The sequence below is a fragment of the Bradyrhizobium sp. 160 genome, assembly GCF_023073735.1.
In the GTDB taxonomy this organism is placed as follows: Bacteria; Pseudomonadota; Alphaproteobacteria; order Rhizobiales; family Xanthobacteraceae; genus Bradyrhizobium.
Genome location: NZ_JADPKD010000034.1, coordinates 229118 through 285359, shown reverse-complemented (window position 1 = coordinate 285359; position 56242 = coordinate 229118). Strand labels below are relative to the sequence as shown.

The following is a 56242-nucleotide window of genomic DNA, read 5'->3' as shown; positions in this document are numbered from 1 at the left end:
GCGAGTAGATCTCACCCCAGGCGAAGAACACGAAGCCCGAGAGCAGCACGAACCAGATCGGATCATGGCCCCAGAGGTAGAGCATCCAGATGCCGAACCCTTCCATGCCGAAGGCGATGAACATCGTGTTCTCGCGGCCAATCATGTCGGAGATCCAGCCGAAGAACGGACGCGTCAGGCCGTTGAGCACGCGGTCGATCGTCGCCGCGAACGTCACCGCCGTCATCGTCACCGCCATCAGCGTGACCGGCACGTTGTCGACCTTCCAGTCGGCTGCGATCGGCTTCAGGTTCGCCGTCACCATCAACCCGCCAGCGCCGACGATCACGAACATGAAGTACATCAGCCAGAACAGCGGCTGACGCAGCACCTCGGTCGGTTGATAGTTGCGGCGGGTCTGGAGCAGATTGGCGTTCGCCACCACACTCGGCACCTGGCCCGCTTTCGGCGCCAGCAGGAAGAAGGCGAGGATGCAGATGATGATGCCTTGCCCGAGGCCGAAATAGAGGAAGGTGGTCTGAAATCCGCTGTCCTTGATCATGGCCTGGATCGGCGCGACGGTCAGCGCAGAGCCTGCACCGAAGCCTGCGGCCGTGATACCCGCAGCAAGACCACGCTTGTCCGGAAACCACTTCAGCGCGTTGCCGACGCAGGTGCCGTAAACGCCGCCGGCGCCGATGCCCGCGATGATCATGCCGAGATAGTAGCCGTTCAGCGTGGTGGCCTGCGCGTTGATCGCCCAGCCGATGGCACAGAGCACGCCGCCGACCAGCACGACGATGCGCGGGCCGTATTTGTCGACGAACCATCCCTCGACTGGCACGAGCCAGGTCTCGAACAAAACGAAGAGGGTGAACGCCCATTGAATCGAGGCGCGATCCCAGCCGAACGTCTTCTGGATGTCGGGGACGAAGAACGTCCAGCCGTATTGATAGTTGGCGATCATCACCATCGCGCCTACGCCGATGGCCAATTGCGCCCAGCGAAAAGCATCGCTTACACGTGTGACACTAGGGGCCGCTGCTGACTGCACCATGTCCGTCATTAAAACCCTCCCGAACGCGCCGATCATTTTTTATGCATGCGCTGGCTCGCATCCTGGTATTCATTATGCCAAGATTCAAGCGAGGGACTGAGGGTGCGGCGAAATATCGCGGGCTTGTTCACATGCGCCTTGGCTGCGGGATTGTAAAGCCTGAATTGCTGCCGGAGTGCCGGCGGCCATAGCGACTGTGCCATTCAAGCGATTGATCCAACAAGAGATTTCTGTAACGCGGCGCAGCCGCAAGCACGCTGTGAAAAGCCCGTGCCCTCGGCACACGACCACTTGCGCGCTGTTCGCACACAGCGCCGTCCGGTGGGTCGGCGACTGCAAATCGTGGAATTCCTTATCCCAGAAGTCTTGGGGAGCTTCGCACGGCCGGCGCGCGGCGACGCCGGGTCGCGCGCGTCACACCATCGACGTCCGCAGCCGGCTGTAGCCTTCCTGGATCGCGGACCAGAACAGGGCGACCAGGCCGAGCGCCATGATGGTGCTGACGAGGCCATTGGAGAAGAACACGCCGAGCGATCCTTGCGATCCCAACAGCGATTGGCGGAAGGCTTCCTCCGCCTTGTCGCCGAGCACGATGGCGAGCACCAGCGGTGCCAGCGGGTAGTTGCACTTCTTCAGGAGGTAGCCCAGCACGCCGAACACAAGCATCAGCATCACGTCGAAGGTGCTGTTGTGCACCGAATAGGCGCCGATCGCGCAGAGCACCAGGATGAGCGGCGCGATGATGCCGAAGGGCACGCGGAGGATCGCGGCGAAGATCGGCACGCAGGTGAGCACGACGATGAGGCCGGCGAGATTGCCGAGATACATCGAGGCGATCAGGCCCCAGACGAATTCCTTCTGCTCGACGAACAGCATGGGGCCGGGCTGCAGGCCCCAGATCAACAATCCGCCGAGCAGGACGGCGGCGGTCGGGGAGCCCGGCACGCCGAGCGAGAGCATCGGCAGCAGCGCCGAGGTGCCCGCGGCATGGGCGGCCGTCTCGGGCGCGATCACGCCCTCGATCTCGCCCTTGCCGAAATTGTTGCCGCGTCGCGCCAGGCGCTTGGCGATGCCGTAGCTCATGAAGGAGGCCGGCGTTGCGCCGGCGGGCGTGACGCCCATCCAGCACCCGATCAGGCAGGAGCGCAGCGAGGTCAGCCAGTACGCGGGTAATTCCCGCCAGGTCTGAAGCACGACCCGAAGATTGATGGTGGCGTTGCCGCCTCGGAAAGCCAGTCCTTCCTCCATGGTCAGCAGGATCTCGCCGATACCGAACAGGCCGATCACGGCGATCAGGAAGTCGAATCCGTTGAGCAGTTCAGTGACGCCGAAGGTCAGCCGCAACTGGCCGGTGATCGAATCGAGGCCGACCGCCGCGAGCGCAAAGCCCATCATCATCGCCGCGATGGTCTTGAACGGCGGCTCCTTGCTGAGGCCAACGAAGCTGCAGAAGGCGAGGAAGTACACCGCGAACTTCTCCGCCGGACCGAATCGCCGCGCGAAACCCGCGACGAGGGGCGCGACCAGCGTGATCATGATGACGGCAAACAGCGCGCCCACGAAGGAGGAGGTGAAGGCGGCCGTGAGCGCCTCACCGGGTTTGCCCTGTTGCGCCATCGGATAACCGTCGAAGGTGGTCGCCACCGACCAGGGCTCGCCGGGTATGTTGAACAGGATCGAGGTGATGGCGCCGCCGAACAATGCGCCCCAATAGATACAGGACAGCATGATGATCGCCGACGTCGGCGGCATGCTGAAGGTCAGGGGAAGGAGGATCGCAACGCCATTGGCGCCGCCGAGCCCCGGCAGCACGCCGATGATGACTCCGAGCGTGATGCCGATGATCATCAGCATCATATTGTAGGGCTGCAGGGCGACCGCGAAGCCGTGAAACAGGTTGGCCAACTCTTCCATATCGATACGTCCTGCAGCAATAACGGGATGGCGGCGCAGCTCTTACAAACCAAGCCATTCCTCGAACGGGCCCTTGGGAAGCGGAACCAAGAACCAGCGCTCGAAAACGAGATAGGTCACGACCGGCATGCCGATCGCCACCGCGATGGTCGTCAGCCAGCGATAACCGCCGAGCCAGCGCATGAACCAGGCGATAAAGATCATCGAGGCGACGTAGAGGCCGATGAACGGCATCGAGCCGACATAGATCGCGGTGGGCACGACGACGCTCATGACCTGGCGAAGCTGTCCCCATTCTGCGAACAGCCGGCCGTCGTCGTGGCGCTGCGCGCTCCAGAGGTTGATGGCGCTTGCGCCGACGATGGCGGCGCCGACATAGAAGGGGAAGAAGCCGGCACGCGGGCCCTCCGCGCCCCAATTGATGCCGGCCTTCAGGCTGCCGAAGATCACGACCAGGCCGAAGACGCCGATCAACAGCGCCATGCCGATTTCCAGCGTCTTGTGTGCGGGGCCGGATTCGGATCCGGATCGTTCAGTCATGGGACCTCCAGGCGGACGCAATCTTGCGCGGTCGCGGCAGATGGGAGGACGATCCAGCGTCCTCAGCCGTCGATGTCGCGGGTCAGTTCCCCGATGCGAGGAAGCCGGCTTCCTTCATCAAGCCTTCGTGGCGCTTCTCCTCGGCCTCGACCCACTTCGCGTATTCGGCTCCGGTCAGGAATGTCGTGTTGAAGGCGCCGCTCTTCATGAAATCCTGCCATTCCGGCGTGGCGCGGACCTTCTTGAACAGCTCGACGTAGTATTCGATCTGATCCTTCGTGGCCTTGGGCGACATGAAGATGCCGCGCAGCATGAGATATTCCATCGCCAGGCCCTGCGACTTGCAGGTCGGAATATCCTTCCAGGCCTTGCCGTCGGCGATCGGCTCGTCATAGGCCATCGGCTGAGCGTCGAGACGCAGAGCGGACGGAGCTTGCCGCCGCGCCATTGCGCGACCGCCTCGATCGGATTGTTGACCGTCGAATCGACGTGATTGCCGACGAGCTGAACGGCGACTTCGCCGCCGCCCTTGTAGGGGATGTAGGTGAATTTTGCGTCGATTGCCTTCTCGATGCCGACGGTGATGATCTGGTCTTCCTGCTTGGAGCCGGTGCCGCCCATCTTGAATGAGCCGCTCGGGGCTTTCTTCACGGCGTCGAGGTAGTCCTTGACGGTGTTGTACGGTTTCTCGGCATTCACCCAGAGCACGAATTCGTCGAGCGCCAACATCGCCACCGGGGTCAAATCCTTCCAGTTGAACGGAATCCCCGTTGCCAGCGGCGTCGTGAACAGGTTCGACAGCGTGATGATGATCTTGTGCGGATTGCCCGACGACGTCTTCACATCGAGGAAGCCCTCGCCACCCGCGCCGCCGGCCTTGTTGATGACGACGAGCGGCTGCTTCATCAGATTGTGCTTGGTGACGATGCCCTGGATGGTGCGTGCCATCTGATCGGCGCCGCCGCCGGTGCCCGCCGGCACGATGAACTCGACCGGACGGACGGGCTCCCAGGCAGCACGGCTTGCGGTGCTGTTGGCGCACGACATCGCGATTGCCGCCAAAGCGACATTCAGAACGAATGGCCTCATCTTGTTTCTCTCCCTGTCGAATCCTCAACGCAGCCGATCTTTGTCGGCTTGCGTCAGCCCATCTCGATTCGGATGCCTGGGGTCACTCTTGCGGTCGATTTCCCATGGCAGTCCGGCAGAAACTCTATGAGTAGGGACAATGCGCGGCATCCGCTCCTTTCGGCTAAGGCTCCGCCAACGCTCGCGGCAGGTGTGCCCCTCGGCCGCCCCGCCCTGCGTTGCTGTTTCCCCTCTCAGGCCTTTGATCGCGCAATCGTTCGGGCGAATGGTATGCGAGATGCCAGCCGTCAAACAATCTGATCGGCGGGCCCCACCAGCGGACCAATCGTCGCAGTTGTGGTCGCGGGCCAGGGCAAGCCGCAAAACGAAAATGGCCCCGACATGCGAGGCCATTTGATCGAACGTAGGGTCTGCTAGGTCTGCCATCTCGCCGTTGGGCGGGCGGGCAAGGCCTTCTTACAGGCCGAAACGGGGCAGGTCGCCGTTGTGATTCGAGATCCTGGCGCTCGCCATCAGGAGGCTGTCGATCGCGGCCATCAGGCGGGCGAACAGCGAGGAGGAGGGGGCCAGGGCAACGGAAGCGGTCTTGGACATCGGAAATCCCTTTCTTGAGAACAGTCAGCCTTGCTGTCTCATTTCGAGGGCAATCTATGTATACCAGATACCAGTGTCTATGCTCTTGTTTGCATAGCAGTACGCAAGCTTTCGCATTGCAGCATAATGCTGGATTAACGAAGCCGTTTCGGAAATAAAATTGCTTATGCCCGGGCGGGGATGTCGTTCCAGTGGGCGAAGGTGCGAAAAGCTGGCTAAATCATCCCGGATCGCGCGGGATCTTGCAGCGATGGGACGCCAAGTTCCGGCCGCACTGCAACGGTGGGTCTTGGCACGGTCGTGCAAAGCCGTTAGTGGTCCGCCCCCTTATCCAATCATCCGTCAGAGTGGTTCATGTCGAGCGCCTCGCCCGCCGTCTCGATCGGCATCGATTTTGGAACCAGCAATACGGTCGTCGCGCTCGCGGCGGACGACCGCCGGGTCGAGGCCATCCGCTTCGACCATGGCGGACAGCGCCACAGCGTCTACGTGTCGGCGCTGTGCTTCTGGGAGGAAAGGCCGGGAGCCGGCGCCCAGGCCGAGGGCGGTCCATGGGCGATCGAGCAGTTTCTCGAAGGGCGCCACGTCTACCGCTTCCTCCAGTCGTTCAAGACGTTTGCGGCGAGCTCCAGCTTCAACACCACCCAGGTGTTCCGCCAGCGTTACAAGTTCGAGGATGTTTTGGCGGCGTTCCTGCGGACGCTGGCGCGCCACGGCGGCGACCGGTTCGGCTTCGAGGCCGCAAACATCACGGTCGGCCGCCCCGTCCGCTTTGCCGGCGGCAATCCCGACGAGGCGCTGGCGATGCAGCGCTATCGCGCCGCGTTCGAGCGCTTAGGTGCCGGCCACGCCCGCTACGTCTATGAGCCCGTGGGCGCGGCGTTTTCCTTCGCCCGCCGGCTGGAGCGGGATGCCACCGTGCTGGTTGCGGATTTTGGCGGCGGCACCAGCGACTTTTCCGTGATGCGTTTCTCGCGCAAAGGCGGCAGCCTTCGCGCCGAACCGCTGGGACACGCCGGCATCGGCATTGCCGGCGACACGCTCGACTATCGGATTGTCGACCACGTGGTCTCGCCGCGGCTCGGCAAAGGCTCCAGCTTCCGCTCGTTCGACAAGGTGCTGCCGGTCCCGAGCGGCCACTACACCAACCTCGCCCGCTGGCATCAGCTCGCGATGATGAAGAGCAACGGCGATTTGCGCGAGCTGCGCGAGCTTGCGCGCACCGCGCTGAAGCCGGCTCTGCTCGAGGATTTCATTACCATCGTCGATCTCGACCTCGGCTTTTCGCTGTACCGCGCGGTGTCCGACGCCAAGGTGGCGCTGTCGGCGCAGGACGAGGTGGACTTCCGCTTTGGAGGTGGCGGGGTCGACATCGGCGCGGCCATCACACGGAAAAATTTCGAATCTTGGATTGCCGACGATATCGCCCGGTTAGGGGCCACCGTCGACAAGGTGCTGGGCGAGGCGGGCATCACCGGGCGCGAGGTGGAGAAGGTGTTTTTGACCGGCGGCACGTCCTTCGTGCCGGCCGTCCGAAAGCTGTTCGCCGACCGTTTCGGTAACGAACGGCTGATGTCGGGCGACCAGTTCGAGTCGATCGCGTATGGTCTCGCGCTGATCGGACACAGCCCCGACCCGGACAGATGGACCGCCGGCGGCGGGCTTGAATCGAGGGCGGGCGCGTAACGATCGTTCGCAATGGATCGGATCTGCCTCGCACGCAGCCGCAGCTCAATTGGGCTCCGTAGATATCTGCAGACTCGATGTGAGTTGTTCTCTCGGAGAGTTCATTCGACGAGGCGGGGAAATCTGCGAATTTGGTCGAACAGATCACCCCGCTGCGTCAAACGCGGACCGGCTATTGGTTGATCTCCGGCTCGACGAGCCGTGCCAGGTTGCGCAGCGATTCCTGCCAGCCGAGATAACAGGCCTCCGGCGGGATGACGTCGGGGATGCCGGCCTGCGTGATGTCGACTTCGGTGCCGACCGAGACCTTCTTCAGGATCACGGTGACCTGGATCTCACCCGGCAGGTTAGGATCGTCGAACCTGTCGGTGTAGCGGAGGCGTTCGCCCGGGACGAGCTCGACATATTCGCCGCCAAACGAATGGCTGTTGCCCGTCGTGAAATTCCGGAACGACATCTTGAACGTGCCCCCGACCTTGGGCTCGAAATGATGCACGGTACAGGTGAAGCCGTTCGGTGGAAGCCATTTCGCCATCGCGTCGGCCTCCAGGAAGGCGCGATAGACTTTCTCCGGGCTGGTGGCCAAGACGCGGTGCAGACGGACAGTGCTGGGCATGATTGTTATCCTCAGTGAATTGATGGGCCCGAGTTTGGCGTCTATGGCCCATTCATGTCACGAGGACGACGGGGAGGCTGCCGATCCGACACGGCTTTGCAGATTTTTGTTGGGCGTCGGTGCCTGCGATGGTTCGCGCGCCGGCCCGGCCAATCAGGCTTGGCGTGTCTTGTCCGCTTTGGTCTTCGATGCCAGAACCGGAAGGACGTCCCCCATGCGCAAAGGCTGACCGTTGGGGAAGCCGGACATCCTCAGGCTCGAAAAATGCGTGGTCCCGTCGACCGGAGACACATAGGCGAACTTGACCTCGATCTTGTGCTTGATTTCGTAGCCCTGCCATTTCGGGTGTTCGCGCGTCAGGATTTCGGCCTGGTCACAGCGAAGCAGATCAGAGGTCGACGTCGTCTTGGAGAAAATGCCGCGCTCGACCTTCTCCAGGTAGCACTGATCGGTCACAGCGCTGACGCGCGCATCGACGCGTTGAAAATTCGCCTTCTTGTCGTACTGGTCGTAGGCAGCAAAACCGGCGATGCCAACGGCGATCAAACCGAATACCAACAGACGCATGCTCGTGCTCCCGTTTGTGGCAGGTTGAAGCGCCAGACATTAAGGGCAGTTGAATCCGGTCAAGACGGTCTTCAGGAACAGAGAACGCTTCTTTGCGACCAACGCAGCCAGTTGAATCAAATTGATGCGATGCGAGTTAGATGAACTCTCAAATGGCCCCACCCGCGATGAGGTTCGGTTCGGGCCTAGAACCGCCGCGCCGGAGGAACGCGGAGCGCGCCGGCCTGTTGTTCGCGATCAGGACGGGAGATAGATCAATGATAACGAAGCTCTTAGTGAGTACGATGATCGCCTCGATGATGGGAACCGCGGCACTGGCGCAACCGAGTCAGAGCCAGCAGGGCGCGCAGGCCGGAGTGGCCGGAACAAGCGATACCACCAAGAGCACCGCTAAATCGAAGGGTGGGATGACGACGGGCACGTCTTCCAGCACGACCGACAGCTCAGGCACCAGCACTCCAGGTGGCCAGTCCACAAAGAAGAGCGGCGCACGGAAGTGATTGAGTTGAAAGCCCTCGAAACCAGCGAGGGCTTCTTGGTTTCAGCGGTCTTCCTATAGTCTACGAGGGAGCGCGAACCGCAATTCGAAGGACTCGTTGGGGGAGTCCGATGGGCTGCGTGCGGCGTCCACGAGGCCAACGGGCCGACCGCCACTCACTTCGCGTGGCGTAGAAATCAAGCTGCGCGTGCCGCTGCAAAGGACCGGCGGCCCGCCCAAAACATGAATGCAGCCATCGCGCCGATGCCGACTAGGCTTGGAAGGCTGCCGGCAAGGCCCGAAGCAAGCGCGGCAAAGCCCCAGATCGCCGCGAAGAAGTAGCAGATCAGTCCGACAACGGCCTTGCCGGCGCGTCGTGCCCCGCTGTAGCTGGTCTTCGCGAGCGCAGAGGCCGTGCGGATGGTTCGGACGGCTCCGTCTTCGTGCCGCTGAGTCCATGCCGCGGCGGGTTTTCGGATCATCAGGCGGCCTGTTCGGCTTTCAGTGCCGCCAGCCGTTCGGCGACGGTTGCGCTCTTCCGCATGCCGTCGATTTCGGCCACGCGATTTATCGTGCTCGCATCAGTGCGCGTGAATTCAACACCGCCCGCTCCGGCCATGGCGCGATCGAAGGCCTTTTCGGCCGCGTCGACTTTCTTCTCCGCAGCACGGTTCGGCCGAGCCGGGCCATCGCCGCCGAGCGCGGCCTCCTGCCGTGACATCAGGAAGGCCTGAAGCGTATCCTCCATCTGACGCTTGCGCGCCTGAAGCGCGGTGAGGCTGTCTTCAAGTCGCTGCTCCAGCTCGCGGGCCTGTTGCTGCACGGCATCGAGTTGCTTGGCTTGTGCTTCGAAGTCGATCTGGCGGGACAACGCAGCTTCGGCGAGATCATCCCGTTGCTGGTTCAAGGCGAACTTGGCCTTGGCGGTCAGCTCGTCGGCCCGCTCGGCGAGCATCTTCTGCTGACGTGCCGCTTGCAACCGACGCGCCATCGCAGCTTCAAGCTCTGCTTTCACCTGATCGATTGCGCGATCGGCCTCGCGGATGGCCTCGCGCATGACGGCATCGCTGCCGGCCTGCTCCATACGGTCAACGGTGTCCTCGACAGTTGCCGAGAGCAGACGGGACACGCGCGCGAAAATCGATTCAGCCATGACGAACCCCTTTTATGAAATTGGCGCCGAGTAGGCACAGGATTGTTTTAAGGCACTGTTACGCCATTCGACAACTTTAGCTATTGTTTGCAACGAATCCGCAACCGCATTGCGGTACCGTTCCGGAAGGTACCCAAGGGAGAGCGGGTCATGCTGTTGACATTGCTTGTTGTCTGTCTCGCGACGCTGCTTTTGTTGATTGCCTTACCTTCCTACATCGCATACGCGACGCATAACCGCCTGGTCGCGCTCGATCAGCGCTGTGACACGGCGTTCGGCGATATCGACGTTCACCTGAAGCACCGTCACAACCTGATTCCTCCCCTGGTGGAGACGGTGCGCGCATTCGTTAAGCACGAAAGTGACATTCTGCTGGGCGTCACGCAGGCGCGCGCCGACGCGCTGCAAGCCGCGACCCCGGAGCTGCGGCTCAGCGCCGAGCGGGATCTGACACAAAACATCAACGCCCTGATCGGCATGGCGGAGCGCTATCCCGAGCTCAAGGCATCCACGCACTTCGCCGAGTTGCGCAGCGAACTCGTCGATGCGGAAAATCGCATCACCGCCTCGCGTCGCTTCTACAATCTGGCGGTCGAGGAATACGCGACGACGCTGCGTCAGTTTCCCGGCAGCTACATCGGCCGCCTGTTCAGGATGGGCGCACGAAAGCCGTACGACCTCGGCATCGAACGCGTCCTGATCGACGAGCCCCTAGCGGTCAAATTCTGATTGAAGAGAGTTTGCCATGCGGGTGAACGGGCTCTACGGCCACGTCCGTCGCAATGACACGCGCTCGCTCGCATTGTTCGCGGGTTTCGTCGTCGCGTTCCATCTGCTCGCGATACTGGCGCTCGTGGTGCCGCTGGCCATGCTCGACCCCGAGCACGCGCCGCTCTACGGCTGGACGGGCTACCTCGTGCGCTGGGTGCCGATCGTCACCGTTGCCGGCGGCCTGCTGTTCGCAGTGCAGATGGCCTGGCACGTTCGCACCGTGCGCGGCAGGACCAACTTCCGCTTCGTCGACGACAATGATGAGCCGCGGCTCTGCCGCATTGTCGAGCCACTGGTGATCGCGGCCGGCCTGCCGACGGCCTATGTCGGCGTCATCGACAGCCCTGCGCTCAATGCATTTGCCTGCGGGATCAGGCGAAAGGACGCCGTGCTGGTCTTCACGCGCGGGCTGATCGACGTCCTGGACGACGACGAACTGGCCGCCGTCGCCGCCCATGAGATCGTTCACGTGGTCAACGAAGACATCCGGTTGATCGCGGCGACCAACATCTGCCTCGATACGCTGAGCTTTCTCCAGCCGCGGCGCAACAAGAGGCAGGTCAACCGGATCTGGGAAGCCTGCTCGCTGCCGATCCTGGCGATCGCGTTGCCGATTATGGTGGTGCTCATCCTCGTCGTCTCGCTGCTTCGCCGCCTTGCGCTCGACGGCAGCCACCTGACGCGTCTGCTGATCGCATCGGCACGCGAGTTCATCGCCGATGCGGAATCCGTCCGCTTGACGCAGAATCCGTCCGCGCTCGTCTCGGCGTTGCAGCGTATTGACGGGCGCAGCGCCATTCCCGGACTCGCGGCCGGGCAGGACGCCATGATGATCGATGGCGCGCACCAGGGGGCTTTCGCGACCCATCCCACGATCGCCGAGCGCGTGGCGGCGATCGTTTCGGTCACGGGATCGATGGCGCTGATCGCGCCTGCACGGCGGGACACGCGGCCGCCCGAGCTCCGGTCCGGAGCCGGGTTTGGTCGCCGTCCGTCGGCTACCCGCGCGGCGAGGTCTTGGCTTGCGCCAGCCTCTTTCGATTCCGACTTCAACAGGCTCGGCCTGACGTGGGAAATGACGGCGGGCGCAATCGCCGCGATCGCCGTGTTTCTGTGGATCCACCGCTCGGACCTCACCGGGCCTGCGGCGCTCGCCCGGGCTCTCGACCCTGCGCCGATGCGGACGTTCTTCGCGATGGGCGGCGAGGGAATGCGCTGCCAGATGCAGGGGATCGGCAAGCTCGTCGGACTGGCGAACGCGCCGGTCGGCTGCGACGAAGCGTCGATCGACAAGATGCTCGGGGCGCATCGCGGCGAGTCCAATCTCGTCGGGATCATGGCGGCGGGGCCGGCGATGACCCGCCAGGAGACGGCCGGGCCCGCCAGCCAGTGGAACGGAACGTTCGGCAATATCGCCACGGCGGAAGCTCAGCTGGCCGAAGTCCGGCGCGCTGGCTGTTTCCAGACCGAGCGCTATTCGGTCGGCGACCGCGGGCTTCACAAGGTCACCGAAGTGCCGCGGGACGCCAATTCGATCTCATTGCCCAGATATCTGGCCTTGAACGCCAGTGCTGCGCGGTACGTCGGCGAAGCGCCGCCCGCCGGCCGCGACGAGGCGATCCTCAAATATTTCAGATCCCGCAAGACGCTCAGCGGGGTCATTCATCGCTTCTTCGGCGATCCCGGTCTCGATGTTGCAACAAGGTCGTATGCGACCGCAGAGCATCAGGCCGCCATCGCTGCGTTACGCGAGCGCGTTGCGGCGGCCGATTTCGCGCCGGCGCTGACGCCGCTGGAGCGGGCCGAGATCGAGGCCCTTGCCAGGGCGCCGTTGGATTTTGTTTCGTGCACGGCGCGCCGAGGCCGCGTGGGCAAGGACGCTTAGGGCGAAAGTCCGATTGGTTAGCTTCGGATCATCACCGACGATTCATCGGTTCGCCCCGCGGCAGGGCCGTCGAGAACCAAAGGGACCGGCGCGCGGGCCCCGGCGCCGGAAGCGAGTCCGGCACTGACGAAGCGAAGCCACCATTCCGCTGTCGTTCTCCCGTCATCTCATGACGGACTAGGGCGCGGACTCATAACGCGCGGCCAGCCATAGGCGGATAGGTGCGAGTTGGACGAAGGCAAGGTAGTTTCCTGCAACCCTGTCGTAGCGCGTCGCCACCCGACGGCACTGCTTGATCCTGTTGAAGAACCGTTCGACGAGGTTGCGAGCGCGATAGAGGTACGGGCTAAAGCAGATCAGATCGCTGCGATTGCTTTTCGGCAGGATGTTGGCCCACGCGCCCTTCTTCACGGCAAGCTCCCTAATCCAGTCGGCGTCATAGCCACGGTCGGCAAGCAGCATTGATCCGGATTTGAGACGAGACAGCAGTTTTCCGGCAAGTCAACGTCGTGCGCCTAGCCGGGACTCAACGCAGGCCGTATCGGTAGACGATTGCTATCGACCACCGCGTGGATTTTGCTTGTAAGACCGCCGCGTGACCTTCCCATCGATTGGCGATGGTTCCTTGTCATACAGGCCCCATGTTGATGGACGCGAACAATGGATGTATCGATCATCTGCACGGCAGCATCATGGGCACCAGCCGGTACGCTCATGAGCTTGGCCCACACGCCCGCCCGTCGCCAGCCAACGAACCGATTGTAGCAGGTCGTGTACGGACCGAAGCTTTCCGGCAGGTCGCGCCACGGTGCCCCGGATCGCAAGATCCAGAAGATGCCATTGAGGACACGACGGTCATTCACTCGTGGCACGCCGCGCGACTTATTCGGCAGCATCGGCTTAATCGCAAACCACTCATAGTCCGTGAGTTCGTAGCGCATGATTCGACCCCTTCCGATGGATGGCTTGAATCATGGCTCGGCTGGCAGGCTCAACTGGTCGCTATGCACCCGAAAGCGGACCTATTATGCTCACCTTGAGTTTTGTCGTTCATGACCCAAAGCGGACTTCGCCTCCGACAATCGATACAATTTGAGCACCATCTCTTATCAGAGCGAAAGAATGCCTACCTACACCCGTGGGTAATCGCGGCAATGCGAGGGCACGATGCCAGACGATAACAAAAAGCCTCAACCATGCACTTGCGCCTTCGAAGAGCAACTGCACTGCCTCAGGTTTCAGTCTGGCGAGTGCAACCAGAAGGCTATCCCCGGAACCTTTAGCCATCCTAAGTCCAGATTTGGGCGTATCTCGCGACCAGCACCGATCCCAAAGAAGACCGACGCTCGCAGCGGGCGCGCTGAAGAGTAGGTAGTGTCATACACTTCGCTGGCGTCGGCACCCAGCCGGGTCTGATATTGGCCCGTTGCCGACCTGCTCCATTGCTGCCAACGGTCAGCCTTTGACCCGAAGCAGACTTGCGCTAGCTTTTCAGAGGGGCCCTCTCACCTTCATCAAAACGAACATGTGAGAACCGGCGGCGATCAACGAGAAAATTACTATTCCCAATTCAGCACCGTGCACATGCTGCGGCGCATATGTTGAAGCCGCCCAAATGAAGAGACGGACGGCGGCCATGAAGGCAATCATCCCCCACATTGCGAGCCATTTTGGGGCGTACCAAGTCGGCTCGCCGTTGCGACCCCATTGCATGGCAACACGCTCGCTTGCGATGCGCGGGCCACGATACAGGTTCAACCCGACGACCAACGCGATAGCGAAGCCAAAGACGTAGTCTGCTGACATCATGCTTTCCGCCTTCTCAAAATCGGCCGAGACTACCCAGAGATGGAGAAGCAATCCATTCTTGTTTAGATGGAGCCGCTCGCGTCTGTTACCTATGGTTGCTGGTAGATTGATTGGACGCTACGACCGCTTCTGGCCCTTCTCGGAAGTCCGACAACGTCCGCTTTCGCGCCGCTGTTGGAGGACAGCGGACATCACCCGCGCCTACTCTTAGCAGCAGATTTTATGAGTACGCACCCTAGGGCTTCCTTTGCGCACGCTTTGGGCTGTCACCGTCGTTCTCGTTTGTCTCGGTTCGCCAGCGCAGGCCGCGGGAGAGGCAGACGTGGTGAAGTTCTTCGGTGAACAGCTTGCCGGCCGCGCGGTGGGCGCTCGATAGCGGTCCATCCATTGACACTCTCGGCCAATAGAGCCTGCTAGCGTCAGATCGACGCTTGCGAATGGCGTAGCTCACTTCGCCGCGGACATTCGTGCGGGCGTCAATCTTCAAAGCCGGAAACGTCCGCCGATCTCATGGGCGCATTAAATTCCGCCAAGCCTTGCAATTGACGATGATGAGGTATATGTTGAGGCTGTTCGTTCAGCCGCTGTGCCTTGTTGAATGCGCCTGCGGGCTCCTTTTCCAGAGACATCGACGAAATGAATTTTTTCTGCGTGACGTTCACGCGGAATGTGCGCGTGTGCGCTTTGGAGAAGAACATGACGACAGGTACTGTGAAGTGGTTCAACGGCCAAAAGGGCTTTGGATTCATTCAGCCTAACGACGGCGGGAATGATGTGTTCGTTCACATCAGCGCGGTCGAGCGGGCTGGTCTTGCGGGTCTCGCTGAGGGCCAGAAGGTCAACTTCGAGCTCAAGACCGACAAGATGCGGGGCAAGGTCAGCGCAGAGAATCTCTCGCTGGCATAAAGGCCCTGGCGCCGTTTCACGGATGTACTGAAACGGCCACGCTACCCGCTCGATCCCCCGATTGAGCGGGTTTTGTCCGTTGTCGAGCAGGTGAACAATGAGCGCCAAGAGATCGGCTGAACCGTCGCCTGAAGCCGTCGCACGCTCCAATCGCCAGCGTTTGGCCGCTGAAGAAGGCGCGCGCGCCATGGCGGACGCCGAAAAGCAGGCCGTGGACGTTCGCAAGAACATGGCGCGGCTTCGAGAGCTGCGCGAAGCCAAGGAAGTCGCCGACGCAACCCTTCAAGCATCGTTGCCGGCGCCTGTAACGGCCAAGCGCAACAAGAAGCTGCGGCGATAGTCGTCTCCATACTGCCGACGACATCCGGAGGGCCGGTCACATGCAAAGGATGCGGGTCGTGCCTAGAATTAAATCGGACGGCGGTGGCACCATCACTTTCTTTCTCGCGCTCGGCGCGGGCCGGCAGATGTGCCGACTGGCCACCACGTTTCAGACGCAGAAGCAGGCCTTCAGCTATCTTCAGAAATACCGGACGGAATTCGAGCGCATCGCGCGAACGCGGCTCGCTTCGGGGGAGCTCGAGGACGGGGTCGTCGTGCTCTCGATGCTCTAAAGTGCGATGAGATCGGGATGAAACGCCATCGCGCCTAGGTCATTGTTTGACCGTGATCTTTTCGGAAAACCGGTTCACACTTGCGCTAACGCGGCGCTTCGGGTCCGGATCTTGCTCTAGGCCGGCGTCGGGCGCCCATTTCGATGCAGCTCGTCCAGTGCGATCCGGAACTGGTCCACAACGCTGCTATTCGGAGTGGCTCTTGGGCTTGGCCTCGCGGGCCAATCGCTCCGCTTTCAATCGCTCGCGATTCTCGTTGAAGGATTGCTGGTCCTTCGCATAGTCATTCATCGGCTTTTGGGTTTTGACAGGCTTGAACGCCTTGTTGGCTTCGCGCTTGGCGCGATCAGAGGATTGATCTTTCAACATTTCGACCTCGATTTGATCAACGAGCGTGGTCCGGACGATAGCTGAATGCCACGCCTCCGGCGCCCACGCTGACAAGGATAGACACCCTCCGGACGAGAAAGGCGGCCAAGTCTTCAGCGTTGAACAGATCTCTTGCGAGGCGCTCAGTCACTCGCCGTGAAGGAGGTGCGCCCGCACTTCTGAGAGCGCACCGGTCAGGATCATAACCGTGGGTCACCGTATGGGTTCCTCGATGACCAATCTGAATTCAACGTTGGTTTGGCCGAACATTCCGCGGATTCAAAGCCAAGACGCTGCAACTGCTCGGCGAAGTCGTTCGGACACTCGCAGTGTCGTTCAGACGAGGGCGAAGGGCGGGTGAAGGGTGCAAGCCCCGAGCCTGATTCCGTAGCTTTGGACCATGGCATAATACTCCTGTTTTGCCCGACGGGTCAAAGAATGTTTCGAAAAATCAGCAATCCCTTTTCGACCAAGGAGTTAGCTACTGTGCATGGGGTTGTTTTTCGACTTTTTGCGTTGATGCCCCGTGATGGCAGGCATTCTCATGCAAAAAGGGCCGCCTCGACGGGCGGCCCTTTGTCTCGCGGCGAACTGCTTTCCGCTTACTCCGCGGCCTGCTTCTGCGGCGGATCGAGTGCGCCGGACTTGTGGATATCGGCGACCTGGTGGTCGCTGAAGCCGAGCACCGAGCGCAGGATCTCGTCGGTGTGCTCGCCGAGCAAGGGCGAGCGGGTCACGTCCGCCGGGCTATCCGACAGCTTGATCGGGTTGCCGACCGAGATGTATTTGCCGCGGGTGGGGTGATCGACCTCGACCACGGTGCCGGTCGCGCGCAGCGACTGGTCCTCGGCGATCTCCTTCATCGACAGGATCGGGCCGCAGGGGATGTCGTCCTTGTTGAGGATTTCCATCGCCTCGAACTTGGTCTTGGTCATCGTCCACTGCTCGATGCGGGCGAAGATCTCGTTGAGGCGCGGCAGGCGGGCCGCCGGCTTGGCGTAGTTCGGATCGGTCTTCCAGGTCGGCTCGCCGATCACGTCGCAGATCTTCTCCCAGACCGGGGCTTGCGTGATGAAGTAGATGTAGGCGTTGGGATCGGTCTCCCAGCCCTTGCACTTCAGGATGCGGCCGGGCTGGCCGCCGCCGGAATCGTTGCCGGCGCGCGGCACGGCATCGCCGAACGGAATGCCTTCGCCGAACTGGCTGTATTCCTTGAGCGGGCCGTGGGCGAGGCGCTGCTGATCGCGCAGCTTGACGCGGCAGAGGTTGAGCACGCCGTCCTGCATCGCTGCCGTGACGCGCTGGCCCTTGCCGGTGTGGGTGCGCTGATAGAGCGCGGTGACGATGCCGAGCGCCAGATGCAGGCCGGTGCCGGAATCGCCGATCTGTGCGCCGGTGACGAGCGGCAGGCCGTCGCGGAAGCCGGTGGTGGAGGCGGCGCCGCCGGTGCACTGCGCGACGTTCTCATAGACCTTGCAGTCTTCGTATGGGCCAGGGCCAAAGCCCTTGATCGAGGCGACGATCATCTTGGGATTGATCTGCTGGATCTTCTCCCAGGGGAAGCCCATGCGATCGAGCACGCCGGGGCCGAAGTTTTCCACCAGCACGTCGCACTTCTTGATCAGCTCGGTCAGGACCTCTTTGCCCTTGGGGTTCTTGGTGTCGAGCGTGATCGAGCGCTTGTTGTGGTTGAGCATGGTGAAATACAGGCTGTCCACGTTCGGGATGTCCTGCAGCTGGCCGCGGGTGATATCACCCACGCCCGGACGCTCCACCTTGATCACGTCGGCGCCGAACCAGGCGAGCAGCTGCGTGCAGGTCGGTCCGGACTGGACGTGGGTGAAGTCGAGAATGCGAACGCCCTCGAGCGCTTTGGTCATCGTGTTGCTCCTGTTACCACTCTGTTTCCGTCATGCCCGCGAAGGCGGGCATCCAGTATTCGCTATCGTTTCGGTTGGGCTCAGTGCTCGCCACAATGGATGGTCCGGCGAATACTGGATTCCCCGCCTGCGCGGGGAATGACCCGCAGTTACTTCTTCTTCTGCAGAACGCTCTGCGGATTGAGGTTGCCGATGCGGCCGCTCTCCGAGCCCGCGGCCGGATCGATCACCGCGTTGATGAGCGTCGGCTTGCCGGACTCCATCGCCTCATTGACCGCGCGCTTGAGCTCGTCGGGCGAGGTGGCATTCACGCCGACGCCGCCGAAAGCTTCCATCATCTTGTCGTAGCGCGCGCCCTTGACGAACACCGTCGTCGCGGGATCGGAGTTGGCGCCGTTGACGTCGGTGCCGCGATAGATGCCGTCATTGTTGAAGATGACGACGCAGATCGGAAGGTTGTAGCGGCAGATGGTCTCGACCTCCATGCCGGAGAAGCCGAACGCGCTGTCGCCTTCCACTGCGAGTACGGGATGACCGGTCTCGAGTGCGGCCGCGATCGCCTGGCCCATGCCGATGCCCATCACGCCCCAGGTGCCGACGTCGAGACGCTTGCGCGGGCGATACATGTCGATGACGCCGCGCGCGAGGTCGAGCGTGTTGGCGCCTTCGTTGACGAGGATCGCCTCGGGGTGCTCCTTGATCACGTTCTTCAACACGCCGAGTGCGCCGTGATAATCCATCGGCGACTTGTTGTTCATGAGCTTCGGCGCCATCTTGGCGACGTTCTCCTCGCGCTTGGACGTGATCGCCTTGGTCCATTCGGCGGGCGGAGCGGTCCAGCTTGAGCCCATCGCCTGGTTGAAGGCGGAGACGACCGAGCCGATGTCGCCGACCACGGGCGCGACGATCTCGACGTTGGAGTCCATCTCCTTCGGCTCGATGTCGACCTGGATGAACTTCTTCGGCGCTTCGCCCCAGCTCTTGCCCTTGCCGTGCGACAGCAGCCAGTTCAGCCGCGCGCCGATCAGCATGACGACGTCGGACTCTTTCAGCACCGTCGAACGGGCGGCGCCGGCGCATTGCGGATGCGTGTCGGGGAGGAGGCCCTTGGCCATGCTCATCGGCAGGAACGGCACGCCGCTCTTCTCGACGAAGCTCTTGATCTCCTCATCGGCCTGCGCGTAGGCCGCGCCCTTGCCGAGGATGATGAGCGGGCGCTTGGCGCTCTTGAGCACATCGAGCGCGCGCTTCACCGAAGCGGGCGAGGGGATCTGTGCGGGTGCAGCGTCAATCACCTTGACCAGCGACTTCTGGCCGGCATCGGCGTTCATCACCTGGCCGAACAGCTTTGCCGGCAGATCGAGATAGACACCGCCGGGACGGCCGGAGACTGCGGCGCGGATGGCGCGGGCAAAGCCGATGCCGATGTCCTGGGCGTGCAGCACGCGATAGGCTGCCTTGCACAGCGGCTTTGCGATCGCGAGCTGGTCCATTTCCTCGTAGTCGCCCTGCTGGAGGTCGACGATCTCGCGCTCGGAGGAGCCCGAGATCAGGATCATCGGATAGCAATTGGTGGTGGCATGCGCGAGCGCGGTGAGACCGTTGAGGAAGCCGGGCGCGGAGACCGTGAGGCACACGCCGGGCTTCTTGGTGAGGTAGCCGGCGATGCCTGCGGCGTAGCCGGCGTTCTGCTCGTGACGGAAGGAGATCACGCGAATACCGGCGGCCTGCGCCATGCGGCCCAAATCCGTGATCGGGATACCCGGCACATTATAGATGGTGTTGATGCCGTTCAGCTTGAGCGCGTCGATAACGAGATGGAAGCCATCCGTCAGTTCCTGCTCGGTGCCCGGTGCTTCGGACTTGGTCGCGGTATTCAGCATGGGCCTTGTCTCCCTGGTCTCTCGTAGTGGGGCGAGTGCTTCGCCCTTCTGGTGAACGTTTGCTAGGTAAAGAGCTACGTGAATAGTTCCTGGCCGTGCGCTTCGACGTACGCGGCAAGGCCAAGGGTGTGATCGCGGGCGCGCTTCTCGGCGAGCTCGGTGTCGCGCGCTTCCAGCGCTTCGATGATGCCGAGGTGCTCGGGCAGTGACGTCGCGGTGCGGTCCTTGCGTCCGATGGTCAGCTGGCGATAGCCGCGCACGTGCAGCAACAGGTCGTTGGTGAGATCGACCAGCACGGGGGATTCCGACAGCGAGATCAGCGCCTGGTGGAAGGCGATGTTGGCGCGCGAATATTCCTCGACATGATCCTCGGGCAGGCGGTCCTTGCCAAAGTCCTTGAAGAAGTCGCGCAGCGCGGTGATGTCCTTCTTGCGCGCGGTGGTGGTGATGAGGCGGGCGGCCATGCTTTCCAGCGCTGCCCAGGCGCGGATCATGTCGACGATCTCGGTCTTGGTCCTGCGCACCACCATGATGCCGCGGCGCGGCACCGTCTTCACGAATCCGTCCTGCTCGAGCATGGCGATGGCTTCGCGGATCGGCGTGCGGCTGACGCCCAGCCGTTCGGACAGCGCGCGCTCGTCGAGCATCACCGGCTCGGGCGTCGAGTAGATGTCCATCTTGAGGATGGCTTCCTTCAAGGCGTCATACGCCTTGTTCTTGAAGCTGCTCTCCGGGGCAATGCGAACGATTGCGATGTCTGCCTCGGCCATATTCGGCAACGCCTTGGTTGGTTTCCGTAGTGACACGACGAATCTCCTCCAGTGGGAGTCGTCTTTTACAGGAATATTAACGGGAAAGTTTTTGGCATACCACATGCCAGAATGTCAAGCTGGCGATTTTTTGCGGCGTTCTAAGGGGTGCACTGGCTTGACAAGTTGGCTTCTGGCATACCAAATGCCATCGCCAGCCATTTTTGATCCAAGCCGGCGGAGTAGTCTTGGGCTTATGCCACTCCGTTCCGCCCTGGAACAGAGCGCGGCGAATGGCACGCATCACCGGCAGCCGCTAACCACGCGCGCGCTTTGCAAAGAACGAACTAAGGTCAAGGGAGAAGCCACATGTCCAATTCCAAAGATGCCGTCCGCAAGGTGCTTGACCAGGTCAAGGCGGACAACCGCACCAGCCTGACGGCGCCGGAAGGCAAGCTGGTCTGTGACGCCTACGGCATTCCGGTGCCGAAGGAGGGCGTGGCCAAGTCGGCGGGCGAAGCCGGCAAGATGGCGTCCGCGATGGGCTTCCCCGTCGTGATGAAGATCGTCTCGCCGGACATTCTCCACAAGACCGAAGCCGGCGGCGTCATCGTTGGCCTCAAGACGGCCGAGGAGGCCGAAAAGGCCTACGAGACCATTCTTTCCAACGCCAAGAAATACAAGTCCGATGCCAAGATCGAGGGCATTCAGGTGCAGCAGATGCTGGCCGGCGGCACCGAAGTCATCGTCGGCTCGATCACCGACGGCTCGTTCGGCAAGCTGGTCGCCTTCGGCCTCGGTGGCGTGCTGGTCGAAGTCTTGAAGGACATCACCTTCCGCCTCGCACCTGCGACCAAGGAAGACGCGCTCTCGATGCTCGATGGCATCCAGGCGCATGAGATCCTAAAGGGCGTGCGCGGCGGCGAGGCGGTGAACCGCACGGCGCTCGCCGACGTCATCGTCAAGGTCTCGCAGCTCGTCACCGACTTCCCTGAGATCGTCGAACTCGACCTCAACCCGGTGTTCGCGACGGCGAAGGGCGCAACCGCCGCCGACGTTCGTATCGTCGTCGACTTCGCCTACGTTCCCAAGCCGAAGCCGCGCCCGACCGAAGAGATCGTCGCGGCGATGAACCGCATCATGCAGCCGAAAGCGGTCGCGGTGGTCGGCGCCTCCGCCGAAGACGGCAAGATCGGCAACTCCGTGATGAAGAATCTGATCAACGGCGGCTACAAGGGTGAGATCTATCCGATCCATCCCAAGGCCGCCGAGATCCTTGGCTACAAAGCCTATAAGAGCGTCAAGGACGTGCCCGGCGTGATCGACGTCGCGGTGTTCGCGATCCCCGCGAAGTTCGTGGCGGCGGCGCTGATCGAATGCGGAGAGAAGAAAATCCCGGGCGCGGTGCTGATTCCGTCGGGCTTTGCGGAGGCCGGCGCGCCCGAGCTCCAGGCCGAGATCGTCGAGGTCGGCAAGAAGTACGACATTCGCCTGATGGGGCCGAACATCTACGGCTTCTACTATACCCCGGCCAACCTCTGCGCGACCTTCTGCACGGCTTATGACGTCAAGGGTCACGCGGCGCTGTCGTCGCAGTCGGGCGGGATCGGCATGGCCATCATCGGCTTCTCTCGCTCGGCCAAGATGGGCGTGTCGGCGATCGTCGGCCTCGGCAACAAGTCGGACATCGACGAGGACGATCTGCTCGCCTTCTTCGAGCAGGATCCGAACACCAATTTGATCGCGCAGCACTGCGAAGACCTCAAGGACGGCCGCGCATTCGCGGAAGCCGCAAAACGCGTCTCCAAGAAGAAGCCGGTCGTCGTGCTCAAGGCCGGCCGTACCTCGGCAGGCGCGAAGGCGGCGTCCTCGCACACCGGCGCGCTCGCCGGTAACGACCGGATCTACGAAGACGTGTTCAAGCAGTCCGGCGTGATCCGCGCGCGGTCCCTGCGCCAGTTGCTCGAATTCGCCCGCGGCGTTCCGGTGCTGCCGACGCCCAAGGGTGAGAACGTACTGATCATCACCGGTGCCGGCGGCTCGGGCGTGCTGCTGTCGGACTCCTGCGTCGACAACGGCCTGTCGCTGATGTCGATGCCGCCGGACCTCGATGCGGCGTTCCGCAAGTTCATCCCGCCGTTCGGCGCGGCCGGAAACCCTGTGGATATCACCGGCGGCGAGCCGCCGATCACCTACGTCAACACCGTCAAGCTCGGCCTGTCGGATGAGCGCATCCATGCGCTGATCCTCGGCTACTGGCACACCATCGTCACCCCGCCGATGGTGTTCGCCCGCAACATGGTCGAGGTGAAGAAGGAGATGGAGGCCAAGGGTTTCGTGAAGCCGATGGTCGCCTCGCTCGCCGGCGACGTCGAGGTCGAGGAAGCCGCCGAATATCTCTACCAGAACGGCATCCCGGCCTATGCCTATTCGACCGAGCTGCCGGTCGAGGTGCTGGGCGCCAAGTACAAATGGGCGCGCGGGGCAGGGCTGCTCTGAGCGTTATCTGTCATCCCGGGGCGACGCGACGGGACCGCGCAAGCGCGGCCCGGAGGGTCCCCGGGATCTCGAGATTCCGGGTCTGGTACGCCAGGCTCGCGCTGCGCGCAGTCCCGGCGCACCATCCCGGAATGACGGACGCATAAGCGGCAGGTCGCGATGAGCAAGAACGTGATCCGGCGCAAATCGCTCGAGCCAAGGTCGACCGCAGAGGCCGACCACGAGGTGCGCGACGGCGGCGTGCAGTCCGTCGACCGCGCGCTATCGATCCTTGAAACGCTCGCCGAGGACGATGAAGGCTATCGCCTCAGCGATCTCGCCGTCCGCACCGGCCTGTCGGCCTCCACCGTGCACCGCCTGCTGGCGACGCTGGAAAGCCGACGCTTCGTGCAGTTCGACCGCGCCGAATCCAAATGGCATGTCGGCGTGCGCAGCTTCACAGTCGGCGCGAGCTTCGCGCGGCGGCGCAATTTCTCCACGCAGGCGATCCCTTACTTGCGCAAGCTGCGCGATCTTACCCGCGAGACCGCCAATCTCGCCGTCGTCGACGACGAGTTCATCATCGTCCTAACCCGCATGGAGAGCCGCGAGATCATGCGATCGCTGACCCAGGTCGGCGGCCGTGTCCCCATGGTGACTTCCGGTGTCGGCAAGGCGGTGCTCGCGACCTATTCCGACGAGGACGTCGGCGCCGTCATTCGCCACCACGGCATGCCCCGCCTGACCGAGAAGTCGATCGTGCGGCCGAGCGACCTGTTCAAAGAGCTCGAAAAGATCCGCAAGCAGGGCTACGCGCTCGACGATGAAGAGGCCTGCATGGGTCTGCGCTGTGTCGCCGCGGTCGTCTACAATGACTGCGCCGAGCCGCTCGCGGCGATTTCGGTCTCCGGCATGACGAGCCGGCTGACCGACCAGAGGTTGCCGGAAATCGGACAAATCGTGCGAGATGTCGCCGCCGAACTGACGGCAGCGCTCGGCGGGGTCATCCCGACGCCCCTCTAACCAGAACCACCGGGGTGATGTCACTGGACAGCATCGGCCGTTTTGGCTGATATGCGACCAAACGACACAATGCGGCAAACGTCCGCATGAGCCTGGAGATGCCCCCATGTTTCAATTTCCCGCGCGCGTTATCGGCGCAGCCGTCGCGTTGACCCTCGCGGCAGCCAATCCGGCTTTTGCCCAGCAGCTCGAGCTCAAGCTGATGGCGCCGGCGGCGCCGGGCGGCGGCTGGGACCAGACTGCGCGCTCGATGCAGCAGGCGCTGGTGGCCTCCGGCGTCGCGCGCAGCGTGCAGGTCACCAACGTTCCCGGCGCCGGCGGTAGCGTCGGCATCGCCCAGTTCGTCAACGGGGCCAAGGGCGACGGCAACCAGATGATGGTCAACGGCTTCGTCATGGTGGGCGCCCTCGCCATGAACAAGTCGCCCGTCACGCTCGAGCAGGTGACGCCGATCGCGCGCCTCACCGAGGAAATCCAGGTGATCGTGGTGCCCGCCAATTCGCCGATCAAGAATGCGCAGGATCTCGCCGCCGCGGTGAAGGCCGATATCGCCAAGGTGACCTTCGCCGGCGGCTCGGCCGGCGGCGTCGACCACGTGATGGCGGCGCTGTTCGCCGGCGCCGTCGGGGCCGACGCGAAGAAGATCAACTACATCCCGTTCTCCGGCGGCGGCGAGTCGCTGGCGGCGATTCTCGGCGGCAAGGTCAATGCGGGCATTTCGGGGCTGAGTGAATATGAAGGGCAGATCAAGTCCGGCAAGCTGCGTGCGATCGGCGTAACCTCGGAGAAGCGCATCGCCGGCAGCGACATCCCGACTTTCAAGGAGCAGGGCATCGATCTCGTGATCGCCAACTGGCGCTCGGTGGTCGCACCTCCCGGCATCACGCCGGAGCAGCGCAAGATTTTGAGCGATGCGGTCGAGAAGATGGTGAAATCGGACGCCTGGAAGGAGATCCTCAAGCAGAAGGGCTGGGAGGATGCCTATCTCGGTGGCGACGCATTCGCCGACTTCCTGAAAAAGGAGACGACACGCGTCACCGACGTGCTGAAATCGGTCGGCCTGGTCAAGTCATGACCTCAGTCGATCCGGCCCACTCGCGGCGGCACGTCGATCGTGCCGGTCTGGTCATCGCCGCACTGCTCGCAGCTCTCGCCGCGGTGCTGGTCTGGGACGCACGCGGCCTGCCGTCCACCGGGATGTACGGGATGGGGCCCGAAGCGATGCCCGTCGTGGTCGCCTCCGGGCTTACGCTGCTGGCGATCGGCAATTTCATCGACGCGCTACGTGGCAATCTGCCGGCGCGCGAGAGTGCCGATCCCGTCCCCGTGGTTCTGATCCTCGTCGGCCTTGCGCTGCTGATCGCCATCATCGGCTTCGGTGGCGGGTTCATCCTGTCGACCTCGGCACTGTTCGTCACGACCTCAGCCGCGTTCGGACGCCGTGCCATCCTTGCCGATTCCATCATCGCCCTCGTGATGTCGACGCTCATCTATCTCGCATTTGATCGGCTGCTGACGCTGAGCCTTCCGGCTGGCCCTCTGGAGCGACTGCTGTGATCGACACTTTTGCCGCGCTCGCTCATGGCATGGCAGTCGCCATCCAGCCGATGAATCTGCTCTATGCGCTGATTGGCGTGTTCCTCGGCACCGCCGTTGGCGTGCTGCCCGGCATCGGGCCGGCGCTCACGGTCGCACTGCTCTTGCCGGTCACCTACAAGCTCGATCCAGGCGGCTCGCTGATCATGTTCGCCGGCATTTATTACGGCGGCATGTATGGCGGCTCGACCACCGCGATCCTCATCAACACGCCCGGCGAGAGCGCCTCGATGGCGACCGCGCTCGAAGGCAACAAGATGGCCAAGGCCGGCCGCGGCGGGCCGGCGCTTGCGACCTCCGCAATCGGCTCCTTCGTCGCCGGCACCATCGCCACTATCGGTCTGGCGTTCCTCGCGCCGTGGCTGGTCGATTTCGCCGTGCGCTTTGGCCCGGAGGATTATTTCGCGCTGATGTGCGTCGCCTTTGTCACGGTGTCGGCTACTTTCGGCGATTCCCCGATCCGCGGCCTGACCAGCCTGTTCATCGGCCTGACGCTCGGTCTTATCGGCATCGACAAGCTGACCGGCCAGGCGCGGCTTGCGTTCGGCATCCCCGAGCTGCTCGATGGCGTCGAGGTGACGACGCTTGCGGTTGGTCTGTTCGCGGTGGGCGAGGCGCTCTACGTCGCATCGCGCCGCCACCACACCGAGGAGAAGCTCGAGCCGGTGCGTGGCTCGCTGTGGATGACGAAGGAGGACTGGAAGCGCTCGTGGAAGCCGTGGCTCCGCGGCACCATGTTCGGCTTCCCGATCGGCGCGTTGCCTGCGGGCGGTGCGGAGATTCCGACCTTCCTGTCCTACTCGACCGAGAAGCGGCTGACAAAACATCCGGAAGAGTTCGGCAAGGGCGCGATCGAAGGCGTTGCGGGACCGGAGGCCGCCAACAATGCCTCCGCCGCGGGCACGCTGGTGCCGCTGCTCACGCTCGGGCTGCCGACCTCGGCGACGGCCGCGATGATGCTCGCAGGTTTCCAGCAATACGGTCTCAACCCGGGACCGTTGCTGTTCGCCGAACGGCCCGACCTGGTGTGGGGCCTCATCGCCAGCCTCTTCATCGCCAATGCGATGCTGCTGGTGCTCAATCTGCCGCTGGTCGGCCTGTGGGTGCGGCTGCTCGCGATCCCGCAGCCCTGGCTCTATGCCGGCATCCTCGTGTTCGCAACCATGGGCACCATCGCCGCAAAGCCGTCGGTGGTCGAGTTGTCGATGCTGGCCGGCTTTGGCGTGCTCGGTTTCCTGATGCGCCGCTTCGATTTTCCGATCGCGCCCGTGGTCGTCGGCCTGATCCTCGGTCCGATCGCCGAGAGCCAATTGCGCAGGGCACTCGCGATCAGCCTCGGCGATCCCATGACGCTGGTTCAGAGCCCGATCTCGGCGACCCTGCTCGGCGTCGCGCTGATCGCGCTGCTGGCACCCTTCGTCCTGAAGGGACTCGGGCGATTTAGGGCGAACGAGGATTAGCGGAGCCTAGAAGGTGGAGCGCGTCTGCCCGATGCGTAAGCACGGATGCCGCATTATTTGAGTTGCCCCTGCCGCCGTCGGGGGCAACCATCACTGGGCTGTCCATTCCCACGCGAGAGCCCCATGACCAAACTCACTCGTTTTGCCGTCGCGCCGCTGCACAGCATGACGCGATGCCTCGCCGACGTCGCATCCGCACGCGCCACGCCGGATCTGGTCGTCACCGGCGCGCGGGTGCTCTCGACCTATTCGGAGCGCATCCAAGCGAGCCGCGAGGTCTGGATCACCGGCGGCCGCATCGCGGCGGTGAAGCCGGCCGGGGCGGCGAAAACTGTTTGGAGCGATGTTCCTCTTTACGATGCGGCCGGCGGCATCATCGCGCCGGGCCTGGTCGATCCGCACATCCATATCGAATCCTCGATGGTGACGGCCTGCGCCTACGCGGAAGCCGCGCTGCTCAACGGCACCACCACGATCTTCTGCGACAGCCATGAGATCGGCAACGTCATGGACGTGGCCGGCATCGAGGCGATGCTCGAGGATGCACGCGAGGCGCCGCTCTCGATCTTCCTGACGGTGCCGAGCACCGTGCCGGCAACGTCTGCGGAGTTGGAGACCGCCGGCGGCGATCTCACGCCGGAGAAGATCGCGGGCCTGTTCGACCGCTGGCCCGAAGCGGTGGCGCTCGGCGAGAAGATGGACTTTGTTCCGGTGACGATGGGCGACGAGCGCAGCCATGCCATTCTGGCGGCAGCGTTGAAGCGGGGACGGCCGGTGTCCGGTCACGTCTATGGTCGCGAATTCGTCGCCGCCTATGCGGCGAGTGGCGTCACCGACACGCACGAGGCGATCGACCGCGACATCGCCGACGACCTGCTCGACGCCGGCGTCTGGGTGTTCCTGCGCGGCGGTCCGCCAACGACGCCCTGGCACTCGCTGCCGCAGGCGATCCGCACCATCACCGAGCTCGGGGCCTCGCACAAGCGCACGGCCGTGTGCACCGACGACCGGGATGCTGACGATCTGCTGCTGTTCGGTCTCGACTGGGTGGTACGCGAAGCCGTGAAGGCGGGGATGTCGCCGGAGCAGGCCTGGTCGATGGGCTCGCTACATGGCGCGACGCGCTTCGGCATGGAGGGCGATATCGGCGGGCTCGGCGGCGGCCGCCGCGCCGATCTCGTGCTGATGGATGACAATCTCAAGCCGCAATGCACCTGGTATGGCGGCGAGCTCGTGGTCGAGCACCGCAAGATCACCTCACGGCTCGATCAGGCGCTGTCACAGCGCTACCAATATCCGAAAGCCGCTTACGCCACCGTGAACTTGCCCGAGAAGGTCAAGTTGACGCCGGAACTGCCGGCAAAGGCTTGCACCGTCAATGCGATCAAGACTGCGCTGCCGGGCATTACGCTGATCCACGAGAAGGTCAGGGTCGAGCCCGCCAATGACTGGCCGGAGCTGTTTGCGCGCTATGGCCTGTGCTTCGTCACGGTGGTCGAGCGCCACGGCAAGTCCGCCGGCAACGTCGCGTACGGCCTGTTGAAGGATTTTGGCCTGAAGCGCGGTGCGGTGGCCTCCAGCGTCGGCCACGATAGCCACAACATCATCGTCGCTGGGACCAACGAGGGCGACATGCAGGTGGCGGTATCGGCGATCAGGGAGCGCCAGGGCGGCGTCTGTGTGGTGGCCGACGGCGAGGTGAGGGCGTTGGTTCCGCTGCCGATCGCAGGCTTGCTCTCTGACAAGCGCGTCACCGAGGTGGCCGAAGAGGTCAAGGAGCTCAAGAAGGAATGGGCGGAGGCCGGCTGCACCATCCCCTACATGGGCTTCAATTTGATTCCGCTATCGGTCATTCCGGAAATTCGTATCACCGACAAGGGCATCGTTCTCGTGCCGCAGATGGAGCTGGCGCCGCTGTTCGAGTGATCTCCTTTCACTTGCATCTCGATCTAACCGATTGAGACCGCCGCTATTTTTCCGCGGCTGCCGCATCGTGGAAAATAAAATCGATCTCGTTGAGATCGCATCTTGCACGCTGGATGATCTCGCTCGCTGACGCAACCAAGCGAGGTCCGATATGGCGAAGATGCGAGCCGTCGATGCAGCCGTACGAATTCTGGAGAAGGAAGGCATCTCCACCGCCTTCGGGGTTCCCGGGGCAGCGATCAATCCGCTTTACTCGGCGCTGAAGAAGCGCGGCTCGATCCGCCATATCCTTGCGCGCCATGTCGAGGGCGCTTCGCACATGGCTGAAGGGTACACGCGGGCCAAGGCGGGCAATATCGGCGTCTGCATCGGCACTTCGGGACCGGCTGGCACCGACATGATCACCGGGCTGTATTCAGCCATTGCCGATTCCATTCCGATCCTCTGCATCACCGGACAGGCCCCCCGGGCGCGGCTCTACAAGGAGGACTTTCAGGCCGTCGATATCGAGTCGATCGCAAAGCCCGTGACCAAATGGGCGGTGACGGTGCGCGAGCCGGCGCTGGTGCCGCGCGTGTTCAGCCAGGCGTTTCACGTGATGCGCTCTGGAAGGCCGGGTCCGGTGCTGATCGACATGCCCCTCGACGTGCAGCTCGCCGAAATCGAGTTCGACGACGAGACCTACGAGCCGCTACCGGTCTACAAGCCGGCTGCTTCGCGCAAGCAGGTCGAGAAGGCGCTGGAGATGCTCAATGCCGCCGAGCGGCCGTTGATCGTCGCGGGCGGCGGCATCATCAACGCCGATGCCTCCGATCTGCTGGTCGAATTCGCCGAGATCGCGAACGTGCCTGTCGTGCCGACGCTCATGGGGTGGGGCGCGATCCCCGACGATCACGTGCTGATGGCCGGGATGGTCGGGCTTCAAACCAGCCACCGCTATGGCAACGCGACGCTGCTGGAGTCGGATTTCGTGCTCGGCATCGGCAACCGCTGGGCCAATCGTCACACCGGCTCGGTCGAGACCTACACCAAGGGCCGTAAATTCGTTCACGTGGACATCGAGCCGACGCAGATCGGGCGCGTGTTCAATCCCGATCTCGGCATCGTCTCGGACGCGAAGGCTGCGCTCGAATTGTTCGTCACTGTCGCGAGGGAGTGGCGCCGGTCAGGCAGGCTCCGCGAGCGCCAGGCGTGGCCAGCGTCATGCCGCGATCGCAAGGGGACGATGCTGCGCAAGAGCCATTTCGACAACGTGCCGATCAAGCCGCAGCGCGTCTATGAAGAGATGAATAAGGCGTTCGGCCGCGACACCATTTATGTCACCGTGATCGGCCTGTCGCAGATCGCCGGCGCGCAATTCCTCGGCGTCTACAAGCCGCGCAACTGGATCAATGCAGGCCAGGCCGGGCCGCTCGGGTGGACGCTGCCCGCCGCACTCGGCGTGCGCGCTGCGTGTCCCGAGCGAGAGATCGTCGCGCTGTCAGGCGACTACGACTTCCAGTTCTTGATCGAGGAGCTCGCGGTCGGCGCGCAGTTCAATCTGCCCTACATCCACGTCGTCGTGAACAATTCCTATCTCGGGCTGATCCGCCAGGCTCAGCGCGGCTTCGACATGGACTATCACGTTCAGCTCTCCTTCGAGAACATCAACGCGCCCGAGATCGGCGTCTACGGCGTCGATCATGTCGCCGTCGCCGAAGGTCTCGGCTGCAAGGCGATCCGCGTCACCGACCCGAAGGACACGCAAGCGGCGTTCGCGACGGCGCGTGAATTGATGGCCAAGCACCGCGTGCCCGTCGTGGTCGAGTTCATCCTCGAACGCGTCACCAACATCGCCATGGGCACGGAGATCGACAACATCGTCGAGTTCGAGGAGGTGCTGGACCTGCCACTTGACGAGGTCGAGGCGGCGCGACCCGGCGTGCTTCAGCCGGCCGAATAGGGAGGACAGCATCATGCCGAAATTCGCCGCCAACCTCACCATGCTCTTCAACGAGATGCCGTTCCTCGACCGCTTCGCCGCTGCGAAGGCGGCGGGATTTTCCGGGGTCGAATATCTCTTTCCCTACGATTTCGATAAGGCGCAGGTGCGCGAGCAGCTCGAGGCCCACGGCTTGACGCAGGTGCTGCACAACCTGCCGGCCGGCAATTGGGCAGCGGGTGAGCGCGGCATCGCGATCCTGCCCGATCGCACCGCCGAATTTCGCGACGGCGTATTCCGCGCCATCGACTACGCCAAGGCGCTCGATTGCGAGCAGCTCAACTGCCTCGTCGGCATCGCGCCTGCCGATGCCGACCGGCGCGAGCTCAACGAGACGCTGGTGGGCAATCTGCGCTTTGCCGCCTCGACGCTGGCGCGGGAGAACATCAAGCTGCTGATCGAGCCGATCAACACGCTCGACATTCCCGGCTTCCATCTCAACGGGACCGAGCAGGCGGTGCAGCTGATCTCAGAGGTGCGATCGAACAACCTGTTCATCCAGTACGACATCTATCACATGCAGATCATGGAGGGCGATCTCGCCCGCACCATGCAGGAATACCTTCCCCAGATCGCGCACATCCAGCTTGCCGACAATCCCGGGCGCCATGAGCCCGGCACCGGCGAGATCAACTATCCCTTCCTGTTCCGCCACCTCGACGCGATCGGCTATCGCGGCTGGATCGGCTGCGAATACAAGCCGCGCACCACGACGTTGGAAGGACTCTCATGGCACGCGGCGCAGACGTTTGAGACGTGAGCGTCGGGGACCAGATGCGGCAGCGATGACAGTGCCCTCCCTCTCCCGCTTGCGGGAGAGGGTTGGGGAGAGGGTGTTTCCGCGTTGGGACTGTTGAGGTGCACCGAGAATATCCCCAAGGGGATAAAGCCCTCACCCGGCGCTCCGCGCCGACCTCTCCCGCAAGCGGGAGAGGTTGCACCGAGCACACGGATGAATTCCGCTTATGCAACTGAGAGAAAGTTAGAGACATGACCAATATCGGCTTCATCGGACTTGGCACCATGGGACGGCCGATGGCCGGGCATCTCCTGGCGGCCGGCTATCGGGTTCTCCTGCATGACGTCGCACCGGTCGCGCCCGATCTGATCGCCGCCGGCGGCGTCGTCTGCAAGTCCAGCAAGCAGGTCGCGGAGGAGGCGGGCGCGGTGATCATCATGGTGCCGGATACGCCGCATGTGGAAGCCGTGTTGTTCAGCAAGGACGGTGTGGCGAGCGGCATCTCCAAGGGCAAGATCGTGGTCGACATGAGCTCGATCTCGCCGCTCGCGACGAAGGAGTTTGCCAAGAAGATCGAGGCACTCGGCGCCGATTATCTCGACGCGCCGGTGTCGGGAGGCGAGGTCGGCGCCAAGGCGGCGAGCCTCACCATCATGGTCGGCGGGCCCGAGCGCGCCTTCAACACCATGAAGCCGGTGTTCGACAAGATGGGCAAGAACGTCACCAGGGTCGGGGCCAATGGCGACGGGCAAACGACGAAAGTCGCCAACCAGATCATCGTGGCGCTGACGATCGAGGCAGTAAGCGAGGCGCTGTTGTTTGCGTCGAAGGCCGGCGCCGACCCGGCGCTGGTGCGGCAGGCGCTGATGGGTGGCTTTGCATCCTCGCGGATCCTCGAAGTCCATGGCGAGCGCATGGTGAAGCGCAATTTCGATCCGGGCTTCCGCATCGAGCTGCACCAGAAGGATCTCAACCTCGCGCTCGAAGGCGCGCGTACGCTCGGCCTCTCGCTGCCGAGCACGGCTGTGGCGCAGCAATTGTTCTCATCCTGCACCGCTCATGGCGGCAAGGGTTGGGATCATTCCGCGATGGTACGTGCACTGGAACTGATGGCAGGGCACGAAATCGCCGCAGCGTAAGTGTTACGAGGTAACAGTTTCCAGCCTTGAAGCGTCTTTCGCCGCCGCGGAACCGGAACAATGCTCCGGCCCCGCGGTTGAAGGCGCATGACAATCACTGGAGACATAAGGACATGAAAACCCGTCTTGCGATTTCGTTGGCTGCCGCCTCGCTGCTGGCGTCGAGTGCAGCCTTTGCTCAGTCGACGACCGCCCAGGGCGCTGCGGACGGCGCGCGCGCGGGCGGCGACATCGGCGGCCCGGTCGGCGCGATGGTCGGCGGCACTGTCGGTGCGGCCGTTGGCGCCGGTTTGGAGATTCCGAATGCGATTCTAGGCGGACTTCCGCGGGATGAGTCAGTGGTGGTCCGCGAGCGCGTCGTGGTTGGCGAGCCGTTGCCGCCGACCGTGGTGCTGCGTCCGGTGCCGAACTACACGGAGTATCGCTACGCGGTCGTGAACGACCGCCGCGTGATCGTCGAGCCGCGCACGCGCCGGGTCGTCAAGATCATCGACTGATCTGTGCAACCTAGCCGCTGACAAACCGGGCCCTGCGGAGCGTCACTCCGCGGGGCCTTCGCTCGTCAGGACCGAATTGGTGCGAAGCCGGGCCATGGCCCAATCGGCGGCGGCCGCGAGCGCAAAGCCGAGGCAGGCCGTGAGCGCGTCCACCAGAAAATCCTCCAGCCGCGCATGGCGGCCGGGTGCCCAAAATTGCATCAGTTCGAGCACGCCGATCAGCACGATCGCGGCCGTTGCGGTCAGCAGCCGCCGCTGCCGATAGGCGATGCCAAAGGCCAATCCCACCAAGACAAAGGCGAGCGCATGTTCGCCGTCCTGGCCGAAGTCGGAATGGGGCCGCAGGCCCGGTGGACCGAGAGTTGCGAATGTGACGGCGGCTGCCAGCAGCCAGGCAAAGGAACGAACCAAAATGGACATGCGCCTCGCTTAGCACAGATTTGCAACGGGCCGTATAGTCCCGCCATCAGATCGACGTGTAGTTAATGACGAAACCTTAAAGTGGTTCGCGCACGCCGAGGCCATGCATGAATCGTTCCCGGATCTGCACGGGGTCGCGGCGAGTGGTGCCGACGCCCGGCTTGTCGTCGATCCGGACGGCGATCAGGCTCGGCTCGGCAGCGGCCATCGCGCCCTCGACCAGCCGCTGGAAATCCTCCTCGTCCGCAGCCCAGGCGCTGTTGGCGAGGCCGGAGCCGATGGCGATGGCGACGATGTCGGCGACGTGCGCGGCCGGTGTCGGTTGCGCGCCGGTAATCTGGTAGATGCCATTGTCCATCACGATCATCGTAAGGTTCTTCGGCTTCAGGGCCGCAATCGTTGAGAGCGCGCCGAGTTGCATCAGCAGCGAGCCGTCGCCTTCAAGCGCGAAGACGCGGCGGTCGGGCTGCGCCAGCGCCACGCCGAGCGCGATGGGGAAGGCGAGGCCCATGCTGCCCAGCATGTAGAAGTTCTGCGGGCGGTGGCCGGCAGCCCAGAGATCGAAATTGGTGTTGCCGATGCCGGCGATCACGGCCTCTTCGTGCTTGAGCTTCGCGATCAGGCGCGAGGTCACGTCGAAACGGTTCATCACCTTGGTGTTGCGCGCATTCAGATTTGAGCTCATTTGGCCGGCCTCACTTGTCAAACACCTTGCCGCCGGTGAGCAGCGGGTTGAGGATTAGCGCCACCGGCGCCTGCGTGGTGACGGCCTGCTTGATCGAGCGGTCCGTGATGAATTCGAGCTCATCGAGCCGAGTGATGGTGTGATGCTCTAGCGCCAGCGAATCCAGCACGGGACGCATGGTGCGGCAGACCAGCGACTGGCCGTAATTGAACTCGCCGAGCGTGCCACGCTCGGACACGAACATGATCAGCGGGATTTGGTAAGGCACTGCGAGCGAGGCCAGCACGTTGGCGAGCGTCGCAAAACCCGAGGTCTGCATTAGCACCGCGCCGCGGCGGCCGGCCATCCAGGCGCCCGAGACAATGCCGACCGCTTCCTCCTCGCGGGCGGTGGCAAAGGTGGTGAAGAAAGGATCGGCGTGCAGGTTCCTGATCAGCGGCGTCAGCACGCGATCCGGCACGTAAGGGACGAGGCTGATCTCGTTCCGCTTCAGGGTTTGCAGGATGATGCCGTGCCAGCTCCTTTCACCGGCCGCCTGCGTCGCCTGCGGCGAGGTCTGCTGCTCCGCAATCGCCATTGCGTTCTCCCTTGAGCCGCGTCGCATGCTTATTGGTCTTCGGCCGTCGCGGCACCCTGCTGAACTTGACGCAGCGGGCCGGATTGTCAACATGTTCAGGCCGGCACCGTGATCTGCGCCAGATGGCCTGCCGTGGCTGGCACGGCCATGTCATATGTGGACAACGAAATATGGGAGGAAGCACGGAGAGGCGCGCGCTGCGCTGGCCTTGCTGATCCCTGGAGAGCCGGAAGGGTCCTGATGTCGGTCAACAGCAAGCGTGTCGTCTATTCCAATTACTTGGCCAATCCGATCTATATCGACATCCTCAAGGCGCGGCCTGACGTCCGGCTCGATCGCATCGAGAACGGGAGCCCCGAAGACGTCTATGCGCCGCTCCTCGGCGCTGCCCATGTCTACCAGGTCGGCGCTGCCCGCGACGAGCTCGCCCCGCATTTCCATGTCGATGCGGCTTTCCTGAAGCGCGCGCCGAATTTGCTGCTCGTCTCCAGCAACGGCGCCGGCTTCGATCCGGTCGACGTCGAGGCCTGTACGGCCGCCGGCGTCGTGGTCGTCAACCAGTCCGGCGGCAATGCCCATTCGGTCGCCGAGCATGCGCTGGCGATGATGTTGACGCTGTCCAAGCGCATCATCCAGTCGGACCGCCGGCTGCGCCGCGAGCGCGACGTCAACCGCAACGAGCTCGTCGGCAACGAGGTCGAGGGCAAGAGCGTCGGCATCATCGGGCTCGGCAATGTCGGCCGCCGCATCGCCGCGCTGTGCAAGGGCCTGCTTGGCATGAAGGTGCTGGCCTATGACCCGTATCTGTCGGCCGAGGTGATGGCTGAGCGGGGCGGGGAGAAGGTCGAGCTCGACGAGCTCCTGCGCCGCGCCGATTTCGTCTCGATCTCATGTCCGCTCAACAAGGGCAGCCGCAACATGATCAGCGTACGCGAATTCGCCCTGATGCAGCCGCATGCCTATTTCATCACCACGGCGCGCGGCTTCATCCACGACGAGGACGCGCTGCTCCAGGCGTTGCGCGACAAGCGCATCGCCGGCGCGGGCCTCGATGTCTGGTCCAAGGAACCGCCGCCGCCGGAGCATCCGCTGCTCCAGCTCGACAACGTGCTGGCAAGCCCCCATACCGCGGGCGTTACGATCGAGGCGCGCCAGAACATGGGCCGCATCGCTGCCGAGCAGGTGCTGGAGACGCTCGACGGGAAACGTCCACCGCGCATCATCAATCCGGAGGTCTGGCCGCATTATGCCGAGCGCTTCAAGCAGGCGTTCGGCGTGACGCCGGGATAGGACAGCTGCCCTTTTTCTCGTCATTTCCGGGTTCGGCCTTTCGAGCCGCCCCGGAAATGACGGAGCGAAGAAACCGCGGCCCAACCTTCATCCGCGTCAAAATCTCTCTCCCGCATCCCGCCCAAATGGGATTAGAGTGCCGCCGGGGCAGGCAGGAGGTCCCATGTCAACTTATGTCGTCAGGTTCATGAAGGACGTGCTTGGCCAGTATGGCCGGCAGATCGAGGTGTGCCAGGGCACGCTCGAGATCGACGCCTCCGATGAGGACGAAGCCAGAGAGCGGGCCAAGGCGAAGTTTTGCAAGGATCAAGCCTTGCACCACTGGTCGCTGCACGCCGATCGCATCCAGATCCGACCGGCCGATCTTCCGTCGTGAAGCCCACCGGGAGGCAGCCGTGACGGGCGGCGGCGCCGTCGCTCGTGCGCCGAGCGACAACGTGTTGAAGCAGGTCTCGTTCGCCTCGAACACAGGTGCGGCGAGGCGCTCAGTCCAGTAGCTTGTCCAGCGTGATCGGGAAGCGCCGAATGCGCTTGCCGGTGGCATGATAGACGGCGTTCGCAATCGCCGCAGGCACGCCGACGATGCCGATTTCGCCGAGACCCTTGACACCAAGCTTGTTGATCCGGTCGTCGGGCTCGTCGACGAAAATGACGTCGATATCGTGAATGTCGGCATTCACGGGAATGTGGTACTCGGCGATGTTCGCGTTCATGATGCGACCGAAGCGGTGATCCATCACCGTCTCCTCATGCAGCGCCATCCCGATTCCCCAGACCACGCCGCCCATGATCTGGCTGCGGCCGGTCTTGGTGTTCAGGATGCGCCCGGCCGCGACCGCGCTCACGACCCGCGTGACGCGGATGACGCCGAGCTCCTCGTCGACCTTCACCTCGGCGAAGACGGCGGAATGCGTATTGGGGGCATGCGACTTGTCCTCCGCGAACTGGTTGAGCTTCTCCTTTTCGATCCGCTCGAGCTTGCTGTGGCGCATGACATCCGCAATCGAAAGGGCGGGGCCGTTCCTGCCGTTGCTGGCGATCATGCCGTCGACCAAGGTGACGGTGGCGGCATCGACGTCGGCGAGCGGCGAGCCGGGCATCGCCTTGGCGAGCCGGGCGAGCTCCTGGCGAATGTCTTCGGCCGCTCCCAACACGGCGTGCGCACTGGACGCCGCCATCCAGGAGCCGCCCTCGACGGGGGCTTGCGGCAAGGTCGAATCGGCGAGCCTGACGCTGATGTTCTCGATCGGCAGCCCGAGAGCATCGGCCGCCACCTGCGCCATAATGGTGTAGGTGCCGGTGCCGATGTCGGACGCGGCGCAGGAGACCTCCGCGTGGCCGTTCGATGTCAGGACGATGCGAACGGCGACCGGCATCTGCAGCGCCTCCCAGACGCCTGTCGCCATGCCCCAGCCGACCAGGTCCTTGCCGTCGCGCATGGAGCGCGGCGCGGGATTGCGCCGGGCCCAGCCGAAGGCTTCCGCGCCCCTGGCGTAGCATTCGCGCAGCTGCTTGCTGGTGTAGGGGAGGTCCCCGCTCTGGTCGCGATCCGAGTAGCACTTCAGCCGCAGCTCGATCGGGTCGAACTTGAGCGCGACGGCCAATTCGTCCATGGCGCATTCGAGCGCGCAGACGCCCGTTGCTGCGCCCGGCGCGCGCATGTCGCAGGGCGTGGCGAGGTCGAGGTGGACCAGCTTGTGGGAGAGGCGGCTGTTGGGACTCTTGTAGAGCTGCTCCCCCCAGCCGGTATCGTTGCGCGAGAAATCCTCAAACCGCGAGGTGACGGCGATGGCTTCGTGGGTAACGGCATCGAGTGTGCCGTCGGGCTTTGCGCCGAGCGCAACGTGCTCGATGGTCATGGGACGATAGCCCAGGCTGTACATCTGCTGTCGTGTCAGGACGACACGGACCGATCGTTTCAGCGCGAGCGCACCAAGTGTTGCCAGGACCACCTGGTGCTGCGGCCGCAGGCCCGAGCCGAACGCTCCGCCGACATAGGGCGAGATCACGCGGATGTCTTCCGGCTTCTTTCTGAAGACACCGCAGAGAAACTTCTGGACGTTCTGGACGCCTTGGGTCTTGTCATAGACTGTAAGCCCGCCGTTGCCCTCCCAGACGGCCGTTGTGGCGTAGAGCTCCATCGGGTTGTGATGCTCGCTCGGAATGACATAGTCCGCTTCGTGACGGACGGCCGCCCGCGTCAGCGCTGCTGCGGCGTCGCCGCGCGGCTTGTGTGGCTGATCCACTTTGGCAGCCGTGCCGCGTTCGGATTCGAGATCGGTCGCAAACGCCTCCTGCTCGTATTCAACGCGAATGCGAGTTGCGGCGAATTTGGCGGTTTCCCAGTCCTCCGCCACGACCAGCGCGATCGGCTGGCCGTTGAATCTGATCCTGTCGTCATAGAGTGGGCGGAACGGCGAGCCTTTCTCCGGCGCCACCTCGTCCTTCCAGGCCTCGTCCTTGTCGGCGAGTGGCGGGCGATGCGTGTGGGTGAGCACGTCGACCACGCCCTTCACCTTCAGTGCGTCGCTGCTGTCGAGGCGAACGATGCGTCCCCGCGGAATGGTGGCCTCGACGACGAAGCCATGGAGGAGACGGTCTGCTGCGAACTCGCCGGCATATTTGGCGGCGCCAGTGACCTTGGCCCGGCCGTCGACACGCGACGTTGGTGTTCCGACATAAGCGTTCATCGGGCCCTCATGCGATCTTCTTGTGAGCTTGTGATTGCGGCGTGGCGCTTGTCGCCTGCATAAGCGTGCGAACGACGGCTCGGCGGGCGAGCTCGATCTTGAATCCGTTATGCGAACGAGCGGTTGCTCCCTGCAGCAGCAGATCGGCGGCGCGTCCAAAATGATCCGGCGTTGCCGCCTGGCCGCGCAACGCCGCCTCGGCTTCGAGGCTTCGCCAGGGCTTGTGGGCTACGCCGCCGAGCGCCAGGCGCGATTCGATGATTGCGTTGCCCTCCAGTTCAAGCGCGGCCGCGACCGAGACCAGGGCAAAGGCGTAGGACAGCCGGTCGCGGATCTTCAGATAGCTGTAGTTCCTGGCAAAGCCGCGCGGCGGCAGCTCGATTGCGGTGATGATCTCGCCGCTGCCGAGATTTGTGTCGACGTGAGCCTTGTCGTTCGGAAGCCGATGGAAATCGGTCAGGGCGATTGTGCGCTCACCGGTCGAGCCTGCGATATGCACGAGCGCGCCGAGCGCGGCCAGCGCCACACTCATGTCGGATGGATTGGTCGCGATGCAGGACGGGCTGGTGCCGAGGATTGCGTGGTTGCGGTTGAGGCCATCGAGTGCCGAGCAGCCGGTGCCCGGGCTTCGCTTGTTGCAAGGCGTGGTCGTGTCATAGAAGTAGGCGCAGCGCGTTCGCTGCATCAGATTGCCGCCGACCGAGGCCATGTTGCGCAGTTGCGCGGAGGCACCGGCCAGGATGGCGCTGGCGAGCAGGGGATAGCGCTGCTCGATCAGCGGATGGTAGGCGAGATCCGAATTGGGCACCAAGGCGCCGATGCGCAGGCCGCCGTCGGCAGTCTCCTCGATGTCGCGGAGCGGCAGGCGGGAAATGTCGATCAACCGGGATGGCCGTTCGACATTCTCCTTCATCAGGTCGATAAGATTGGTGCCGCCGGCAATCACCTTCGCGTTCGGATCGGCGGCCAGCAGGCGAATGGCGTCGGCGACATCGCTTGCGCGGGAATACTGGAAGTTGTTCATGATCGGCTCATTGCCTGCTCGATCGCAGCCACGATGTTGGGGTAGGCGCCGCAGCGGCAGAGATTTCCGCTCATCAATTCCCGGATCTCGTCGGCGTCCCTGGCGTGGCCTTCGGCCAGGAGGCCGGCCGCCGAGCAAATCTGTCCCGGCGTGCAATAGCCACATTGGAATGCGTCGTGATCGATGAAGGCTTGTTGCAGAGGATGCAGGGCGCCGTCCTTGGCAAGGCCTTCGATCGTCGTGATTTCGGCGCCATCCTTCATGACGGCGAGCGTCAGGCACGAATTGACCCGTCTTCCCTCAATTAAGACGGTGCAGGCGCCGCATTGGCCGTGATCGCAGCCTTTTTTGGTGCCGGTCAATTCCAGACGGTCACGCAGGGCATCCAGAAGCGTGGTCCACGGCACGACCTCGAGTGTGCGCCTGACGCCATTGACGACAAGGCTGATCGGAATGCGTTCGGGGATCTGATCCGTGATATCGGCCATGTTCTGTTCCCTGCGGAGAGGCCGAGCTGAGCAAGTTTGGATGCCGAGTCGAGGATGCATTGCCGCCGCTGGCCAATAGCGCCCAACGGATGACGGGGTGCTTGGTTCCCGGCCGGCTACCCCGTCGCCCGGACGAGATCAGCGCTTCGCCTCGCCGAACACCACAGTCGGTACGGCGCGATTGACGATCTCGCGCAGCGCGAAGCTCGATTGCACCCGGGCGACGCGCGGCAGGCGCGACAGCTCGGTACGGTGGATGCGTTCGAAATCCTGGATGTCGCGGGCGAGAACGATCAGGATGTAGTCGTCGGTGCCCGACATCAGGAAGCAGCGCACGACGGACGGGCACTTCACCACCTCCGCCTCGAATGCCTTGAGCGCATCGTCGCTCTGGCTCTCCAGCGCGATCCGGACCAGCACCGTTGTCGTGAGGCCGAACTGCGCAAGATCGAGCGCGGCTTGGTAGGCCTGGATGTAGCCCTCGTCTTCCAGGGCCTTCTGCCGCCGTGCCAGCGCAGTGCTCGATAGTCCGACCTTGTTGGCAAGTTCGGTGTGGCTGGCCCGCGCATTGGTCGTGAGTTCGGCGAGGATGGCGAGGTCTTTCCGGTCGAGGGCCAAGGTTTCGTTTCCAGCGTGAAAGGGCATTTCCGCGCCGGAAACCGGCGCGCTAGGCGTGAACCTAGCGGATATTTGCACGAAACCAAACCGCCGCCATCGCTACGATGATGAGCAGAATCAAGGCGTTGGGGAAGGAGCTGAAGATGCGCGTCGGTGTGCCCAAGGAGATCAAGGTGCAGGAATATCGCGTCGGGCTCACTCCGGGCGCGGTTCGTGAATATGTCGCGGCCGGCCACCGGGTGACGGTCGAGACCGGCGCCGGCAGCGGCATCGGCGCCTCAGACGACGTGTATCGGCGGGCAGGCGCCACGATCGCCGAAAGCGCCCGTGACGTCTTCGCCAAGTCCGACATGATCGTGAAGGTGAAGGAGCCGCAGAAAAGCGAATGGGCCCAGCTCCGCGAAGGCCAGGTCCTGTTTACCTATCTCCATCTTGCACCCGACCCGGAGCAGGCCAAGGGCCTGCTTGCCTCGGGCTGCACCGCGATCGCCTATGAGACCGTCACGGACGCGAGCGGTCACCTCCCGCTGCTCGCGCCGATGAGCGAAGTCGCCGGCCGCCTCGCCATCGAGGCCGCCGGCGCCGCGCTCAGGCGGTCGGCCGGCGGCCGCGGGCTGCTGCTCGGCGGTGTTCCCGGCGTGCAGCCGGCGCGGGTGGTCGTGCTCGGCGGCGGCGTGGTGGGAACGCAGGCGGCACGGATGGCCGCAGGGCTCGGTGCGGAAGTCACGGTGATCGATCGCTCGATTCCTCGTCTGCGCCAACTGGACGATCTCTTTACCGGACGCGTGCGCACCCGCTTCTCGACGATCGAGTCGGTCGAGGAGGAGTTGTTCGCTGCCGACGTCGTGATCGGCGCGGTGCTCGTGCCGGGTGCCAGCGCGCCGAAGCTCGTCACGCGCGCGATGCTGACATCGATGCGGCCGGGCGCGGTGCTGGTCGACGTCGCGATCGACCAGGGCGGCTGTTTCGAGACCTCGCATCCGACCACCCACGCGGAGCCGACCTATGAGGTCGACGGCGTGGTGCATTATTGCGTCGCCAACATGCCGGGCGCAGTGCCGGTGACATCGAGCCAGGCGCTGAACAACGCGACGCTGCCGTTCGGCCTGATGCTCGCGAACAAGGGCTTTGCCGCGGTGTTGGAAAATCCGCACTTGCGCAACGGGCTCAACGTGCATCGCGGCCGGATTACGAACAAAGCGGTGGCGGAGAGTCTGGGGCTGGAATTCGCTCCGGTGGAGTCTGGGCTGGCGGCCTGAGTGGTTTTCTGATTGCGAGCGCAGCGAAGCAAGCCAGAGTGTCTCCGAGGAACGATTCTGGATTTGCTTCGCTACGCGCGCAATGACGACGTGGGAAGTGGTTGCGCTGACGCCTAATCTGCCTCCGCAGAAGAGTCACGCTTTCGTCAGCTTGTATTGCCTCAGATCCGGATCGTGGGTCATGCGCCAGTAGTCTACGAACCGCCACGGCATCGCGGAGAATACGCGGCCGCTTGCATTGCGGTAATAGGTGCTCATGCCGGGATGGGTCCAGATCATGGCCTCGTGCTCGGCATCGACCTTGCGGAGATAGTCATCGAGCACGTCCTGGCGAACCTCGATGGCCGCGATATCTCGCTCGATCATGTCGGCGAGGCAGGCGGAGATGTAGCGGCTCTGGCACTCCGACTGGAAGATGACGCTGCCGCCGTGGGCAGGACCGGAATTGGGACCGAGCATGCAGAAGAAATTCGGGAAGCCCGGCACGGTGAGGCCGAGAAATGCCGTCGGATTGTCGTTGGCCCAGGCGTCGCGCAAATCTTTGCCGTCGCGGCCGCTGATGTTGAGGCGCGCCGCCATCTCCGTGACCTTGAAGCCGGTCGCGACCACGATGATGTCGGCGTGGCGGTGTGTGCCGTCGGCGGTGACGATGCCGTCCCGGTCGAAATGGTCGATTGCGTCGGTGACGAGTTCGACATTGTCCCGCGTCAAAGTCTTGAACCAGTTGTTATCGAGCAGAATGCGCTTGCCGTAAGGCGGATAGGTCGGCACGCATTTTTCGATCAGGTCGGGTCGATCTTTCAGCTCGGACAGGATGAAGTCGGTCAGCTCCTGGCGGTGCCGGTCGTTGCCCTTGTTGACGGCGCGTTCGGGATGCGGCCAGGCCGGGTCCTTGCGCAGGAAGGGCAAGAGGCCATCGCCATAGCGCCAAAACATGTTGAAGCGATACCACTGCACATAGAACGGCAGGTGCGCCAGCAGCCAGCGCGCGCCGTCACTGATCTGATCGGCATAGCCCTTCACCGGCCGCGCCCATTGCGCGCTGCGCTGGTAGACGGTGACTGAGGCCACACGGCTGGCGATCGACGGAACCAGCTGCATCGAGGTCGCGCCGGTGCCGATCACGGCGACATGCTTGCCGTCGATGTTGATGTCGCCGGACCATAGTGCCGAGTGCAGGATCGTGCCCTTGAATTCTACTTCGCCTTTGAAGCGGGCGCGCGAGGGATCGTTGAGCTGGCCGATGGCCGAGACCAGCGCGGTGGATTCGAAAGTCTCCACTCCGTTCTCGGTCTTGAGCGTCGAAATCCAGCGTTGCCTTTCTTCATCCCAGCGTGATGATGTCAGCTCGGTGTTGACGCGCAAATGCTTGCGAATGCCGTATTCGTCCGCGACCTTCTGCAGATAGCCGAGTAGCTCCTCACGCTGGCAGAAATAGCGCGTCCATGCGTTGCGAGAGCCGAAAGAGTAGGAATAGGAGTGGTTCGGCGTGTCGACGCCGCAGCCGGGATAGCGGTTGATCCACCAGGTGCCGCCGAGCTCGGCATTCTTCTCGACGATGGTGTAGGGGATGCCGAAATGGCTGAGTGCCACGCCGAGCGCGATGGCGCAGACGCCGGCGCCGACGATCAGCACGTGCTGCTCGGCAAGCTTTTCGTCGGAGGGGCGCCTCGTCCAGCACGCCTCGCGCGGCACAAAACCCATCTCCTCGCGCATCAAAGGTGCATATTCCGGCGCGACATTCTCGCCGAGGCAAGCGCGCATCATCCTCAGCAGCAGCTCCTCGCCCGGATCGGTGATCACGGGTTTTGGCGTGCCATTGGCGAAGAGCCTGACCACGGCGGTGCGGATCTCGTCCTGGATCTCCCGGGGCACGCCGGCCTCGGGATCGGGAATGAGGCGGATGTCGCGTTTGGGCAGATAGGGCGGTTCGAGCCACTTCTCGTCGCCGGTCATGTGCACCAGCACCATCAGAAGGCAGCGGATATCGCCCTCGGCGATTGCGGAGGCGAGGTCGAGCGGCTTGTGCGGAGATTCGATGTTCATGGCGTGTCCTGATCTCCGCAGGCCCTGAAGAGGCCGCGGGTCATCAGCTTGCGATAGGCGGAGAAGACGTGATCGGGTACAGCGGTGACGCCGCCTCCCGAATAGGAGTAGCGGCGGCTGAGATAGCCGCGCGCGCCCATCAGCATGTGAACGATGGCCTCGAACTCCTCGTCGCTGTAATCTTCGATCGCGCCGGCAAGCCGTGCGCGGCGCAAAATGCGCACATAAGCGGTCGAGATGTTGTCGAGGTGCTTCTGGTAACCGATGGGCGCGAAGAACTCGGCCTCGTTGAGGATGCGCAAGAATTCAGGCACCTCGCGGATGAAGTCGAAGAAGGCGGCAAAGCGCTCGATCTCCTGCCGCGCCGCGTGCGCATTGCCGGTACGCACGCGGATGAACTCGACCATGTCGAGGCCGATTTTTGGTAGGAGCTGGTCGAGCAGTTCCTGGCGATTCTCGAAATGATTGTAGAAGGTACCCTGCGCGACACCGGCTTCTTCGGTGATGCGCGCGACCGAGGCCTCGGCATAGCCATGCTTGCCGACGACTTTCGTGGCAGCCTCAAAGATCTTCTGCTTGGTCCAGGCGTTGCGCTCGATGCGGTTCAGCTTGGTAACCTTTGCAGTCGCTTGCGTCATTCGGGGGTCTCCAGCTCGGCGCGCAGCACGCGCTTGAGGATCTTGCCTGACGGATTGCGCGGCAGGCTGCCGCGGATAACCAGCTGCTTCGGCACCTTGAAACTCGCCAGCCGCGCGCGGCAATGCTCGGTGAGGGCGGCGAGGTCGAGGCTCGCGCCCTCAGTCAGCACGACAACCGCGACCGGCCGCTCGCCCCAGCGCGCATCGCGTAGGCCGATCACGGCGACTTCGCGCACTTCGGGCAAATCGTAGATGATGCGCTCGACCTCGGAGGAGGCGATGTTCTCGCCACCGGAGATGATCATGTCCTTCTTGCGGTCGGTCAGGTAGAGGAAGCCTTCGTCGTCGAGATAGCCGACGTCGCCGCTGCGGAACCAGCCGCCGAAGAAGGCCGACGCCGTCTTCTCCGGATCCCTCCAATAGCCGCGCGTGATCTTCGGACCGCGCAGGCAGATCTCGCCATTGACGTTCGGCGGCAGCTTGTTGCCGTTCTCGTCGCAGATTTCGATCTCGACATGGGCAATGGCGCGACCGGTCGAACCGATCTTCTCGATCTCGCGACCTTTCTCCATAAAGGTGTCGCCGCCGACGGTCTCGGTGAGTCCATAGGCGTCGATGTAGCGCGCATTGCGGAAATATTCGGAGAAGGCGCGGATGCGTGCCTCCGGCGTCTTCTCGCCGCCGCCGATTGCCCATTGCAGGCTGGAGACGTCGTAGCGGTCGCGGGTGGGGCAGGTGAGCATCGCGGTGGTCATGACGGGCGCGAACCAGGCAGCGTTGAGCTTGTCTTCTGCGATAGAAGCAAGCGCCGCCTCCGGTTCGAAATTGCGCTCGATGCGAATGAAGCCGCCATGCCAGAGCACTGCGATGCCTGGCAGGTCGAGCGCGCCGACGTGATAGAGCGGACCGATGACGAGAAGACGCGTATCGGCGCTTAAGCCCAGCGCAATCGTCTGGTCGGCCGACTTCCAGTAGAAATTGTCGTAAGTGAGCATCACGCCCTTGGGGCGGTCTGTCGTGCCAGATGTGTACATCAGCCGCATCAGGTCGGAAGGCTGGCGCACATGCATCGGCGCAGCTGTAGCATTGCCTGTGAGATGGGTGACGCTCTGCTGCGCGGCCTCGTTCAGCACGACGATGTTCGCGCCCGCTGCATTCGCAGCCAATTCCTCATCGACGATCAGAAGGCGCGCGCCGGCATTGCTGGCGATGTAGTCGACCTCGTTGCGGGACAGGCGAAAATTGATCGGCAGGAACACCGCGCCGAGATGGCTGGTGGTGAAGACGAGCTCCAGGAATGCCGCGCTGTTCTTCATCAGCACGGCGACGACATCGCCGGCGCCGATGCCCTGCGCGGCGAGCCAGCCGGCGATCTGCCGGATGCGCACGTCGAACATCGCGTAAGCGATCTCCTCGCCGCGGTATTTCAGCGCGGGCCGGTCCGGCGTGCGCCGGGCATGGAAGGCGATGAAGCTCGAAAGGTTGATCATTTGCCGGGTTTGGGCCGGTTACCGACCTCACTTCCTCCCTTGATGAATTCTGACTCGTAATTCATCTTTGGCTTGACGTCACCCCCGCCCCTCTGAAATCCTTGGGATCACGGAGACGAGACGATCTCCGGCAGGGATCAGGACACGCCGACCCGAAAGAGGGAGGGAAAATGATGAGAACCCGCACGCCGGGCATCAGCCGCCGTTCCACGCTGGCGCTGATGGGCGCCGGCGCGATAACGTTTGCCGCGCCCTGGGTGGCGCGTGCGCAAGCCAAGACCATCAAGATCGGCATGCCGACGATCCTGTCGGGCCGTGTCGCGCAGCTCGGCACGTCCTCGCGCAATGCGGTGATGCTGGAGGTCGAGAAGGTCAACGCCGCCGGCGGCCTCGCCGGCCGGCAGATCGAGATGGTGATCCGCGACTCCAAGGGCCAGCCGCAGGAAGCCGCGCGCGTCGCGCGCGAACTCGTCAACACCGACGGCTGCGAGTTGCTGCTCGACGGCGAGGCGTCCTCCGGATCGTTCGCGGTGCATGAAGTCGCGCGCGATCTCGGCGTGCTCTGCGTCCACACCTGCTCGGAAGCATCTTCGCTGACGGCCGATCCCAAGCAGCACATCCCGAATGCGTTCCGCTGCGTGCGCCAGGGCATCCACGATTCCATCGTCGGCGGCAGCTATGCCGCCTCGATCGCGAAAGCCAAGGGCCTGAAGAAGTGGGCGACGTGTTCGCCCGACTACGCCTACGGCCGCGATACCACCGGAGAGTTCACACTGTATCTGAAGCGCTTTGCGCCCGAGGTCGAAATCGTCAGCGAGTCCTGGCCAAAGCTGTTCCAGCCCGACTACACCGAAGTGGTGACGAAGATCCTCCAGGCCAAGCCGCAGGCGCTGTATTCCTGCCTCTGGGGCGGCGATCTCACCTCCTACATCGACCAAGCCAACATCTACGCGATGTTCAGCCAGATGGAGGTGTTCGCAGTCAACATGGCCGACTACACAGCGCTCACGGTGGTGAAGAACCTGCCGAAGGGCATCCATTCCGGTAATCGCTACATCAAGACGTTCCCGGCCACGCCGGAGAACGCAGCCTGGGGGGATGCCTACAAGGCCAAGTACAACGAGTATCCGACCAACTGGTCGTGGCAGAACGCCACCGCGGTGATGTTCCTCAGTGAAGCCGCGAAAAAGGCGAACTCCGCCGACGGCAAGAAGATCGCGGAGGTGCTGAAGGGCCTCACCATCAAGTGTCCGTTCGGCGCCGACGGCACCGTGACGATGCGCGGCGACGACCACACCCTGGTCGGCTACGCCATCGGCTGGGGCACCACCATCCCGCAGGAGCCGTATGTACCGGAGGTCAAGGCCGGCGACTGGAAGACCATCTTCGAGTTAGAGGCCGAATGGAAGAAGAGCAAGGGCTACACCTAACGCCGCGGCGGAGAGGGGGGACCCTCTCCGCCGTTTTCGTTTTCCGCGCCGTATCAGGCGCGCCGCAATGAAAGTGCTCTCGTGGATCTCGACGCGCTCGCCGGCTGCCTCGCCAGCTCCGCCTGCTTGGTGACGCAAACCACCAGCGGCCTCATCATCGGCATGCTTCTGTTTCTCGTCGCGGTCGGGCTGACCCTGATCTTCGGTGTGCTCAAGGTCGTCAATTTCAGCCATGGCGCCTTCTACATGTTCGGCGCCTACTTCGCGATGACGGCCTACCAGCTCACCGGCAGTTTTGCGCTCGCCATGCTGGCGGGCGCGGCCGGCACCGCGATCCTCGGCCTGATCTTCGAGCGCGTCTTCATGAGCCGCGTCTATGGCGCCGACGTGCTGATGCAGCTGCTTGTCTGCTATGCCTTCGTGCTGATCTTCGACGATGTCGCGCGCATCATCTGGGGACCGGAGTTCAAGTCGATGGGCATGCCGTCCGCGTTCCAGGTGATGCCGCTATTCATCGCCGGTGGCGTGGTGCCGCCTTATTATCTATTGCTGATCGGTGTCGCGCTTCTTGCGGCCGTCGTGCTCGGTATAGGATTGTCGCGCAGCCGCATCGGCAAGGTGATCCGCGCGGCCGCGCACAATCCCGGCATGGTCTCGGCGCTCGGCATCAACACCGGCCTGATCTATGGCGGCGTGTTCGCGCTCGGCGGCATGCTGGCGGGTCTTGCCGGTGCGCTCGCGGCTCCTGTGCGGTCGCTGACGCCGGGCATGGGATTTTCCGTGCTGATCGAGTCCTTCATCGTCACCGTGATCGGCGGCATGGGCTCGATCCTGGGCGCGCTGATCGGCGCGCTGCTGCTCGGGCTGATCCGCTCGTTCGGCTCGCTCGGCTTTCCCCTGTTTACCGAAGGCCTGATGTATCTTTTCATGGTGATCGTGCTGGTCTCCAAACCTACCGGCCTGTTCGGCAGGGAGGCGGTATGACCGAGCTCGAGGCCGGTCGCGCCGAAACGCTGGCGCCGGTGCGCAGCGGTGCCGTACTGCGACGCTACCGTGACGTCCTGATCGCGCTGATCGCCTTTGCCGTGCTGGCGAGCCTGCCGCTCTTCACCGGCAGCAAGGCCCTGCTCGATTTCGTCATCCGCTGCTCGGCCTACGGCCTGTTTGCGACGTCGCTCAATCTGCTGGTCGGCTATACCGGCCTGACCTCGTTCGGCCACGGCATGTTCTTCGGGCTTGGCGCCTACAGTTTTGGCCTCATCATGCAGAAGCTCGGCGTGCCGATTCCCGTCGCCTTCGTCGCGACGCTGGCGATCACCGCAATGGTCTCCGCGATCATCGGCGCCATCTGCGTGCGGCTGAAGGAGATTTACTTCGCCTTCGTGACGCTCGCATTCCAGATGCTGATCCACTCGACCATTTTGTCCTGGGCCTCCTTCACCGGCGGCGACCAGGGTCTGCGCGGCGGCATTCCGCGACCGCCGTTCCTCGGAATTGACCTTGCCAATCACGTCCATCTCTATGTCGCGAGCTGCGCGCTGCTGATTCTCGGCCTGCTCGCGATGCGCCAGATCGCGCAATCACCGTTCGGCTACACGCTGCGCATGATCCGCGACAACGCCGCGCGCGCGAGCTTCGTCGGCATCGACGTCTGGCGCGCCAAGCTCACCGTGTTCGTGCTGGCGGCTTTGTTCGCGTCGATGGGCGGCATGGTGATGGCGCTGTTCGTGTCCGGCGCCTATCCGGAATTCGCCTATTGGACGATCTCGGGCGAGGGCATTTTCATCAACATGCTTGGCGGCGTCTCGACCTTCCTCGGGCCGATGGTCGGCACCGCGCTGCTGCTTCTGCTCAACGATACCGTCACACGTTTCACCGAGTATCACGGCATCGTGCTTGGCGTCGTCATCCTGTTCTTCGCGCTGGGCCTGCGCAAAGGTCTCCTGGATTTCGCCGCCGAATGGCTTGCGCAGCGGCGCGACGCTGGCGAGGGGCGCTAGCGATGCTCGAGATCCGCAACCTCGCAAAATCGTTCGGCGGCGTGAAGGCGACCAACGACGTCTCGCTCGACTTCCCCGACGGCTCGCTGACCGCGGTGATCGGCCCGAACGGCGCCGGCAAGAGCACCTTCTTCAACCTGATCACCGGCGCCTTGAGGCCGGATTCCGGCCAGGTGCTGCTCGACGGCGTCGATCTCGCCGGCCGCTCGCCACCGGAGATCGTGCGCCACGGTATCGGCCGCGCCTTCCAGGTTGCCAGCATCTTCAAATCGCTCACCGTGCAGGAGACCATGCTCGCCGCCGTCAGCGCCGACCAGCGCACCTCGGCGGTGCTGCACAAGCGCTTTCCGCTGCCGGAGACGCGCGACCGCGCTGAGCATGTGATGGAGCTGCTGGGCCTCGCCGGCAAACGCCATCGCCCCGCCGCGACGCTGTCGCACGGCGATCAGAAGCTGCTCGACATCGCGCTCGCGCTGGTGCTCGATCCAAAGGTGCTGCTGCTGGACGAGCCAACCGCCGGGATGGGCCCGGAGGAGCGCTGGCGCATGATCGACAAGGTGCGTGAGCTCTGGGAGACGCAGAAGATCACCGTCGTCTTCATCGAGCACGACATGGACATCGTGTTCAAGATCGCGCCAAAAATCGTCGTGCTTTGCTACGGCCGCATCCTGGCCACCGGCACGCCCGACGAGATCCGCAACAACAGCGCGGTGATCGAGGCCTATCTGGGCACCGAGCATGCGGGAGCTGCGGCATGAACGCAGCCGTCATCGAAGTCGCCGATCTCGATGTCTATTACGGCACCAGCCAGATCCTGTTCGGCGTCAATCTGTCGGTGCGGCAAGGCGAGACCATGGCGCTGTTGGGCCGCAATGGCGCCGGCAAATCGACGACCATGAAGGCAATCATGGGGCTGGCGCCGCCGCGGAGGGGCAGGGTCAACCTGCGCGGCGCGGTGATCTCGGGCCTGAAGCCGCACACCATCGCGCGCGCCGGCCTCGGCTTCGTGCCGGAGGACCGCCAGATCTTTCCGGAGCACACGGTCGAGGACAATCTGGTCATCGGGAAGAAGAAGGGACCGGAGGGCCAGGACGAGTGGCCGATCAAACGCATCTACGAGGTCTTCCCGCTTCTGGAGCCGCTGCGCAATCGCATCGCCGGGCGTCTTTCGGGCGGTGAGCAGCAGATGCTCGCGATCGCGCGCACGCTGATGGGCAATCCCGCGCTCCTGCTGCTCGACGAGCCGAGCGAGGGCCTCGCGCCGATCATCGTGCAACGGATCGGCGAATTGTTGCGGCAGCTCCGTTCGCTCGGATCGACGGTGCTGATCGCCGAGCAGAACATGCATTTCTGCCTGGGGCTGGCGAGTCACGCCACGATCATCGACAAGGGCCAGATCGTCTATGCCGCCGGAATCGACGAGCTGAAGGCCAATGAGGCGATCCGGCGCAGGTATCTGGCCCTGTAGCCCGCCGGTGTCTCAATAGGCCGAAGAAGAAAACTATTGTGCCGGGGTTGTCGAACGGAAGGAGTTTTCCCTCCGGAGGGCAAAAACGCCAATCGCTTCCATTGCCGTTTGGGGCCGAAAAGACGACATTCCCATCAGAATTTGATGGGTTGGCCAGAGCCATGGAACGTACCGGATTTGAACCCTTCGGCGAGCAATTGGTGTCCGCGACGGACACCCAGCCGCGGTCGCGTACGTCAAAGCTTCTGCTGCGGGCCGGCACCGGCCTGTTCTGGTCGCTGATTGCGGGTATCGTGCTTGCCCGCGCTGCCTTCTTCGAGCCCGGCATCTATGACGGCTTCAGCCGCGTCGCTTCGCTGGCCAAGAGCCTGATTTTCTAGGGCCGATTATTCCGGGCTGAGGATAGAATCTCCCTCGGGCCTGATATGTCGAAAACTTATTTCCCAACGGAAGCGCGCTGCGTATAAATCTTCTCCTCTGGGAGAGATTTGTGTCGCAGAATCAAGCATCCAGCCCGGCCGATGCCAAACCGGCCACCGCCGCGAGCCGTATTGCGGCACTGATTCCCGGCATTCTCCTCTGCGTTTTGGTCGCCGGTATTTCGGCGCTGCTCGAGCGGGCGGAACTCGGCGTCTTCGAGCATCCTTATGTCGAGGCGCTGGTGATGGCGATCCTGCTCGGGATGGCCTTGCGCAGCTTCTGGAAGCCCGCGCCGCGTTGGCAGGCCGGCATCGCCTTTAGCGCCAAACAGCTCCTCGAAGTCGCGGTCATGCTGTTGGGGGCCTCCATCAGTTTTGCCGCCATTGCCGCCTCAGGCATCGCGCTGCTCGCGTCGATCGCGGCCGTCGTCGTGATCGCGCTCTGCGTCTCCTTCGGGCTCAGCCGCATGCTCGGACTGTCGACACGGCTGTCGATCCTGATCGCCTGCGGCAATTCGATCTGCGGCAATTCGGCGATTGCGGCTGTGGCGCCGATCATAGGTGCCAATAACGACGAGATCGCATCCTCCATCTCCTTCACTGCCATCCTGGGCGTGATGATGGTGCTGGGCCTGCCGCTGTTGATTCCGCTTCTGCAATTGTCCGCCACGCAATACGGCATTCTCGCTGGCCTGACCGTCTATGCGGTCCCGCAGGTGCTGGCGGCGACGGTGCCGGCCGGACTCGTCTCCACGCAAATCGGCACGCTCGTGAAATTGATGCGCGTATTGATGCTTGGGCCGGTCGTCGTCGGCCTCTCGTTGGTTGCCTCGCGCTGGCACAGCGATGCCAAGAAGACCAATGTCGGCTTCTTTCGGCTTGTGCCGTGGTTCATCCTCGGCTTCCTCGCGCTGGCGACCCTGCGCTCCCTGGAGATCGTGCCGGCCACGGTGGTCGGACCGGTGACGAAGATCACCGGCTTTCTCACCGTGGTCTCCATGGCCGCCCTCGGCCTCGGCGTCGACGTGCGCGTGTTGGCGAATGTCGGGGGCAGGGTGACAGCAGCCGTGACGCTGTCGCTGATGCTGTTGCTTGGCGTCAGCATTGCACTGGTGCATTGGTTCAAGTGACAGCGCGTGCCGCCTCTCTGGACATCCCGCGCCAGACGTTTATTGGTCTTCGCTAATGTGACCGGCCAGCGTTCAACGCGGCCGATCCGAAAACAGCGAGGACGCGGCCATGACGACATTAACGGTTAAAGACCTTCTCCCCGAGGACGGCACGCGGGGAACGCTGGCCGGCCGCGTCTGGCTGCCGCAGGTGAATGGCCCCGCCGTCGTCGCTGTACGTGGTGACGGCGTCTTCGATGTTACCGCAGAGTTTCCCACCATCAGTACGCTTTGCGAAGCGGACGATCCAGCCAACGCGCTTAGGGCGGCCAAGGGTGAGAGGATCGGCGATCTCGAGGCGATCGTCACCAATACGCCGCCGGACCAGCGCGATCCTCAAAAACCGTGGCTGCTTGCTCCCGTCGACCTCCAGACTCTGAAAGCCGCCGGCGTCACCTTTGCGATCTCGATGCTGGAGCGCGTGATCGAGGAGCGCGCCAAGGGCAATCCGGCTTCGGCCGAAGCAATCCGCAAAGAAGTGACGCGGCTGATCGGCGATGATCTTTCGAAGCTCAAGCCCGGCTCCGACCAGGCGATGCATCTGAAGCAGGTGCTGATCGACCAGAACGCCTGGAGCCAGTATCTCGAGGTCGGCATCGGTCCCGATGCCGAGGTCTTCACCAAGGCGCCGACATTGTCGTCGGTCGGCACGGGCATGGATGCGGGCCTGCATCCGAAATCGACCTGGAACAACCCCGAGCCGGAGCTCGTGCTGTTCGTCTCGAGCCGCGGCAAAATCGTCGGCGGCGCGCTCGGCAACGACGTGAACCTGCGCGACTTCGAGGGCCGCTCGGCGCTGCTGTTGTCGAAGGCCAAGGACAACAACGCCTCCTGCGCGATCGGCCCGCTGCTGCGCCTGTTCGACGATACGTTCTCGCTCGACGATGCGCGCAAGCTGGACATCAGTCTGAACGTCAAGGGACAGGACGGTTTCGTCCTCAACGGCCATTCCTCGATCAGCAAGATCAGCCGCGATCCGACAGATCTCGTCGAACAGACCATCGGCAAGGTGCATCAATATCCAGATGGTTTCGTGCTGTTCCTCGGCACGATGTTCGCTCCCGTCGAGGATCGCGATGCGCCGGGACAGGGCTTCACCCACAAGCGCGATGACATCGTCACGATCGCCGCGCCCCAGCTCGGCAAGCTCGTCAACCGCATGCGCACCAGCGACGAGTGCGAGCCGTGGACGTTTGGAATCGGTGCGCTGATGAAGAACCTGGCGCAGCGGAAGCTGATTTAGCGCCCCTGCGTTTCGATTTCGCATAAGCGAATTTGCAGAAGGTCGTCATGCCCGGGCTTATCCCGGGCATTCACGTCCTTTGTCCCGGTGGGTCAGGCGTGGATGGTCCGCACAGGCCCGGCGGCGGCAGCCGAGCCGTATAATTTCCTTCATCTACCCGTTGTATCGGCGGAACAAAATCCCGCTGAGCGTGTCGTCTGCGCAAAGCCCGCATCCCTCCTCCTTCATCCCAATAGTAAAATAATATGACTATACGGGGCTAGATTTCCGTGAAATAGTGCCTGTCGCTGGCTCGAAGGCTGGCCTGCGGGTGCCATGCTACCAACCGGCCCCCCCAGATAAACATCTTGGGAGACACGCCTGATGACCCTCAAAGCCCTCTTTGCGGCCAGCGCCACGACCGCGTTGCTGCTCGCCCTGCCGGCGAATGCCGCCGAGCTCACCATCGGCTTCTCGCAGATCGGATCGGAATCCGGCTGGCGCGCGGCCGAGACCTCGGTCTCCAAGCAGGAAGCCGCCAAGCGAAAGGTCAATCTCAAGATCGCCGACGCGCAGCAGAAGCAGGAGAACCAGATCAAGGCGATCCGCTCCTTCATCGCGCAGAATGTCGATGCGATCTTCCTTGCGCCTGTCGTCTCGACGGGCTGGGATTCGGTGTTGAAGGAAGCCAAGGAGGCCAAGATCCCGGTCGTGCTGCTCGACCGCGACATCGATCCCTCGGGCAAGGATCTTTATCTCACCGCTGTCACCTCCGACAGCGTGCACGAAGGCGAGGTGGCCGGCGACTGGCTGGCCAAGACTGTGGGGACGAAAGCCTGCAACATCGTCGAATTGCAGGGCACGGTCGGCGCGAGCGTCGCCGCCAACCGCAAGAAGGGTTTCGACACCGCCATCGCCAAGCACGCGAACCTGAAGGTGGTGCGCAGCCAGACCGGCGACTTCACCCGCGCCAAGGGCAAGGAGGTGATGGAGAGCTTCATCAAGGCCGAAGGCGGCGGCAAGTCGATCTGCGCGGTCTACGCGCATAATGATGACATGATGGTCGGCGCGATCCAGGCGATGAAGGAAGCCGGCCTCAAGCCCGGCAAGGAGATTCTCACGGTCTCCATCGATGCCGTCCCCGATATCTTCAAGGCGATGGCCGCGGGCGAGGCCAATGCGACTGTCGAGCTGACGCCGAACATGGCCGGCCCCGCGCTCGATGCGATTGCGGCTTTCAAGGACAAGGGCACGGTTCCGCCGAAGTGGATCCAGACCGAATCCAAGCTCTATACCGCCGCCGACGATCCGCAGAAGATCTATGACAGCAAGAAGGGCCTCGGTTACTGAGGCGGATGCCGGTCGGACCGCGTCTTGCGGTCCGACCGCGCGCTTCGAATCTGCTGCGCGAACGAATAGGCTGGGTGACCGCATCGTTAGCGGGCATTGCCGGGAGTGACGTTGTCATGGAGAACAGCCCCGATCCTGCTCCGGCCCTTCTGGAGGTGCGCGGGATCAGCAAAAGCTTCGGTGCTGTGCGAGCGTTGCAAGAGGTCGACTTCACGCTTCGCGCCGGCGAGATCCATGCGCTGCTCGGCGAGAACGGCGCCGGCAAATCCACGCTGATCAAGGCGGTCACCGGCGTGTTCCCACGCGATACCGGCATCGTCAGGCTCGGCGGTGAAGAGGTCGCGCCGCGCTCGGCCAAGGCGGCGCTTCAGGCCGGCATCGCCACCGTCTACCAGGAAGTCAACCTGCTGCCGAACCTCTCGGTGGCACAAAATCTGTTTCTCGACCGCCAGCCGATGCGTTTCGGCATTGTCCGCGAGGGCGAGATGCGTCGCCGCGCCAACGCCTTGCTCGCGGACTTTGGCCTCGATATCGATGTCGCCGCGCCGCTCGGCAGCTATTCTGTCGCCGTGCAACACGTC

54 protein-coding genes and 2 pseudogenes (2 of these 56 cut by a window edge) are annotated in these 56242 nt (G+C 63.4%); 30 read left to right on the top strand and 26 right to left on the bottom strand.

What is annotated here, in order from left to right; translation table 11 throughout:
- The 5 genes and pseudogenes from oxlT to IVA98_RS15180 all read right to left on the bottom strand — a co-directional run.
- Positions 1-1045, bottom strand: partial view of an oxalate/formate MFS antiporter gene (gene oxlT, locus IVA98_RS15200; RefSeq protein WP_247301223.1) — the 5' portion only. Its footprint begins 245 nt before the window's first position; the window shows 1045 of its 1290 coding nt (coding positions 1-1045); it begins with the start codon at positions 1043-1045; the stop codon falls past the left edge of the window.
- 405 nt (positions 1046-1450) lie between these two features.
- Complete coding sequence (locus tag IVA98_RS15195) at positions 1451-2950, bottom strand: tripartite tricarboxylate transporter permease (RefSeq protein WP_247355162.1); 1500 nt, start codon at positions 2948-2950, stop codon at positions 1451-1453.
- Positions 2951-2992: 42 nt separating this feature from the next.
- On the bottom strand, positions 2993-3490 hold the full coding sequence (locus IVA98_RS15190) for a tripartite tricarboxylate transporter TctB family protein (RefSeq protein WP_247301221.1): 498 nt from the start codon (positions 3488-3490) through the stop codon (positions 2993-2995).
- A gap of 82 nt (positions 3491-3572) precedes the next feature.
- Positions 3573-4579: pseudogene (locus IVA98_RS15185) on the bottom strand (Bug family tripartite tricarboxylate transporter substrate binding protein).
- 456 nt (positions 4580-5035) lie between these two features.
- Positions 5036-5173, bottom strand: a complete 138-nt coding sequence (locus IVA98_RS15180; protein ID WP_247301220.1) for a hypothetical protein — start codon at positions 5171-5173, stop codon at positions 5036-5038.
- Between the two features lie 354 nt (positions 5174-5527).
- On the opposite strand from IVA98_RS15180, the gene IVA98_RS15175 reads away from it, so the two are divergent.
- Positions 5528-6859, top strand: coding sequence for an Hsp70 family protein (locus tag IVA98_RS15175; protein ID WP_247355161.1), 1332 nt, complete (start codon positions 5528-5530; stop codon positions 6857-6859).
- Between the two features lie 172 nt (positions 6860-7031).
- On the opposite strand, the gene IVA98_RS15170 is transcribed toward IVA98_RS15175, so the two are convergent.
- Together IVA98_RS15170 and IVA98_RS15165 are read right to left on the bottom strand one after the other, a co-directional pair.
- A complete protein-coding gene (locus tag IVA98_RS15170; RefSeq protein ID WP_247301218.1) occupies positions 7032-7475 on the bottom strand; it encodes an SRPBCC family protein in 444 nt (147 codons plus the stop codon).
- 153 nt (positions 7476-7628) lie between these two features.
- The gene (locus IVA98_RS15165) at positions 7629-8021 is read right to left on the bottom strand and encodes a hypothetical protein (protein ID WP_247355160.1); all 393 of its coding nucleotides are present in this window, start codon (positions 8019-8021) and stop codon (positions 7629-7631) included.
- Positions 8022-8299: 278 nt separating this feature from the next.
- On the opposite strand from IVA98_RS15165, the gene IVA98_RS15160 reads away from it, so the two are divergent.
- Positions 8300-8542 carry a hypothetical protein gene (locus tag IVA98_RS15160; protein ID WP_247301216.1) on the top strand — a complete coding sequence of 81 codons (243 nt, stop codon included), beginning with the start codon at positions 8300-8302 and terminating at the stop codon, positions 8540-8542.
- 175 nt (positions 8543-8717) lie between these two features.
- On the opposite strand, the gene IVA98_RS15155 is transcribed toward IVA98_RS15160, so the two are convergent.
- Both IVA98_RS15155 and IVA98_RS15150 read right to left on the bottom strand, forming a co-directional pair.
- Positions 8718-9002, bottom strand: a complete 285-nt coding sequence (locus IVA98_RS15155; protein WP_247301215.1) for a hypothetical protein — start codon at positions 9000-9002, stop codon at positions 8718-8720.
- Entirely contained in the window at positions 9002-9673 is a 672-nt protein-coding gene (locus IVA98_RS15150; protein ID WP_256466465.1) for a PspA/IM30 family protein, read from the bottom strand. Before IVA98_RS15150 ends, IVA98_RS15155 begins: the two co-directional genes overlap by 1 nt.
- A gap of 150 nt (positions 9674-9823) precedes the next feature.
- Here IVA98_RS15150 and IVA98_RS15145 point away from each other — a divergent pair, with 150 nt between their 5' ends.
- On the top strand, positions 9824-10402 hold the full coding sequence (locus IVA98_RS15145; RefSeq protein ID WP_247301213.1) for a LemA family protein: 579 nt from the start codon (positions 9824-9826) through the stop codon (positions 10400-10402).
- A 16-nt stretch (positions 10403-10418) separates the two neighbouring features.
- On the top strand, positions 10419-12329 hold the full coding sequence (locus IVA98_RS15140) for a M48 family metalloprotease (RefSeq protein WP_247301212.1): 1911 nt from the start codon (positions 10419-10421) through the stop codon (positions 12327-12329).
- 177 nt (positions 12330-12506) lie between these two features.
- Here IVA98_RS15140 and IVA98_RS15135 read toward each other — a convergent pair.
- From IVA98_RS15135 to IVA98_RS15125, 3 genes and pseudogenes are all read right to left on the bottom strand, one after another.
- Positions 12507-13270 (bottom strand): annotated as a pseudogene (locus IVA98_RS15135) (IS5 family transposase).
- A 550-nt stretch (positions 13271-13820) separates the two neighbouring features.
- Positions 13821-14138, bottom strand: coding sequence for a DUF1648 domain-containing protein (locus IVA98_RS15130; protein WP_247298134.1), 318 nt, complete (start codon positions 14136-14138; stop codon positions 13821-13823).
- Between the two features lie 476 nt (positions 14139-14614).
- On the bottom strand, positions 14615-14836 hold the full coding sequence (locus IVA98_RS15125; RefSeq protein ID WP_247306270.1) for a hypothetical protein: 222 nt from the start codon (positions 14834-14836) through the stop codon (positions 14615-14617).
- Between IVA98_RS15125 and IVA98_RS15120 the strand changes: the two genes are divergently transcribed.
- The 3 genes from IVA98_RS15120 (at position 14835) to IVA98_RS15110 (ending at position 15658) form a co-directional block, all read left to right on the top strand.
- The gene (locus IVA98_RS15120; protein WP_007593324.1) at positions 14835-15044 is read left to right on the top strand and encodes a cold-shock protein; all 210 of its coding nucleotides are present in this window, start codon (positions 14835-14837) and stop codon (positions 15042-15044) included. The genes IVA98_RS15125 and IVA98_RS15120 overlap by 2 nt on opposite strands.
- Positions 15045-15141: 97 nt before the next feature.
- Positions 15142-15384, top strand: coding sequence for a transcriptional regulator (locus IVA98_RS15115; RefSeq protein WP_247278262.1), 243 nt, complete (start codon positions 15142-15144; stop codon positions 15382-15384).
- A 49-nt stretch (positions 15385-15433) separates the two neighbouring features.
- Positions 15434-15658 carry a hypothetical protein gene (locus IVA98_RS15110; protein WP_247278277.1) on the top strand — a complete coding sequence of 75 codons (225 nt, stop codon included), beginning with the start codon at positions 15434-15436 and terminating at the stop codon, positions 15656-15658.
- A gap of 186 nt (positions 15659-15844) precedes the next feature.
- On the opposite strand, the gene IVA98_RS15105 is transcribed toward IVA98_RS15110, so the two are convergent.
- From IVA98_RS15105 to IVA98_RS15090, 4 genes are all read right to left on the bottom strand, one after another.
- Complete coding sequence (locus IVA98_RS15105; RefSeq protein ID WP_247306267.1) at positions 15845-16027, bottom strand: hypothetical protein; 183 nt, start codon at positions 16025-16027, stop codon at positions 15845-15847.
- Between the two features lie 602 nt (positions 16028-16629).
- On the bottom strand, positions 16630-17907 hold the full coding sequence (gene frc, locus IVA98_RS15100; RefSeq protein ID WP_247306264.1) for a formyl-CoA transferase: 1278 nt from the start codon (positions 17905-17907) through the stop codon (positions 16630-16632).
- A gap of 149 nt (positions 17908-18056) precedes the next feature.
- Positions 18057-19790, bottom strand: a complete 1734-nt coding sequence (oxc, locus tag IVA98_RS15095; protein ID WP_247278260.1) for an oxalyl-CoA decarboxylase — start codon at positions 19788-19790, stop codon at positions 18057-18059.
- A gap of 74 nt (positions 19791-19864) precedes the next feature.
- Complete coding sequence (locus tag IVA98_RS15090) at positions 19865-20560, bottom strand: GntR family transcriptional regulator (protein ID WP_247278275.1); 696 nt, start codon at positions 20558-20560, stop codon at positions 19865-19867.
- 348 nt (positions 20561-20908) lie between these two features.
- Here IVA98_RS15090 and IVA98_RS15085 point away from each other — a divergent pair, with 348 nt between their 5' ends.
- The 10 genes from IVA98_RS15085 (at position 20909) to IVA98_RS15040 (ending at position 33378) form a co-directional block, all read left to right on the top strand.
- Positions 20909-23038, top strand: coding sequence for an acetate--CoA ligase family protein (locus IVA98_RS15085; RefSeq protein WP_247306262.1), 2130 nt, complete (start codon positions 20909-20911; stop codon positions 23036-23038).
- Positions 23039-23197: 159 nt separating this feature from the next.
- Positions 23198-24040, top strand: coding sequence for an IclR family transcriptional regulator (locus IVA98_RS15080; protein WP_247306260.1), 843 nt, complete (start codon positions 23198-23200; stop codon positions 24038-24040).
- A 106-nt stretch (positions 24041-24146) separates the two neighbouring features.
- A complete protein-coding gene (locus IVA98_RS15075) occupies positions 24147-25115 on the top strand; it encodes a Bug family tripartite tricarboxylate transporter substrate binding protein (RefSeq protein WP_247355159.1) in 969 nt (322 codons plus the stop codon).
- The gene (locus IVA98_RS15070; RefSeq protein WP_247306256.1) at positions 25112-25597 is read left to right on the top strand and encodes a tripartite tricarboxylate transporter TctB family protein; all 486 of its coding nucleotides are present in this window, start codon (positions 25112-25114) and stop codon (positions 25595-25597) included. The genes IVA98_RS15075 and IVA98_RS15070 overlap by 4 nt, the downstream gene beginning before the upstream one ends.
- Positions 25598-25626: 29 nt before the next feature.
- Positions 25627-27096: a tripartite tricarboxylate transporter permease gene (locus tag IVA98_RS15065; RefSeq protein WP_247306286.1), complete on the top strand. Its 1470-nt coding sequence runs from the start codon at positions 25627-25629 to the stop codon at positions 27094-27096.
- A 123-nt stretch (positions 27097-27219) separates the two neighbouring features.
- A complete protein-coding gene (locus tag IVA98_RS15060) occupies positions 27220-29022 on the top strand; it encodes an adenine deaminase C-terminal domain-containing protein (protein WP_247306254.1) in 1803 nt (600 codons plus the stop codon).
- A 151-nt stretch (positions 29023-29173) separates the two neighbouring features.
- A complete protein-coding gene (gene gcl, locus IVA98_RS15055) occupies positions 29174-30964 on the top strand; it encodes a glyoxylate carboligase (RefSeq protein ID WP_247333470.1) in 1791 nt (596 codons plus the stop codon).
- 13 nt (positions 30965-30977) lie between these two features.
- Positions 30978-31763 (top strand): hydroxypyruvate isomerase, encoded by a 786-nt coding sequence (hyi, locus tag IVA98_RS15050; RefSeq protein WP_247306250.1) that lies wholly within the window; start codon positions 30978-30980, stop codon positions 31761-31763.
- A gap of 230 nt (positions 31764-31993) precedes the next feature.
- On the top strand, positions 31994-32881 hold the full coding sequence (locus IVA98_RS15045) for a 2-hydroxy-3-oxopropionate reductase (RefSeq protein ID WP_247306248.1): 888 nt from the start codon (positions 31994-31996) through the stop codon (positions 32879-32881).
- Between the two features lie 113 nt (positions 32882-32994).
- A complete protein-coding gene (locus IVA98_RS15040) occupies positions 32995-33378 on the top strand; it encodes a DUF1236 domain-containing protein (protein WP_247306245.1) in 384 nt (127 codons plus the stop codon).
- A gap of 42 nt (positions 33379-33420) precedes the next feature.
- On the opposite strand, the gene IVA98_RS15035 is transcribed toward IVA98_RS15040, so the two are convergent.
- The 3 genes from IVA98_RS15035 to IVA98_RS15025 all read right to left on the bottom strand — a co-directional run bounded on the left by IVA98_RS15035 (position 33421) and on the right by IVA98_RS15025 (position 35060).
- Positions 33421-33798 carry a VanZ family protein gene (locus IVA98_RS15035; protein ID WP_247306243.1) on the bottom strand — a complete coding sequence of 126 codons (378 nt, stop codon included), beginning with the start codon at positions 33796-33798 and terminating at the stop codon, positions 33421-33423.
- Positions 33799-33874: 76 nt separating this feature from the next.
- Positions 33875-34483, bottom strand: coding sequence for a thiamine pyrophosphate-dependent enzyme (locus IVA98_RS15030; protein WP_247306240.1), 609 nt, complete (start codon positions 34481-34483; stop codon positions 33875-33877).
- A 10-nt stretch (positions 34484-34493) separates the two neighbouring features.
- The gene (locus IVA98_RS15025) at positions 34494-35060 is read right to left on the bottom strand and encodes a thiamine pyrophosphate-binding protein (protein WP_247306237.1); all 567 of its coding nucleotides are present in this window, start codon (positions 35058-35060) and stop codon (positions 34494-34496) included.
- A 240-nt stretch (positions 35061-35300) separates the two neighbouring features.
- On the opposite strand from IVA98_RS15025, the gene IVA98_RS15020 reads away from it, so the two are divergent.
- A complete protein-coding gene (locus IVA98_RS15020) occupies positions 35301-36350 on the top strand; it encodes a hydroxyacid dehydrogenase (protein ID WP_247306236.1) in 1050 nt (349 codons plus the stop codon).
- A 163-nt stretch (positions 36351-36513) separates the two neighbouring features.
- Positions 36514-36726 carry a hypothetical protein gene (locus IVA98_RS15015; protein WP_247306233.1) on the top strand — a complete coding sequence of 71 codons (213 nt, stop codon included), beginning with the start codon at positions 36514-36516 and terminating at the stop codon, positions 36724-36726.
- A 109-nt stretch (positions 36727-36835) separates the two neighbouring features.
- Here IVA98_RS15015 and IVA98_RS15010 read toward each other — a convergent pair whose 3' ends face one another.
- From IVA98_RS15010 to IVA98_RS14995, 4 genes are all read right to left on the bottom strand, one after another.
- Positions 36836-39040, bottom strand: coding sequence for a xanthine dehydrogenase family protein molybdopterin-binding subunit (locus tag IVA98_RS15010; RefSeq protein ID WP_247355158.1), 2205 nt, complete (start codon positions 39038-39040; stop codon positions 36836-36838).
- 7 nt (positions 39041-39047) lie between these two features.
- Entirely contained in the window at positions 39048-40064 is a 1017-nt protein-coding gene (locus tag IVA98_RS15005) for an FAD binding domain-containing protein (protein WP_247306228.1), read from the bottom strand.
- Complete coding sequence (locus IVA98_RS15000; RefSeq protein WP_247306226.1) at positions 40061-40552, bottom strand: (2Fe-2S)-binding protein; 492 nt, start codon at positions 40550-40552, stop codon at positions 40061-40063. The genes IVA98_RS15005 and IVA98_RS15000 overlap by 4 nt, the downstream gene beginning before the upstream one ends.
- Positions 40553-40690: 138 nt before the next feature.
- Entirely contained in the window at positions 40691-41170 is a 480-nt protein-coding gene (locus IVA98_RS14995) for an Lrp/AsnC family transcriptional regulator (RefSeq protein ID WP_201759988.1), read from the bottom strand.
- 143 nt (positions 41171-41313) lie between these two features.
- Here IVA98_RS14995 and ald point away from each other — a divergent pair, with 143 nt between their 5' ends.
- Positions 41314-42429 carry an alanine dehydrogenase gene (ald, locus tag IVA98_RS14990; protein WP_247355189.1) on the top strand — a complete coding sequence of 372 codons (1116 nt, stop codon included), beginning with the start codon at positions 41314-41316 and terminating at the stop codon, positions 42427-42429.
- 135 nt (positions 42430-42564) lie between these two features.
- Here ald and IVA98_RS14985 read toward each other — a convergent pair whose 3' ends face one another.
- From IVA98_RS14985 to IVA98_RS14975, 3 genes are read right to left on the bottom strand one after another with little or no spacing between them, the layout of a single operon-like run.
- Complete coding sequence (locus IVA98_RS14985; protein WP_247355157.1) at positions 42565-44475, bottom strand: flavin-containing monooxygenase; 1911 nt, start codon at positions 44473-44475, stop codon at positions 42565-42567.
- A complete protein-coding gene (locus tag IVA98_RS14980; RefSeq protein ID WP_247306221.1) occupies positions 44472-45113 on the bottom strand; it encodes a TetR/AcrR family transcriptional regulator in 642 nt (213 codons plus the stop codon). Before IVA98_RS14980 ends, IVA98_RS14985 begins: the two co-directional genes overlap by 4 nt.
- A complete protein-coding gene (locus tag IVA98_RS14975; RefSeq protein ID WP_247333475.1) occupies positions 45110-46603 on the bottom strand; it encodes an AMP-binding protein in 1494 nt (497 codons plus the stop codon). The genes IVA98_RS14980 and IVA98_RS14975 overlap by 4 nt, the downstream gene beginning before the upstream one ends.
- A gap of 170 nt (positions 46604-46773) precedes the next feature.
- On the opposite strand from IVA98_RS14975, the gene IVA98_RS14970 reads away from it, so the two are divergent.
- From IVA98_RS14970 to IVA98_RS14925, 10 genes are all read left to right on the top strand, one after another.
- Positions 46774-48033, top strand: a complete 1260-nt coding sequence (locus IVA98_RS14970; RefSeq protein WP_247306215.1) for an ABC transporter substrate-binding protein — start codon at positions 46774-46776, stop codon at positions 48031-48033.
- An 81-nt stretch (positions 48034-48114) separates the two neighbouring features.
- On the top strand, positions 48115-49017 hold the full coding sequence (locus IVA98_RS14965; protein WP_247306212.1) for a branched-chain amino acid ABC transporter permease: 903 nt from the start codon (positions 48115-48117) through the stop codon (positions 49015-49017).
- Positions 49014-50033, top strand: coding sequence for a branched-chain amino acid ABC transporter permease (locus tag IVA98_RS14960; RefSeq protein WP_247306209.1), 1020 nt, complete (start codon positions 49014-49016; stop codon positions 50031-50033). The genes IVA98_RS14965 and IVA98_RS14960 overlap by 4 nt, the downstream gene beginning before the upstream one ends.
- Before the next feature lie 2 nt (positions 50034-50035).
- Positions 50036-50791 carry an ABC transporter ATP-binding protein gene (locus tag IVA98_RS14955; RefSeq protein WP_247355156.1) on the top strand — a complete coding sequence of 252 codons (756 nt, stop codon included), beginning with the start codon at positions 50036-50038 and terminating at the stop codon, positions 50789-50791.
- A complete protein-coding gene (locus IVA98_RS14950; protein ID WP_247306203.1) occupies positions 50788-51501 on the top strand; it encodes an ABC transporter ATP-binding protein in 714 nt (237 codons plus the stop codon). The genes IVA98_RS14955 and IVA98_RS14950 overlap by 4 nt, the downstream gene beginning before the upstream one ends.
- Positions 51502-51662: 161 nt before the next feature.
- Positions 51663-51881 (top strand): hypothetical protein, encoded by a 219-nt coding sequence (locus IVA98_RS14945; RefSeq protein ID WP_247306200.1) that lies wholly within the window; start codon positions 51663-51665, stop codon positions 51879-51881.
- Between the two features lie 110 nt (positions 51882-51991).
- Positions 51992-53050 (top strand): YeiH family protein, encoded by a 1059-nt coding sequence (locus tag IVA98_RS14940; RefSeq protein WP_247306198.1) that lies wholly within the window; start codon positions 51992-51994, stop codon positions 53048-53050.
- Between the two features lie 109 nt (positions 53051-53159).
- Positions 53160-54332: a fumarylacetoacetate hydrolase family protein gene (locus IVA98_RS14935; protein ID WP_247306196.1), complete on the top strand. Its 1173-nt coding sequence runs from the start codon at positions 53160-53162 to the stop codon at positions 54330-54332.
- A gap of 363 nt (positions 54333-54695) precedes the next feature.
- Positions 54696-55661: a galactofuranose ABC transporter, galactofuranose-binding protein YtfQ gene (gene ytfQ / locus IVA98_RS14930; protein ID WP_247278231.1), complete on the top strand. Its 966-nt coding sequence runs from the start codon at positions 54696-54698 to the stop codon at positions 55659-55661.
- Between the two features lie 116 nt (positions 55662-55777).
- Positions 55778-56242 carry the start of a sugar ABC transporter ATP-binding protein gene (locus IVA98_RS14925; RefSeq protein ID WP_247306194.1) on the top strand. 1080 nt of this gene lie beyond the right edge of the window, so the window shows 465 of its 1545 coding nt (coding positions 1-465); its start codon is at positions 55778-55780; the stop codon falls past the right edge of the window.

Bases quoted from the DNA above. Each gene is read 5' to 3' on its own strand.
- IVA98_RS15195 (WP_247355162.1), bottom strand. From the start codon at position 2,950: ATGGAAGAGTTGGCCAACCTGTTTCACGGCTTCGCGGTCGCCCTGCAG.
- IVA98_RS15190 (WP_247301221.1), bottom strand. From the start codon at position 3,490: ATGACTGAACGATCCGGATCCGAATCCGGCCCCGCACACAAGACGCTG.
- IVA98_RS15180 (WP_247301220.1), bottom strand. From the start codon at position 5,173: ATGTCCAAGACCGCTTCCGTTGCCCTGGCCCCCTCCTCCTCGCTGTTC.
- IVA98_RS15175 (WP_247355161.1), top strand. From the start codon at position 5,528: ATGTCGAGCGCCTCGCCCGCCGTCTCGATCGGCATCGATTTTGGAACC.
- IVA98_RS15170 (WP_247301218.1), bottom strand. From the start codon at position 7,475: ATGCCCAGCACTGTCCGTCTGCACCGCGTCTTGGCCACCAGCCCGGAG.
- IVA98_RS15160 (WP_247301216.1), top strand. From the start codon at position 8,300: ATGATAACGAAGCTCTTAGTGAGTACGATGATCGCCTCGATGATGGGA.
- IVA98_RS15155 (WP_247301215.1), bottom strand. From the start codon at position 9,002: ATGATCCGAAAACCCGCCGCGGCATGGACTCAGCGGCACGAAGACGGA.
- IVA98_RS15150 (WP_256466465.1), bottom strand. From the start codon at position 9,673: ATGGCTGAATCGATTTTCGCGCGCGTGTCCCGTCTGCTCTCGGCAACT.
- IVA98_RS15145 (WP_247301213.1), top strand. From the start codon at position 9,824: ATGCTGTTGACATTGCTTGTTGTCTGTCTCGCGACGCTGCTTTTGTTG.
- IVA98_RS15140 (WP_247301212.1), top strand. From the start codon at position 10,419: ATGCGGGTGAACGGGCTCTACGGCCACGTCCGTCGCAATGACACGCGC.
- IVA98_RS15130 (WP_247298134.1), bottom strand. From the start codon at position 14,138: ATGATGTCAGCAGACTACGTCTTTGGCTTCGCTATCGCGTTGGTCGTC.
- IVA98_RS15120 (WP_007593324.1), top strand. From the start codon at position 14,835: ATGACGACAGGTACTGTGAAGTGGTTCAACGGCCAAAAGGGCTTTGGA.
- IVA98_RS15125 (WP_247306270.1), bottom strand. From the start codon at position 14,836: ATGTTCTTCTCCAAAGCGCACACGCGCACATTCCGCGTGAACGTCACG.
- IVA98_RS15115 (WP_247278262.1), top strand. From the start codon at position 15,142: ATGAGCGCCAAGAGATCGGCTGAACCGTCGCCTGAAGCCGTCGCACGC.
- IVA98_RS15110 (WP_247278277.1), top strand. From the start codon at position 15,434: ATGCGGGTCGTGCCTAGAATTAAATCGGACGGCGGTGGCACCATCACT.
- IVA98_RS15105 (WP_247306267.1), bottom strand. From the start codon at position 16,027: ATGTTGAAAGATCAATCCTCTGATCGCGCCAAGCGCGAAGCCAACAAG.
- frc (WP_247306264.1), bottom strand. From the start codon at position 17,907: ATGACCAAAGCGCTCGAGGGCGTTCGCATTCTCGACTTCACCCACGTC.
- oxc (WP_247278260.1), bottom strand. From the start codon at position 19,790: ATGCTGAATACCGCGACCAAGTCCGAAGCACCGGGCACCGAGCAGGAA.
- IVA98_RS15090 (WP_247278275.1), bottom strand. From the start codon at position 20,560: ATGGCCGAGGCAGACATCGCAATCGTTCGCATTGCCCCGGAGAGCAGC.
- IVA98_RS15085 (WP_247306262.1), top strand. From the start codon at position 20,909: ATGTCCAATTCCAAAGATGCCGTCCGCAAGGTGCTTGACCAGGTCAAG.
- IVA98_RS15080 (WP_247306260.1), top strand. From the start codon at position 23,198: ATGAGCAAGAACGTGATCCGGCGCAAATCGCTCGAGCCAAGGTCGACC.
- IVA98_RS15075 (WP_247355159.1), top strand. From the start codon at position 24,147: ATGTTTCAATTTCCCGCGCGCGTTATCGGCGCAGCCGTCGCGTTGACC.
- IVA98_RS15070 (WP_247306256.1), top strand. From the start codon at position 25,112: ATGACCTCAGTCGATCCGGCCCACTCGCGGCGGCACGTCGATCGTGCC.
- IVA98_RS15065 (WP_247306286.1), top strand. From the start codon at position 25,627: ATGGCAGTCGCCATCCAGCCGATGAATCTGCTCTATGCGCTGATTGGC.
- IVA98_RS15060 (WP_247306254.1), top strand. From the start codon at position 27,220: ATGACCAAACTCACTCGTTTTGCCGTCGCGCCGCTGCACAGCATGACG.
- gcl (WP_247333470.1), top strand. From the start codon at position 29,174: ATGGCGAAGATGCGAGCCGTCGATGCAGCCGTACGAATTCTGGAGAAG.
- hyi (WP_247306250.1), top strand. From the start codon at position 30,978: ATGCCGAAATTCGCCGCCAACCTCACCATGCTCTTCAACGAGATGCCG.
- IVA98_RS15045 (WP_247306248.1), top strand. From the start codon at position 31,994: ATGACCAATATCGGCTTCATCGGACTTGGCACCATGGGACGGCCGATG.
- IVA98_RS15040 (WP_247306245.1), top strand. From the start codon at position 32,995: ATGAAAACCCGTCTTGCGATTTCGTTGGCTGCCGCCTCGCTGCTGGCG.
- IVA98_RS15035 (WP_247306243.1), bottom strand. From the start codon at position 33,798: ATGTCCATTTTGGTTCGTTCCTTTGCCTGGCTGCTGGCAGCCGCCGTC.
- IVA98_RS15030 (WP_247306240.1), bottom strand. From the start codon at position 34,483: ATGAGCTCAAATCTGAATGCGCGCAACACCAAGGTGATGAACCGTTTC.
- IVA98_RS15025 (WP_247306237.1), bottom strand. From the start codon at position 35,060: ATGGCGATTGCGGAGCAGCAGACCTCGCCGCAGGCGACGCAGGCGGCC.
- IVA98_RS15020 (WP_247306236.1), top strand. From the start codon at position 35,301: ATGTCGGTCAACAGCAAGCGTGTCGTCTATTCCAATTACTTGGCCAAT.
- IVA98_RS15015 (WP_247306233.1), top strand. From the start codon at position 36,514: ATGTCAACTTATGTCGTCAGGTTCATGAAGGACGTGCTTGGCCAGTAT.
- IVA98_RS15010 (WP_247355158.1), bottom strand. From the start codon at position 39,040: ATGAACGCTTATGTCGGAACACCAACGTCGCGTGTCGACGGCCGGGCC.
- IVA98_RS15005 (WP_247306228.1), bottom strand. From the start codon at position 40,064: ATGAACAACTTCCAGTATTCCCGCGCAAGCGATGTCGCCGACGCCATT.
- IVA98_RS15000 (WP_247306226.1), bottom strand. From the start codon at position 40,552: ATGGCCGATATCACGGATCAGATCCCCGAACGCATTCCGATCAGCCTT.
- ald (WP_247355189.1), top strand. From the start codon at position 41,314: ATGCGCGTCGGTGTGCCCAAGGAGATCAAGGTGCAGGAATATCGCGTC.
- IVA98_RS14985 (WP_247355157.1), bottom strand. From the start codon at position 44,475: ATGAACATCGAATCTCCGCACAAGCCGCTCGACCTCGCCTCCGCAATC.
- IVA98_RS14980 (WP_247306221.1), bottom strand. From the start codon at position 45,113: ATGACGCAAGCGACTGCAAAGGTTACCAAGCTGAACCGCATCGAGCGC.
- IVA98_RS14975 (WP_247333475.1), bottom strand. From the start codon at position 46,603: ATGATCAACCTTTCGAGCTTCATCGCCTTCCATGCCCGGCGCACGCCG.
- IVA98_RS14970 (WP_247306215.1), top strand. From the start codon at position 46,774: ATGATGAGAACCCGCACGCCGGGCATCAGCCGCCGTTCCACGCTGGCG.
- IVA98_RS14960 (WP_247306209.1), top strand. From the start codon at position 49,014: ATGACCGAGCTCGAGGCCGGTCGCGCCGAAACGCTGGCGCCGGTGCGC.
- IVA98_RS14955 (WP_247355156.1), top strand. From the start codon at position 50,036: ATGCTCGAGATCCGCAACCTCGCAAAATCGTTCGGCGGCGTGAAGGCG.
- IVA98_RS14950 (WP_247306203.1), top strand. From the start codon at position 50,788: ATGAACGCAGCCGTCATCGAAGTCGCCGATCTCGATGTCTATTACGGC.
- IVA98_RS14945 (WP_247306200.1), top strand. From the start codon at position 51,663: ATGGAACGTACCGGATTTGAACCCTTCGGCGAGCAATTGGTGTCCGCG.
- IVA98_RS14935 (WP_247306196.1), top strand. From the start codon at position 53,160: ATGACGACATTAACGGTTAAAGACCTTCTCCCCGAGGACGGCACGCGG.
- ytfQ (WP_247278231.1), top strand. From the start codon at position 54,696: ATGACCCTCAAAGCCCTCTTTGCGGCCAGCGCCACGACCGCGTTGCTG.